The organism is Mesorhizobium sp. B263B2A (genome assembly GCF_020165775.1).
Classification (GTDB): domain Bacteria; phylum Pseudomonadota; class Alphaproteobacteria; order Rhizobiales; family Rhizobiaceae; genus Mesorhizobium; species Mesorhizobium opportunistum.
Genome location: NZ_JAIUIU010000011.1, coordinates 1 through 52,529, shown reverse-complemented (window position 1 = coordinate 52,529; position 52,529 = coordinate 1). Strand labels below are relative to the sequence as shown.

At 62.4% G+C, this 52,529-nt stretch carries 70 protein-coding genes, 1 tRNA gene, 1 pseudogene and 1 riboswitch (1 of these 73 running past the window's edge); of the genes and pseudogenes, 26 read left to right on the top strand and 46 right to left on the bottom strand.

Annotated features, from left to right (window positions below; genetic code table 11):
- From LB568_RS18320 to LB568_RS18220, 22 genes are all read right to left on the bottom strand, one after another.
- Positions 1–14, bottom strand: partial view of a hypothetical protein gene (locus LB568_RS18320; protein WP_224730879.1) — the 5' portion only. It extends 430 nt beyond the left edge of the window; only the first 14 of its 444 coding nucleotides appear in the window; its start codon is at positions 12–14; the stop codon falls past the left edge of the window.
- The gene (locus tag LB568_RS18315) at positions 11–610 is read right to left on the bottom strand and encodes an HNH endonuclease signature motif containing protein (RefSeq protein ID WP_224730878.1); all 600 of its coding nucleotides are present in this window, start codon (positions 608–610) and stop codon (positions 11–13) included. Before LB568_RS18315 ends, LB568_RS18320 begins: the two co-directional genes overlap by 4 nt.
- Positions 611–747: 137 nt before the next feature.
- Complete coding sequence (locus tag LB568_RS18310) at positions 748–1,221, bottom strand: hypothetical protein (protein ID WP_224730877.1); 474 nt, start codon at positions 1,219–1,221, stop codon at positions 748–750.
- A gap of 280 nt (positions 1,222–1,501) precedes the next feature.
- On the bottom strand, positions 1,502–2,344 hold the full coding sequence (locus LB568_RS18305) for a hypothetical protein (protein ID WP_224730876.1): 843 nt from the start codon (positions 2,342–2,344) through the stop codon (positions 1,502–1,504).
- Positions 2,344–2,616 carry a hypothetical protein gene (locus tag LB568_RS18300; protein WP_224730875.1) on the bottom strand — a complete coding sequence of 91 codons (273 nt, stop codon included), beginning with the start codon at positions 2,614–2,616 and terminating at the stop codon, positions 2,344–2,346. The genes LB568_RS18305 and LB568_RS18300 overlap by 1 nt, the downstream gene beginning before the upstream one ends.
- A complete protein-coding gene (locus LB568_RS18295) occupies positions 2,613–2,945 on the bottom strand; it encodes a hypothetical protein (RefSeq protein WP_224730874.1) in 333 nt (110 codons plus the stop codon). The genes LB568_RS18300 and LB568_RS18295 overlap by 4 nt, the downstream gene beginning before the upstream one ends.
- On the bottom strand, positions 2,942–3,157 hold the full coding sequence (locus tag LB568_RS18290; protein ID WP_224730873.1) for a hypothetical protein: 216 nt from the start codon (positions 3,155–3,157) through the stop codon (positions 2,942–2,944). Before LB568_RS18290 ends, LB568_RS18295 begins: the two co-directional genes overlap by 4 nt.
- Positions 3,154–3,351 carry a hypothetical protein gene (locus LB568_RS33790; RefSeq protein ID WP_412033918.1) on the bottom strand — a complete coding sequence of 66 codons (198 nt, stop codon included), beginning with the start codon at positions 3,349–3,351 and terminating at the stop codon, positions 3,154–3,156. The genes LB568_RS18290 and LB568_RS33790 overlap by 4 nt, the downstream gene beginning before the upstream one ends.
- Entirely contained in the window at positions 3,348–4,820 is a 1,473-nt protein-coding gene (locus LB568_RS18285) for a DnaB-like helicase C-terminal domain-containing protein (RefSeq protein ID WP_224730872.1), read from the bottom strand. Before LB568_RS18285 ends, LB568_RS33790 begins: the two co-directional genes overlap by 4 nt.
- Complete coding sequence (locus LB568_RS18280; RefSeq protein WP_224730871.1) at positions 4,787–5,335, bottom strand: hypothetical protein; 549 nt, start codon at positions 5,333–5,335, stop codon at positions 4,787–4,789. The genes LB568_RS18285 and LB568_RS18280 overlap by 34 nt, the downstream gene beginning before the upstream one ends.
- 4 nt (positions 5,336–5,339) lie before the next feature.
- On the bottom strand, positions 5,340–5,648 hold the full coding sequence (locus LB568_RS18275) for a hypothetical protein (protein ID WP_224730870.1): 309 nt from the start codon (positions 5,646–5,648) through the stop codon (positions 5,340–5,342).
- Between the two features lie 29 nt (positions 5,649–5,677).
- On the bottom strand, positions 5,678–6,391 hold the full coding sequence (locus LB568_RS33785) for a DNA-methyltransferase (protein WP_412033917.1): 714 nt from the start codon (positions 6,389–6,391) through the stop codon (positions 5,678–5,680).
- 6 nt (positions 6,392–6,397) lie between these two features.
- The gene (locus LB568_RS18265; RefSeq protein ID WP_224730869.1) at positions 6,398–6,988 is read right to left on the bottom strand and encodes a hypothetical protein; all 591 of its coding nucleotides are present in this window, start codon (positions 6,986–6,988) and stop codon (positions 6,398–6,400) included.
- A 30-nt stretch (positions 6,989–7,018) separates the two neighbouring features.
- Positions 7,019–7,393 (bottom strand): hypothetical protein, encoded by a 375-nt coding sequence (locus tag LB568_RS18260; RefSeq protein ID WP_224730868.1) that lies wholly within the window; start codon positions 7,391–7,393, stop codon positions 7,019–7,021.
- Positions 7,390–7,809 carry a hypothetical protein gene (locus LB568_RS18255; RefSeq protein WP_224730867.1) on the bottom strand — a complete coding sequence of 140 codons (420 nt, stop codon included), beginning with the start codon at positions 7,807–7,809 and terminating at the stop codon, positions 7,390–7,392. The genes LB568_RS18260 and LB568_RS18255 overlap by 4 nt, the downstream gene beginning before the upstream one ends.
- A gap of 190 nt (positions 7,810–7,999) precedes the next feature.
- A complete protein-coding gene (locus LB568_RS18250) occupies positions 8,000–8,191 on the bottom strand; it encodes a hypothetical protein (RefSeq protein ID WP_224730866.1) in 192 nt (63 codons plus the stop codon).
- On the bottom strand, positions 8,188–8,361 hold the full coding sequence (locus LB568_RS18245) for a hypothetical protein (RefSeq protein WP_224730865.1): 174 nt from the start codon (positions 8,359–8,361) through the stop codon (positions 8,188–8,190). Before LB568_RS18245 ends, LB568_RS18250 begins: the two co-directional genes overlap by 4 nt.
- Positions 8,362–8,524: 163 nt before the next feature.
- Entirely contained in the window at positions 8,525–9,202 is a 678-nt protein-coding gene (locus LB568_RS18240; protein ID WP_224730864.1) for a hypothetical protein, read from the bottom strand.
- Entirely contained in the window at positions 9,199–9,363 is a 165-nt protein-coding gene (locus LB568_RS18235) for a hypothetical protein (RefSeq protein WP_224730863.1), read from the bottom strand. Before LB568_RS18235 ends, LB568_RS18240 begins: the two co-directional genes overlap by 4 nt.
- Positions 9,360–9,827, bottom strand: a complete 468-nt coding sequence (locus tag LB568_RS18230) for a hypothetical protein (RefSeq protein WP_224730862.1) — start codon at positions 9,825–9,827, stop codon at positions 9,360–9,362. The genes LB568_RS18235 and LB568_RS18230 overlap by 4 nt, the downstream gene beginning before the upstream one ends.
- Positions 9,805–10,722, bottom strand: a complete 918-nt coding sequence (locus LB568_RS18225; protein WP_224730861.1) for a hypothetical protein — start codon at positions 10,720–10,722, stop codon at positions 9,805–9,807. The genes LB568_RS18230 and LB568_RS18225 overlap by 23 nt, the downstream gene beginning before the upstream one ends.
- The gene (locus LB568_RS18220) at positions 10,719–10,964 is read right to left on the bottom strand and encodes a hypothetical protein (RefSeq protein WP_224730860.1); all 246 of its coding nucleotides are present in this window, start codon (positions 10,962–10,964) and stop codon (positions 10,719–10,721) included. The genes LB568_RS18225 and LB568_RS18220 overlap by 4 nt, the downstream gene beginning before the upstream one ends.
- Before the next feature lie 89 nt (positions 10,965–11,053).
- On the opposite strand from LB568_RS18220, the gene LB568_RS18215 reads away from it, so the two are divergent.
- From LB568_RS18215 to LB568_RS18125, 20 genes are all read left to right on the top strand, one after another.
- Positions 11,054–11,482 (top strand): hypothetical protein, encoded by a 429-nt coding sequence (locus LB568_RS18215; protein WP_224730859.1) that lies wholly within the window; start codon positions 11,054–11,056, stop codon positions 11,480–11,482.
- 370 nt (positions 11,483–11,852) lie between these two features.
- Positions 11,853–12,119, top strand: coding sequence for an Arc family DNA-binding protein (locus LB568_RS18210; protein ID WP_224730858.1), 267 nt, complete (start codon positions 11,853–11,855; stop codon positions 12,117–12,119).
- Between the two features lie 616 nt (positions 12,120–12,735).
- A complete protein-coding gene (locus LB568_RS18205) occupies positions 12,736–13,083 on the top strand; it encodes a hypothetical protein (protein WP_224730857.1) in 348 nt (115 codons plus the stop codon).
- 49 nt (positions 13,084–13,132) lie between these two features.
- Positions 13,133–13,267, top strand: coding sequence for a hypothetical protein (locus LB568_RS33515; RefSeq protein WP_263497095.1), 135 nt, complete (start codon positions 13,133–13,135; stop codon positions 13,265–13,267).
- Positions 13,267–13,938: a DNA cytosine methyltransferase gene (locus LB568_RS18200; protein ID WP_224730856.1), complete on the top strand. Its 672-nt coding sequence runs from the start codon at positions 13,267–13,269 to the stop codon at positions 13,936–13,938. The genes LB568_RS33515 and LB568_RS18200 overlap by 1 nt, the downstream gene beginning before the upstream one ends.
- Before the next feature lie 50 nt (positions 13,939–13,988).
- On the top strand, positions 13,989–14,225 hold the full coding sequence (locus LB568_RS18195) for a hypothetical protein (protein ID WP_224730855.1): 237 nt from the start codon (positions 13,989–13,991) through the stop codon (positions 14,223–14,225).
- A gap of 40 nt (positions 14,226–14,265) precedes the next feature.
- On the top strand, positions 14,266–14,670 hold the full coding sequence (locus tag LB568_RS18190) for a hypothetical protein (RefSeq protein ID WP_224730854.1): 405 nt from the start codon (positions 14,266–14,268) through the stop codon (positions 14,668–14,670).
- Positions 14,670–15,203 (top strand): hypothetical protein, encoded by a 534-nt coding sequence (locus LB568_RS18185; RefSeq protein WP_224730853.1) that lies wholly within the window; start codon positions 14,670–14,672, stop codon positions 15,201–15,203. The genes LB568_RS18190 and LB568_RS18185 overlap by 1 nt, the downstream gene beginning before the upstream one ends.
- Positions 15,204–15,220: 17 nt before the next feature.
- Complete coding sequence (locus LB568_RS18180) at positions 15,221–15,439, top strand: hypothetical protein (protein ID WP_224730852.1); 219 nt, start codon at positions 15,221–15,223, stop codon at positions 15,437–15,439.
- The gene (locus LB568_RS18175) at positions 15,436–16,452 is read left to right on the top strand and encodes a PD-(D/E)XK nuclease-like domain-containing protein (protein WP_224730851.1); all 1,017 of its coding nucleotides are present in this window, start codon (positions 15,436–15,438) and stop codon (positions 16,450–16,452) included. Before LB568_RS18180 ends, LB568_RS18175 begins: the two co-directional genes overlap by 4 nt.
- Positions 16,449–17,888 (top strand): AAA family ATPase, encoded by a 1,440-nt coding sequence (locus LB568_RS18170; protein ID WP_224730850.1) that lies wholly within the window; start codon positions 16,449–16,451, stop codon positions 17,886–17,888. The genes LB568_RS18175 and LB568_RS18170 overlap by 4 nt, the downstream gene beginning before the upstream one ends.
- On the top strand, positions 17,888–18,082 hold the full coding sequence (locus tag LB568_RS18165) for a hypothetical protein (RefSeq protein WP_224730849.1): 195 nt from the start codon (positions 17,888–17,890) through the stop codon (positions 18,080–18,082). Before LB568_RS18170 ends, LB568_RS18165 begins: the two co-directional genes overlap by 1 nt.
- Positions 18,079–18,288 (top strand): hypothetical protein, encoded by a 210-nt coding sequence (locus tag LB568_RS18160; protein ID WP_224730848.1) that lies wholly within the window; start codon positions 18,079–18,081, stop codon positions 18,286–18,288. The genes LB568_RS18165 and LB568_RS18160 overlap by 4 nt, the downstream gene beginning before the upstream one ends.
- Complete coding sequence (locus LB568_RS18155; protein WP_224730847.1) at positions 18,288–18,695, top strand: HNH endonuclease; 408 nt, start codon at positions 18,288–18,290, stop codon at positions 18,693–18,695. Before LB568_RS18160 ends, LB568_RS18155 begins: the two co-directional genes overlap by 1 nt.
- 44 nt (positions 18,696–18,739) lie before the next feature.
- Positions 18,740–19,039, top strand: a complete 300-nt coding sequence (locus LB568_RS18150) for a hypothetical protein (protein ID WP_224730846.1) — start codon at positions 18,740–18,742, stop codon at positions 19,037–19,039.
- Complete coding sequence (locus LB568_RS18145; RefSeq protein WP_224730845.1) at positions 19,036–19,626, top strand: hypothetical protein; 591 nt, start codon at positions 19,036–19,038, stop codon at positions 19,624–19,626. Before LB568_RS18150 ends, LB568_RS18145 begins: the two co-directional genes overlap by 4 nt.
- Positions 19,623–19,853, top strand: coding sequence for a hypothetical protein (locus LB568_RS18140; protein WP_224730844.1), 231 nt, complete (start codon positions 19,623–19,625; stop codon positions 19,851–19,853). Before LB568_RS18145 ends, LB568_RS18140 begins: the two co-directional genes overlap by 4 nt.
- Positions 19,850–20,164 carry a hypothetical protein gene (locus LB568_RS18135; RefSeq protein ID WP_224730843.1) on the top strand — a complete coding sequence of 105 codons (315 nt, stop codon included), beginning with the start codon at positions 19,850–19,852 and terminating at the stop codon, positions 20,162–20,164. Before LB568_RS18140 ends, LB568_RS18135 begins: the two co-directional genes overlap by 4 nt.
- Positions 20,161–20,334 (top strand): hypothetical protein, encoded by a 174-nt coding sequence (locus LB568_RS18130; RefSeq protein WP_224730842.1) that lies wholly within the window; start codon positions 20,161–20,163, stop codon positions 20,332–20,334. Before LB568_RS18135 ends, LB568_RS18130 begins: the two co-directional genes overlap by 4 nt.
- Complete coding sequence (locus tag LB568_RS18125) at positions 20,331–21,416, top strand: tyrosine-type recombinase/integrase (RefSeq protein WP_224730841.1); 1,086 nt, start codon at positions 20,331–20,333, stop codon at positions 21,414–21,416. The genes LB568_RS18130 and LB568_RS18125 overlap by 4 nt, the downstream gene beginning before the upstream one ends.
- Positions 21,417–21,446: 30 nt before the next feature.
- Here LB568_RS18125 and LB568_RS18120 read toward each other — a convergent pair.
- Positions 21,447–21,531: transfer RNA gene (locus LB568_RS18120), tRNA-Leu, on the bottom strand.
- Between the two features lie 234 nt (positions 21,532–21,765).
- On the opposite strand from LB568_RS18120, the gene lipB reads away from it, so the two are divergent.
- Positions 21,766–22,509, top strand: a complete 744-nt coding sequence (gene lipB / locus LB568_RS18115) for a lipoyl(octanoyl) transferase LipB (protein ID WP_140575987.1) — start codon at positions 21,766–21,768, stop codon at positions 22,507–22,509.
- 20 nt (positions 22,510–22,529) lie between these two features.
- Here the strand turns inward: lipB and LB568_RS18110 are convergent, their stop codons facing one another.
- From LB568_RS18110 to mce, 6 genes are all read right to left on the bottom strand, one after another.
- Positions 22,530–23,780, bottom strand: a complete 1,251-nt coding sequence (locus LB568_RS18110; RefSeq protein WP_224730840.1) for a site-2 protease family protein — start codon at positions 23,778–23,780, stop codon at positions 22,530–22,532.
- A gap of 682 nt (positions 23,781–24,462) precedes the next feature.
- On the bottom strand, positions 24,463–25,146 hold the full coding sequence (locus LB568_RS18105) for an ABC transporter ATP-binding protein (protein ID WP_174324799.1): 684 nt from the start codon (positions 25,144–25,146) through the stop codon (positions 24,463–24,465).
- Positions 25,143–26,429, bottom strand: coding sequence for a lipoprotein-releasing ABC transporter permease subunit (locus LB568_RS18100; protein ID WP_224730839.1), 1,287 nt, complete (start codon positions 26,427–26,429; stop codon positions 25,143–25,145). The genes LB568_RS18105 and LB568_RS18100 overlap by 4 nt, the downstream gene beginning before the upstream one ends.
- Positions 26,426–27,754, bottom strand: a complete 1,329-nt coding sequence (gene proS, locus LB568_RS18095; protein WP_224730838.1) for a proline--tRNA ligase — start codon at positions 27,752–27,754, stop codon at positions 26,426–26,428. Before proS ends, LB568_RS18100 begins: the two co-directional genes overlap by 4 nt.
- Before the next feature lie 642 nt (positions 27,755–28,396).
- A complete protein-coding gene (locus LB568_RS18090) occupies positions 28,397–28,681 on the bottom strand; it encodes a DUF1467 family protein (protein WP_010910093.1) in 285 nt (94 codons plus the stop codon).
- On the bottom strand, positions 28,678–29,082 hold the full coding sequence (gene mce, locus LB568_RS18085) for a methylmalonyl-CoA epimerase (protein WP_224730837.1): 405 nt from the start codon (positions 29,080–29,082) through the stop codon (positions 28,678–28,680). The genes LB568_RS18090 and mce overlap by 4 nt, the downstream gene beginning before the upstream one ends.
- A gap of 227 nt (positions 29,083–29,309) precedes the next feature.
- On the opposite strand from mce, the gene LB568_RS18080 reads away from it, so the two are divergent.
- Entirely contained in the window at positions 29,310–30,104 is a 795-nt protein-coding gene (locus LB568_RS18080) for an MBL fold metallo-hydrolase (RefSeq protein ID WP_224730836.1), read from the top strand.
- A 9-nt stretch (positions 30,105–30,113) separates the two neighbouring features.
- Here LB568_RS18080 and LB568_RS18075 read toward each other — a convergent pair whose 3' ends face one another.
- The 17 genes from LB568_RS18075 to LB568_RS17995 form a co-directional block, all read right to left on the bottom strand.
- Complete coding sequence (locus LB568_RS18075; RefSeq protein WP_013894824.1) at positions 30,114–31,784, bottom strand: ribonuclease J; 1,671 nt, start codon at positions 31,782–31,784, stop codon at positions 30,114–30,116.
- A 94-nt stretch (positions 31,785–31,878) separates the two neighbouring features.
- Positions 31,879–32,700: a biotin--[acetyl-CoA-carboxylase] ligase gene (locus LB568_RS18070; protein WP_013894823.1), complete on the bottom strand. Its 822-nt coding sequence runs from the start codon at positions 32,698–32,700 to the stop codon at positions 31,879–31,881.
- A gap of 5 nt (positions 32,701–32,705) precedes the next feature.
- Positions 32,706–34,142, bottom strand: a complete 1,437-nt coding sequence (gene nuoN / locus LB568_RS18065; RefSeq protein WP_013894822.1) for an NADH-quinone oxidoreductase subunit NuoN — start codon at positions 34,140–34,142, stop codon at positions 32,706–32,708.
- An 18-nt stretch (positions 34,143–34,160) separates the two neighbouring features.
- Positions 34,161–35,666 (bottom strand): NADH-quinone oxidoreductase subunit M, encoded by a 1,506-nt coding sequence (locus tag LB568_RS18060; protein ID WP_224730835.1) that lies wholly within the window; start codon positions 35,664–35,666, stop codon positions 34,161–34,163.
- Positions 35,666–37,639: an NADH-quinone oxidoreductase subunit L gene (gene nuoL, locus LB568_RS18055; RefSeq protein ID WP_140576000.1), complete on the bottom strand. Its 1,974-nt coding sequence runs from the start codon at positions 37,637–37,639 to the stop codon at positions 35,666–35,668. Before nuoL ends, LB568_RS18060 begins: the two co-directional genes overlap by 1 nt.
- A gap of 10 nt (positions 37,640–37,649) precedes the next feature.
- Positions 37,650–37,958, bottom strand: coding sequence for an NADH-quinone oxidoreductase subunit NuoK (gene nuoK / locus LB568_RS18050; protein WP_013894819.1), 309 nt, complete (start codon positions 37,956–37,958; stop codon positions 37,650–37,652).
- Position 37,959: 1 nt separating this feature from the next.
- Positions 37,960–38,580, bottom strand: a complete 621-nt coding sequence (locus tag LB568_RS18045) for an NADH-quinone oxidoreductase subunit J (RefSeq protein WP_013894818.1) — start codon at positions 38,578–38,580, stop codon at positions 37,960–37,962.
- A 235-nt stretch (positions 38,581–38,815) separates the two neighbouring features.
- On the bottom strand, positions 38,816–39,307 hold the full coding sequence (nuoI, locus tag LB568_RS18040; RefSeq protein WP_023763316.1) for an NADH-quinone oxidoreductase subunit NuoI: 492 nt from the start codon (positions 39,305–39,307) through the stop codon (positions 38,816–38,818).
- Positions 39,307–40,350 carry an NADH-quinone oxidoreductase subunit NuoH gene (gene nuoH / locus LB568_RS18035; RefSeq protein ID WP_023763315.1) on the bottom strand — a complete coding sequence of 348 codons (1,044 nt, stop codon included), beginning with the start codon at positions 40,348–40,350 and terminating at the stop codon, positions 39,307–39,309. The genes nuoI and nuoH overlap by 1 nt, the downstream gene beginning before the upstream one ends.
- A gap of 2 nt (positions 40,351–40,352) precedes the next feature.
- Positions 40,353–42,434 (bottom strand): NADH-quinone oxidoreductase subunit NuoG, encoded by a 2,082-nt coding sequence (nuoG, locus tag LB568_RS18030; RefSeq protein ID WP_140576003.1) that lies wholly within the window; start codon positions 42,432–42,434, stop codon positions 40,353–40,355.
- 73 nt (positions 42,435–42,507) lie between these two features.
- Positions 42,508–43,197 carry an NADH-ubiquinone dehydrogenase gene (locus LB568_RS18025; protein WP_224730834.1) on the bottom strand — a complete coding sequence of 230 codons (690 nt, stop codon included), beginning with the start codon at positions 43,195–43,197 and terminating at the stop codon, positions 42,508–42,510.
- A 77-nt stretch (positions 43,198–43,274) separates the two neighbouring features.
- Positions 43,275–44,579, bottom strand: coding sequence for an NADH-quinone oxidoreductase subunit NuoF (nuoF, locus tag LB568_RS18020; RefSeq protein ID WP_013894812.1), 1,305 nt, complete (start codon positions 44,577–44,579; stop codon positions 43,275–43,277).
- 10 nt (positions 44,580–44,589) lie between these two features.
- Positions 44,590–45,870 (bottom strand): NADH-quinone oxidoreductase subunit E, encoded by a 1,281-nt coding sequence (locus tag LB568_RS18015; RefSeq protein WP_013894811.1) that lies wholly within the window; start codon positions 45,868–45,870, stop codon positions 44,590–44,592.
- Positions 45,871–47,061 (bottom strand): NADH-quinone oxidoreductase subunit D, encoded by a 1,191-nt coding sequence (locus tag LB568_RS18010; protein ID WP_013894810.1) that lies wholly within the window; start codon positions 47,059–47,061, stop codon positions 45,871–45,873.
- On the bottom strand, positions 47,062–47,664 hold the full coding sequence (locus LB568_RS18005; RefSeq protein WP_013894809.1) for an NADH-quinone oxidoreductase subunit C: 603 nt from the start codon (positions 47,662–47,664) through the stop codon (positions 47,062–47,064). It abuts the gene before it with no gap.
- Positions 47,665–47,668: 4 nt separating this feature from the next.
- Positions 47,669–48,250 (bottom strand): NuoB/complex I 20 kDa subunit family protein, encoded by a 582-nt coding sequence (locus LB568_RS18000; protein WP_013894808.1) that lies wholly within the window; start codon positions 48,248–48,250, stop codon positions 47,669–47,671.
- Positions 48,241–48,606, bottom strand: a complete 366-nt coding sequence (locus tag LB568_RS17995) for an NADH-quinone oxidoreductase subunit A (RefSeq protein WP_010910112.1) — start codon at positions 48,604–48,606, stop codon at positions 48,241–48,243. The genes LB568_RS18000 and LB568_RS17995 overlap by 10 nt, the downstream gene beginning before the upstream one ends.
- Positions 48,607–48,938: 332 nt before the next feature.
- On the opposite strand from LB568_RS17995, the gene LB568_RS17990 reads away from it, so the two are divergent.
- The 4 genes and pseudogenes from LB568_RS17990 to LB568_RS17975 all read left to right on the top strand — a co-directional run.
- Entirely contained in the window at positions 48,939–50,138 is a 1,200-nt protein-coding gene (locus LB568_RS17990) for a winged helix-turn-helix domain-containing protein (RefSeq protein WP_224730833.1), read from the top strand.
- A gap of 29 nt (positions 50,139–50,167) precedes the next feature.
- Positions 50,168–50,374: riboswitch (cobalamin riboswitch) on the top strand.
- Positions 50,375–50,412: 38 nt separating this feature from the next.
- Positions 50,413–50,841 (top strand): DUF1636 family protein, encoded by a 429-nt coding sequence (locus LB568_RS17985; RefSeq protein ID WP_224730832.1) that lies wholly within the window; start codon positions 50,413–50,415, stop codon positions 50,839–50,841.
- Positions 50,842–50,843: 2 nt separating this feature from the next.
- Positions 50,844–51,896 (top strand): cobalamin biosynthesis protein CobW, encoded by a 1,053-nt coding sequence (cobW, locus tag LB568_RS17980; protein ID WP_224730831.1) that lies wholly within the window; start codon positions 50,844–50,846, stop codon positions 51,894–51,896.
- 18 nt (positions 51,897–51,914) lie between these two features.
- A pseudogene (locus LB568_RS17975) lies at positions 51,915–52,529 on the top strand (cobaltochelatase subunit CobN); the annotation flags it as partial.

Genomic DNA, 52,529 nt, shown 5'->3' with positions numbered 1-52,529 from the left:
CGCGGATCGATCATGCCTGGCTCCGCTTCTGCAGCGCATGCGCCTTGTGGTCCTTCGGCTCGCGCTCGGTGCCGGTATAGCCAAGCGCACGTTCTGCGGCCTTGCGCGCTATTTGCGCGTCCCTCAGACTGGCAAATACCCCAAGGTAGATGTGTCGCGGCCCGTTCCAGATGCGGGCAACCCATCGTCCTTCGAAGCCATCATTTCGCGGCTTCCAATTGACGCCATGGACGCCAGACGTGTTGTTGACACGCTGGCCGGCGTTGCGCTGGTTCTGGCTCTTGGTCGCCTTGCGCAGATTTTCGATGCGATTGTCAGACCGATCGCCATTGTCGTGGTCGATCTCTGCTTCCGGGTAGACCACCCATTCGCCGGTGACAATCAACCATGCAATCTTGTGCGTCTGCGTAAGGATGCCATCGAAAAATGCCTTCCGATAGCCCTGCGGATCGACGTGGCCCGCTTCTTTGCCTTCGCAGTTTGCGACAAACGACCGGTAAGCAGCTTCGGTCTTGAACTCAGACCGAGGCCGTGATCTCCAGATCAGGATTCCTGTCTCTGGGTCATAGTTGAAAAGCGCACGCACTCGTGCTTGGGTCGGCGTAGCCATTACGAACCTCATCCGTTCGGGTTGGTTAGAGCCGTCGTGGCGTTGCAAGCACCCGGCGGCTCGTCTTTTATAGGCCGGAACCCCTTGGTTTTGCAGGGTCGAAAGGCCTTTATACCAACTTTCTGTGGATAAACTCGTCATGCGAGACCTCGCTTTCGCAAGGCATAGAACATCGTCGTGCTGTCCCGGTGGAAGCGCTTGCCAAGCCATGGCTGCGTCGCTTCGGGATACGCTTGCTTGACCGCGACCACGCAATCCAGGCGGGCCTCATACAACTTCCTTTGGCGGCAATCCTTGATGATGTCGTCGTGGGAGAAGCCGTGCCATGCAGCTACACGGTCGATCAGTGCCTTGACCGGCGTCTGCGTCGAGATATCGAGGCCTGCCAGGAACGCCATGTGCTTTGCCCGGCGGAAGTCTTGGGCCGATGACATGCGCCGCGTCTCATGGGCGACTGGCGGACGGCGGAAGCGAATGACGTTGCTCGCCTTTGGCGTGACCGTGGGAGCGCGTTCCGCCTCCACCGCCTCAATGGCCGCGATGGGCTGTCCGCGCTCGCTGGCGCGTCTGGCTATGCCTGCTGCTGTGGCTCGATAGGCGAAGACGCGCATTAGGCTGGCCTCCCCGAGCCTGTCATAACCCGACCGGGTGGTGGAGGCGGAACCGCACCTTCAGCCTTGGCGCGTGCCGAGCGTTCGTACCAGTCAATCAGGCGGAGGTCTTGCGCTTTGGCATCGCGCCAACGCGTCGAGTTGACCCTGCGGGGATTACAGCCGCCAACCGAAAGATACCCTGAAGTGTTTTCCTCGACTTGGAGGATGAGCTTGCCGAACCAGCCGGTGCGGTAGCGGGTTTCGCCTGTGATGCGGTCTGAATTTGATGGTGCTGGCATTAGGCGGCCTCATGCGCGCTGACAAACGTCATCTTCTGCTTGATGCAGTATCGACGGAACGCTGGCTCATGCAGTTCGCCGGGAAGCATATCGATGGAATGGCCGAGCGTACCGCCCTTCCATGATCCTTTGCGCTCGCCGGTCTCGCCGGAGAAGCGAAGGTCGAGTGAGCGGCGTATCTTCGGTGCGCGGAATAGGGAGAGCCATTTGAACCAGCCTGTTCCGAACTTCCACTCCCATTCCTCGATCATCGTGGCGACTGACAGGCGCTCACCGTCGAAGTCGTCGAACGCAAATACGACCGTCGGGGTTGTCTTTTCAATCGCGCGTTCGCGCTCCCACCGGCCCGGATCGCCGACGTAGCTCTTGCCGGTGTTGGGCAGTGTCGCGACGTGCTCGCCGTTGATCCCGTAGAAGCTCTTGCGGACGTGCCGCCATTGCGTCCACGGCAGGAACTTGCTCCAGCGCTGTTCGGTGCTGCTGTCGTTCGTCTGGCGTCCAAGCATGACGCTCAGATGGCCTTCGGAGCAGGTGAAGCCGTATTCCCGTTCGTGGGTGTCCCAATACCAATCGCGGCCGAGCCGTTCGATTGTGGCTGCGTCCCATGTTTTGGCCTCGACCTTCCGGCGCCACGGCTTCAGGACTTGCGGCAGCGCCAGGATGAGGGTGTGGCCGAACCCGCTCAGGCGGAGATCGCAACCTGGGTATTCGTCATCGCCCGAGCCGAGCACGATGGCTAGAGGCCGATAATGGCCGCGCTTTTCATGCGCGTAGGTGAACGGGCCGAAGTAGTGGTCGTGATCGCTCCAGCGGCGGTGATAGTGTCTGCTGAACATGCCCATTATGCGCGACCTTTCATTGCTGGCTGGCCTTCGAAGCGGGCGATCATCTCCTTGAACAAGGTGACGATGTCCTGCCTCTGGGCGCCGTTTGAGATGAAGTTGCAGCGACCGTCCGTAGCTCCGAACGGGAACATGAGAACCACAATGCCGACTTCGCGATCCGCGCCTTTGGTGTCGCCGTTCATGAACTCGTCCAGCGTAGCCATCACCGCGTTCATCTTGTCGCGGTAATCGTTCTGGATAGGTCCGTCGCCAAGTTGATGCGCTCTCATGCTCGCTTCCTTTCGATTTTGACGCTTCGACCTCGGATTACGATCGCCCCCAGCGCCTGTTCCTGCTCTGCCGCGCGCTGTGCTGCTTTCTCGAGATGCCAGGAGGCGAGGCCTAGGACGTCTTTGGCCTCAGTGATTTCCGACCTGATAGGCGGGTTGAGGCGGATTCGGACATATTCCTTGGCCGCTTCAAGCGCCCTGCCTGCCGTCGGATATGGTTCGCAGCCGGGAATGAACCGGAAGGGCTGGCCACAAAACAATCGATAGCTGCCGCGGTATCCACCTCGCACCGGGACAGCGGTATATTCGGGCAGGAAGTCGCTGCTCATGCGATCGGCTCGCCTTTTTCCCACGCGTTCATCGCGTCTATTTTCGCGATGATCTTTGCCTCCGTCGACGCGGTGCAGTAGAGGCTGCCACCGACGATGGCGACGGTTTGCTCGTCGATCGATATTGCTGGCTTCCGGCCGCTCGGGTCTTTCACCAACGTGCCTGTTTCGACGACGTGAAGCACCTTGCCGTTCCACATGGTTCCGATCATCCCGACCTCCCGCTTGTGGTTTCAATGGGTGCGAGACGGACGGCCTCCATCGTTGTCAGCCGCTTGCCGCAGTCCTTGCATGCCCGACGGCGCTTGATGCCGTTTAAGGCCGGGCGCGTCTCTATCGTGCGCAGCCGGCTTGATGTGCAGCAGGGACACAAGAGGCCGTAGAGGTGGGAGGTGCGCTCGCTCATTCTGCGAAAAACCCCTCGAACGATTCCGGCTGATCCTGGGCGAGCGAGTGGAACATGGTGAATTCCGCCTCGAACCCGATCTCCGGCGATATGCCTGGCTCACCGCGGCGCCGCTTGTGGTTGATGATTTGGGCTTTCCCGCGTGACCGGTCGTATTTCTGGATAAGCTCGTCGCGCTTTTCCTGCTTTTGGGTCTGCGGGATGAGTTCCTTGTAAAGCGGCTCGGGGCGGTAGAGCGAAAACCAGACGTCGAGGTTTTGCTTCACACCGGATCCACCGTAGGCATCGCCCATCATCGGGCGGATGATGCCACCGGTCTGCCAGCGGCGTTTCCAGTCATCATTGCGCTGGATCAGGATGACGATCGCCACGTTGAGCGTTTTCGCCAGCGCCTTCAGGCCGCGATAGAGCGCGTTCACTCGGTCGGCGAAGATATCCTTGGGATTCGGCAGGCTGATCATCTTGGCGTGGTCGATCATGATCAGGTCCAGGCCCTGGCTTTTTACCATGGCCTCGGCCTTCACCCGGATATCCGACATTGTGCATTCGCCAAAGCCGACGATGTAGAAAGGCAGATCGGCCGACGTCATCATCTCCTTTTCGAGGTCGCCGGACTCCTTGGAGTTGAGCGTGTAGGCGTCGATACGCCCCAGCGAGATATGCGCTTGCTGTGCAGCGGCCTGGAGCGCTGCTTCCTCGTCTGTCACCTCGATCGAGAAGAACGCGCTCTTGAAGCCCTGTGAGGCGGCAAACCGGCATTGCTGGAGCGAGAATGATGTTTTTCCTCCTCCACTGTCCGACATGAGCCCGACAAGGTTGCCGCGGCGGATATCGCCCAGCGCCGATGTGATCTCCGGCAGGAACCATGGAATGCGAGACGACAGGTCACCACTCGACTTGGCAGCCTTGGTGACTGCGTTCGGCAGGATGACACCATACTGGACACTGGCGGCGCGCTCGTTGCCTTCCCTGGCTATGCGGGTGAGTTCGTCGGCAACCGACCCGATGATCTTTTCAGGGGTCATGTCCACCGGCATGTTGCGGGCCAGCGCGTCCAGATCGTGCGCCGCGGCAATGAGCTGGTGGCGTGCCCACATCTCGATGATGCCGCGCCCGTAATCGTAGGCGCCTGACGTCGTGATCGCCTCTGACAGCAACCGGATGAGATAGCCGAACAGCGTTTGCTCGCCGACCATGGCCTCCGCGTCGACATAGGGCTTCATCGTGATCGGGTTTGCCGGCCGCCCTTCGGCGATCATGGCGCCCATCACTTCATAGAGCGCACCATGCAGCTTTTCATGGAAGTGATTGGGCTTCAGAAAGCCGGCAACCCGCCAATAGGTGTCATTCGACTTCAGGATGGCGCCTAGAAGGGCCTGCTCTGCCTCGACGGCATCAGGCAGCGCAGCGCGGAAGTTGCGCTCCATGGCGTTCATCAGGCCGCCCTCGCCATCTTGAATCGCTGGCAAGCCTCGCCGGCCATTGCTATACCAACCGCTTCGGCGGCATCCGCGTTCTTCACGTCGATCTTCAGCACCCTGCAGCGCTCGATTGCCGCGCGCTTCCACATCTGGCGATCGAATCCTGGCGAACGCCCCATCCCGAGAAAATGCTTACGCCACGTTGTCGACGGCACGCACTCCCATGGGATGCGATAGGCCGCGATGATCGCCACCGCCGCGCAGACCAGCCCCTCGAGCTGCAACGCATTCGGGTTGACGGTCTGCTCATCCATAACGCCGGCGAGGTCGGTCTTGGTCTTGCGGAAGGATTTGATGTTGCGCATCGGCTGCTCGATGGCCACGAAATCAGGGCGGCCGGGCTTGAACATGGCCACCATCTGCGTTGCGAGGGATGCGGCTTTCTCCTCCGCATTGTCGCCGACAGCCTTGATGAGGCCGGTCTTGATCGACGAGAGCGAGGAGCCGGGCTCGTACCAGGCGAAACCTGAAACCGTGGCAATGTCCAATCCCAGGATCAGCATGCGGCTACATCCCGCCCTTGTTGACATAGATGCAGTAGGTGACGCCCATGACGCTTCCGGCTGTCGAGCAGCGATAGGGAAGCCCGTCAGGCGACGGCAGCACCTTGGTCGACTGGTAGGGGATCACCTCGCCGGTGGACTGGATATGATAGCCGTCAGGCCCCTCTTTGATGGCGTCGGTCTGGACCGGGTAACAATCTCCGTTGCCGCAGCAGCGGGAATCAAAGGTCCAGCCGGTCGGCGCCTGATGCGGGTATGCCTTACCGTGCAGGCCGATCAGCACGATCCCTGCGAGAATACCGGAGACCGCCAAGGCTCCGGCTAAGCTGTGCGTGGGGCGGGTCAAAGCAGCGCCTCCTGCTTCGGCTCAGGAGCGCGGGGCTCAATGAACATGTCGGGCTGGGCATAGGCCTTGCGGATGCGCTCGCAGGCGATGTTGAAGTAGTCCTCGTCGATCTCAATACCGATGAATTTGCGGCCGAGCTTGGCGCAGGCGACGCCGGTTGTGCCGGAGCCCATGTATGGGTCAAGGATCGTCGCTTCTTGGTCGACCATGCCGATGCACCATTCCATGAGCACAATCGGCTTTTGCGTAGGATGAACGCGGGAGACGCCGCGCTCGGAGGCTTTCATCATCCCGTCCCAATGGTGACGGAAGACCCGCGCAACGTTCTGCAGGTTGGTCCACGCCATTTCGCAGTCGGCGAAATCGTTGGTGTGACCGGACGCCGCTCGCTTGTCCCAAATCAGCCACGAGGATGAGGCCGGCAGTCTATCGGCGAAATGGTTTGCGCCCCAGAGGATGCAGTCACTACCGACCGATGTCAGCGGAAGCGGATCAAATGGACGGTCATCGCCTTCGATGGCGACCTTCGCGAACTTGGTCGCATACCGCCCGCCGCCTATGCCGCTGTTGTCGTTTCCGCCGTGAGCGAAGGCGATGCCATAGGGAGGATCACTGACCACGGCCATGCCCCCCCCCAGCAGCGGCAACACCTCCAGGCAGTCACCCAGGATAAGCCGGCAATCGCCTATGATCTCCTCGCGGCGGATCATGTGCGCTTATTCCGCTGCTTCGCGCTGTTCGTCTTCCTCGCCGAACGGGTCTTCATGCCCGTCGCCGTGGATGAGTTCATCGCTGGCAGCCTCTTCCTTCTTCTTGATGCCGGCAAAGAGAGCGCCTTGCCCATCGTGCCAGCCCTTTTCGAAGGCTTGGCCTTCAGCGGAGAGTGGGTTGAACGGATTGGACAGCGTGTCGCCACGAAGGCCGGCGTCGAGGCCATCCTGATATGCGCGCTCCTCCAGCGGGGCGAGATCGACCAGCATGTCGAGTTGCGTATTGACCGGGATACCGGCCCAGGCCATCGCCTGCCGCGTTGCCGCCTGCTTGGCCTGAAGCTCGGCCTTGCCCTCGGGTGTCTGTGCCTTTTCATAGTCTTTGATCTGGGTCATGCCGAACTCGCCGAGGTCGGACTTGACGACCTTGCAGACATTCTTCAGCGCGGCATCGGCGGCTTTCTTCGCGGCCAGCGCCTTCAGCCAGTTCTGCCGGTTGATGTGGAACAAGACCTTGCGGTCGAGATCGGCGGTATCGCCGCTGCTGTTGTGGCCCTCGCCGGCCGGTGCTGCACTTTTCTTCGCCGCTTTCACCATGTCAGTTGCTCCGCTTTGGGGTTGTTTTTGCTAGTTCGCCGCTGCTTCGGCCTTCCCGGCCGCATACATGGCGGTAGCGCTGTCAAAAACCGTGCCGCCATCACCGTTCTGGCCGGCGGAGTTGATGACACTCATGTAGTCGGCTGCATTCTGGGCTTGCCCGGAGAGAAGCGCGACGTTGTTTGTAACGCCATGGCCGACACCGCTTGTAGTCGCCCAATAGGTCGGGTGCCAGTATGGCCTCACATAGCGATCGATGTAGACAGGGTAGCTGGTCGGCGTGATAGCCACGCCATCGACGGCGGCAACCTGTTCCTTGATGCGCTCCCACTGCTTCTTGCTCGGGGTGCCTTCCATGCTTTCCGTGTACCCTTCGAACCAGGCTTTGAACTCGTTGAGCTTCATCTCATCTCCTGTTCCGACGGGCTGCGCGAAGCGCCCGCCACTCTGCCACCCACCGACGGATGGCTTTGATCAGTCGCATTCTTTCCCTCGATTTCCCGGCGTTCACGCTCCATGGCGTCCGCCGCGTTTTCCACCCATGCGCAGAGATGGCCGTATTTGTTCCGAAGCAGGCGGTAGACGTCGCCGTTCGGAAACTTCAGCGTCTGCCAGTTCTTCCACAGACGCTCGGCCTGGGCCGGGGTCAGCCCGGCTTTCTTTGCTGCTCGATCTCGCGCGGCGGTGCGCGTATCGCCCCACCCGCGCCATTCTTTCTGCGTGGCGGCGTTCAACAACTCGAACGCCTCCTTCGCCGCAACGCTCGTACTCATCTGGTCACCCTGTTTCGGTACTGACCCGTACCGGCTTGGTTCGGACATGATGGTTTCCTCTTCGCTAAGGTGTGTCCGTCACCAAGAGCGACTGAGCCGGAAGGTCCGGCGAATGGTAGAAAAGGAATGTCCAATGGATCGAACCCCACGCTTGCAGGCTCAGAGGTCGATCCAGTTGGTCTTTGAGTTTGGGGGGCAGCAATTTCCGCCCCGAGCGGAGAACGAAAATTGCCCATTCTCAGTCACCCCTCACAGCCGCGTTGATGGCTTCCGGGGTAAGGATTTCGGCATCGATGATGCGCATGGGCTTGCCGGGCCATTCAAAGCTGCGCGTGACCGCACCAATGGGCTGGCTGACGCGATAGCGCGCCAGGGTCCGTTCAACGGCAATGCCGGCTAGGAACGATATCAGGGTGGCGAGCCAGGTCATGAGTGTGCAAACTCCGGATAGTAGCCGAGGCATGGCATCCGGATTTGAGCCAGCAGACCGTCGATTTCCTGCGGTGTAGATTCCAGCCGCGTGCCGGCAAGCGCCGCGCAAATCTGATCAGTGGACATCCCAGATATGGAAAACCGCGCGACCCGGTCGACGTCGGCCATTGACCATTTCAGGTTCACTTCGCCGGCGGCTCTCACGGCAGCAGCCCTCGCTCGCGCAATTGCTCACGTCGCTCGGCTGCGTTCAGCCGACGGAGTGCTTGGCCAATCAGCAACGACGACGGAACCGACGCCGCGAGATAAATCAGGAGGACGTGCCAGAGGGTCATGCTGCGACCTCAAACAGTTCGGCCTGCCGCGCGTCCTTCCGGTCCAGCATGCGAAGGACGGTTTCGCCCTGCCACGCCTTGTCCCAGACGAACCATGCATTGAGCATCGGCGGTGCGCCCTGCCCGGTGAAATCAATCTTCCACCTCATCAGGTAGACTCGGGCCGGCGGGTTGGCTGCATAGAACGGGCCGAGTCCGCCAGCGCCAGGCCAGCCCCAATTCATGAGCAAGGCCATGTACTCGACGCCGAGTCCCTCAATGGCATGTTTCAGCCAGCGGGCCTTGCCGTTGCCCCAGCCGCATTCGCTGAATGGCGGGTTCGTCACGATGGCTTTGGCCGGTGCTATCGGGAAATCGTAGAAGGATCTGATGTCGGCATCGCAGCCGCGGTCGACCAGATCGGAAGCGCGGACAGTCAGCCCGACCGATTCCATCTCGCGGACCATTGCGCCGTCGCCGGCCGCTGGCTCCCATATGGTGCCGAAGTCGCGCAGCCGATCGATTTCAGCATGAAGGAGCGCGCGTGTCGGCTCAGGTGGCGTCGGATAGAAGTCTTCCTTCTCCCTCTCCATGCCGTCGACGCGCTCATAGCTGCCGTCGAGATTGCGCTGGACGACCGGCTTGGACTTCTTGCCGGTGGCGCGGAAGAGGCCGCGAGCTGATGGCGCGTTCATGTATGCCTCGCCAGCGTCCAGAGCGTGCACAGGTTGACGACGATCAGAGCCGCGTTGATCCCGGCGAGGATGAAATTGCTTTGCAGTATGGCAAGCGTTCCGACCAAACCGCAGAAGGCGATCAGTGTGATGCCGAAGGCTATGGACACCTTGCGCTTCATGCCGCGATGCCCATGATAGCATCGAGGCAGTCGCCGAAGGTCCAGTCAGGGTTGCGGCGCCAGAAACGGTCGGCCGCCTTCAGTGCGGTTTTCCACTCACTCAACCGGGCCTGGTCGTCCTTGATCTGCTTTTCGCGAATCTCGATGGCGCGCACGAACTGGTTGCGGCTCAAACCGCGCGTCGGCATGAGGACACTTTCGTCTGTGTCCATCGCGACGACCGACGGTAGCCGGAACGGCAACTCTGCCTGGGCTTCGGAATGCTTGGTTGCCGATACAGCAGATAGCGACCGCGCCTTGCTGGAAACCCTGGCGACCAGCCCCTCAATGCCGGCGAGGTATTGGCCGTCATCGTCGATGTCGTCCCATTTCTCAACTGCGGCATGGCGGGCGTTGATCACCTCGCCGGCATACACGCTGTCGACAATGTCGGTGACGACGTCACTCAGCCGCTTCGAGCCCATGCGCTTGCTCCTTTTCCCAAATTTCGCAGAAGTTGATCAGCCACGCGGCTGCGGTTCGGATCGCTGCCGTATCAACCGAATGCCGAAGGGCTGGCGGGATGCGATGCGCGGCATCTTCGGCCGACGGCTGCGCATTGATCTTCTCCACCACCTCGTCGATGAGAGCGGAGACGGCTCGGTCATCCTGAGTGCCAAAGATCCGAACCTGTTCGGCCTTTTGTTCGGCCGTAAGCGGCTCGGCCTTTGGGAGCTTTTCGGCTTCCCTTGCTTCAGCCTCGGCCTTCTTCAGGTCGGCAGCCGCGCGCCTCAACTTGTCCTCGGTGACGAGCCGGCGCTGCGTGTCGTGATCTTGATTTGCGATGACGGCGGCGGCAGAAAGACTCACCTTTCCCGCGTCGACCGCCGCTACCAACTCTGGTGCACCGTCTCGCTCTACCTTGCGCGCTGTATCAACCAAGCGCGGCGAAACGTTCATCAATCGTGCAGCGTCGTCGATCGAAACCTGACGCAAATTTGCGCTTGGTTCGATGTCGGTCCTCGCGCCGGACTGCATATTGGCAATTCTGGCTGCCACTTTGGCTCGCTGGCCGGCGTCGAGGTGCCGGCGGGTGAGGTTGTGGCTGATGACGAACCCAAGCGGATCGTCTCCTTCATACTCGACGCGGGGATATTCGATGCCGAGCTCACGCGCCGCCATGTAGCGGTTGCGACCGTCGAGGATGGCGCCGTCGAGGAAGACGATCGGCTCGATGACGCCGTTCTTGCGGACGTCCTCGACCAGGGCGCGGAATGCCTCGCCTTCGATCCATGGGAAGATGTCGGCGCATTCGTGCCACTTCACGCCGACCGGCGGAGTGTGCTCTTGCTTCGGTTCGACAGCCTCGGCGCGGATCATGCGGCCTGCTCCACCATCGGGCGCGCCACGCCGTCGGGCCAGACCGCGCCGTCCGGCCAGTTGGCCGCGAACCACATGATGGCCGAGTTGTACCGGCGCGTGCCGATGTCGGCGGTTCCATCACGCAGACTGGTGAGCTTTTTGCCGTCGTTGAAGACCGTCGTGCTGACCGTCGTTTCCTTCCGGCCGGTCGCCGTCATGTATGCGTCAACGATGGAAAGCAGTTCGGCGATCTGGTTCATGGCCGACACTATTCGGTCTTTTTCCCGATTGTGTCAACGGTTTTCTTCCCGAATGCGTCGATAACTGAAAATCGGTAAAAATCCCCGCCATGCTGAAAGACATTCTTGCCCGCATCGAATCCAGGTTGAACGCTGTAGGACTTAAGGAATCCGCAGCCGCGGTCATGGCCGGCTTGAGCGATAGCGCGATCCGCGACATGCGCCGGGCGATACGCGACGGCAAGGATGATGCAGGTGTTTCAACCCGAACGCTGGTTAAGCTGGCGCCGGTCCTCGAGACAACGGCGTCGTGGCTCATGGAAGGAACCGGGCCGGAACAGTCCGTAATGCGCAGCCCGGACGAGATCCTCGCCGTTCTTCACCGAATCGATGGATTAAAGCCCGAAAATGTTGGCGTGCTGCTTTCGATGATCGACGGTTTCCAGCGGGCTAATGCTGCCTCACAACCGCGACCAGCCCTGCCAGATGGTCGATCTGAACCCGCCACTTCCCGCCGTGAAGCTTCGCCATCTCCTTAGCGATTGAGGCCGCGTCCCGCTCGATCCGAATTGCTGGATCATCCAAGGACCAAGCGTTGGCCGCGAGCGCCCTCAGCCTCTCCAGCGTTGCTTCGCCCCTTGTCTTCTCAAGTGGCATGTAGTGGATCATTTCTGGATTCCCGAGCCCCGAGCACTGCGAATAGGAACAATTTCCTCTCCCCCTTGTCAACACCGCTTTGACTTACGCGGTGTCCCATTTTGGCACCATTGTACGTTTACGACCATTTTTCAGGCATTAACAGAATGTGTTTAAGTGTAATGGTGCGCCTGTGAATAGTGGGGACAATGGCACACTTTCCGGAAATTTGGCACCATTTCGGGAGACGGCTGTTTCGGCCATAAGGCCGGGATGCCGCAACCTGATCAGCCAAGATTTAACCTGAGGTTGACGCCTGAGATCGAGGCGGCGCTGGTGCGCGCTCGCAAGGTCAGTGCCAGAAGCATGAATGCCGAGATACTGGCCAGGCTCCGGCTTACATTCGATCAGGATCCCGCAGCTCGCCTGACTGAGATTTTCCGGCCACTGGTGGAACGGCTTGACGATGACGAGCGCGCTCGGTTCATCGATAGCGTAGAGCGGACCATCGAAGTTCTTGTTCAGGCGATCAAGGGTTAGGGCTTAGAACCTACTTATCCTCTGTCTCTTGAGGTTTTGAAGGATGGTGAGGGGCGGTTCTAGGCAAAGAACACCCCTACCCTACCGGCTGAACCGATAAGGTTGGGGTGCTCTTAAGCCGAAGTCCTGAAGGCATGGAGCCGGGACGGGACTGGCCTACGACGTCCTTCCGGATAGTCGGTCCTACTTTTCAGGCAGCGTGTTTCGGACTTGAAACACCCACGCTTGCGGCTTCACCTGCTCCGGGATTGCACCGGGTCGCCGCTGCGCCGGGGGTGTACCGCTTGCATCTCCCGTTCGGGTTTGATACATAAGCGGCGACTTATTACACCAGCCTGCGCCCCGGCGGATTTCTCCGACCGGGGTTTTCTTTTGCGCCGATGCGGTTGGCGTGTCAAAAGAATTTTCGGTCTTAATCCCGATTTATGTTGCAAGTCGGTTTTTTTCCCGATAAGTTCATCTCCAGAAAGCAGACACCCACTGCCCTGGAGACGACGCAAATGACCACCCTCATCAACGGCAAGACCTTCACGGTAAAGCAGACGGGCGCGAAATTCTTCTACTGGTCGCCGCGCGCTCTTCGCTGGTTGCCGGTCGCAGCTTCGAAGGTGACGCTGTGACCTTCGTCGTTGACATGGCTGATGCCAACGGAACCGGAAATGGGGACATTTGTGTCCGCACTGACAAGGGGACGCTCGTCGCGCTCATATACGCGTCAGCAAACGCCTTGGAGGCGGCAACCCTTGCAGTGACAGCCCTCAACGGATGGAGGCCGATGAACGAGGCCCCGAAGGACGGCAAGACGCTGGTCTTGTTGGCTCTCAAAGACGAGAACGATGATTGGATCAATGTTGAGGGCTGGTACGAGCCGGGCATAGCTGACCGGCAATGGTACGACATCTATCACGGTCCGGTCGAGCCGAAATTCTGGCGCCCGCGCCTAAATCCTCCGGTGCAGCCATGAGCGCCGCCGCCTGACCTCCCCACCCCCTTGCATCTGGAGAACGACGACAATGGCTAGCCTGATCGAACAGCACGGACGGATTTCCATCTGGGAAATTGACGGCGAGTTCTACGTCTACGGCGTTCTGCGCGATCCGATTGTCTGCCCTTCGCTGGGCATGGCTCGCGAGAAGGCGGCAATCTGATGCTGGCGCTCGACTTGTTCTGCAAGGCTGGCGGATCGGCAATGGGCCTCTACCGTGCCGGCTTCGATGTTGTCGGCGTCGATATCGCGGCGCAGCCCAGATATCCGTTCCGCTTCGTTCAAGCCGACGCGCTAACCTATCCTCTCGACGGGTTTGATTTCATCTGGGCCAGCCCGCCGTGTCAAGGCTACAGCGCCTTGCGCCATGCTCCCGGTGCCAAGGGCGCGCCGCAGCTCATCGATCAGGTCCGCGACCGGATGCCGGCTGGCGTCCCGTTCGTCATTGAGAACGTCGAGGAAGCCAAGCGGGCGATGCGCGATCCTATCACGCTCTGCGGCTCTATGTTCGGCCTTGGTGCGCAGGGTTGCCGCACTCAGCGCCATCGCCTGTTCGAAAGCAACTTCTACATCGAGCAGCCGCCATGCTCGCATGACGACCGGCCGGTAATCGGCGTCTACGGCGGGCACGCAAGGAAACGCGCGGCTGCTCACGGCGGACGTGGCACGCAGGACGTTTGGGAAGGCGGTCACAAGCCGGCGGCATCCGAAGCGCTCGGCATTGACTGGATGACGCTTGACGAACTGAGCGAGGCCATCCCGCCAGCTTATGCCCTGTTCCTGGGTCGCGCGGCCATCACACACATCCAAGATCAACGCAGGCTCGCCGCCTAACCCCTCTCACGCAACCAAGAACACACCGCAGACCGGAACGGAGATTGAAGATGAACGCCGCACCGAAAGCCAAGTCACTTACCGAAGCACAGGTGGAGCTAAACGCGGCCGGTTTTTGGTGCACATTCAAGCATAGACGGACGGTTTTGCATGTGGGTTACACCCCTCAAGTTGACGGGGGAGTTTCCCAGCATGTCGCAACGTTCAATCGTCTGGTCGAGCAGACCGACATCGATCGTCTCATCGTCTGGAAAAATCGCCAGATGGCTGCTGCCCTCGCCGGCTGACACCCATCCCCAACACACCGCAGACCGAGAAGGAACGCAGATGAACGCCAGCGCCCGCCATCCCGAGCCAGCAGCATCCTTCGTCGAGACGAGCCGCGGATATTTCACGGTCACCCTCGGCCACGAAACCCGCGCCATCACGAAGGAAGGCCCTGCCAGCTACATCGCCTGGATCGGCTCGCAGGACCGCCACTGGTGCTTTGCCAAGGCGCTGAAGGCTTGCGTCGAGGATATCGAGTTCCGCCTGTCTGAGGCTGCGCTGGCACAGGCCGCGCATGATGAGGCTATTGCCTCGCTGATGCAGATGACGTCGGCCGAGAAGGTGCGGCTGATCGCCAAGCTGGAGGCCGAGCGCGACTGGCTGGACTGGTCCGGGTCCGAGGTCAACGTCACCGCCCGCAAGGCACAGTTCGACAAGCAAATTTCCACGTTGAGGACAATCTAATGCCGAACCATGTCTTGACTGAAATCCGCTTCAAGAACGTCGACGCCGACCAGCAGGGCGCGATCCTTGCTCTCGCGCGTGGTCATGACGGGCCCATCAACTTCGAGACGCTTCTGCCGATCCCCAGCAACATCTGGCAGGGTAGCGTCGGCACCAAGCATGCGGTGTTTCCTGGCAATGCTCTCGACTGGTGCCGGGCAAACTGGACGACCAAGTGGAACGCCTACGGCATCGATGAAGGCGGGAAGTATCAGTCGATTGCGACGACTGAGGACACGCTCACCCTGACCTTCCAGACCGCGTGGTCAACTCCCTATGGCTGGCTTCTCGCGCTCTGGCATATCGGCGAATTGCCGTTCGAATACTCATGGATCGATGAGGGCCGAAGCGGCGCAACTGTCGGGCGCTTCACCGCCTACACGGACGATTTCGGCAGCGAACCATGGTCTGAGGAAGACGCGCCGGAAGCCGAGCTTCGCCGGATGCACAAACTTATGTGGGGCGTCGAGGAATTCGCCGACGAGGACGCCTGATGGATCATCACCTCACCATGCTCAACGCCGCGATCAATCTGATCGAGGAGCCAGAACAACTGATCTGCGAATATTGCGGCGCGACCAGCGGCCTTCGCATCACGGCTGACGGCGGCATGTTCGCTTTCGGATTTCGCATCCAGCCGGCGCAATACACCTGCGCGGACTGCTTCACCGGGACCGACACCGGCCCGAGCTTTGATGATTTGCCGTTGGCTGAGGAGTTTGGACTATGAGCGACCCTGTCGACATCACAGAAGACAAGTTCGAAAGCGTCGGCGCCGTGGCGGGCAACATCGTGCAAGGCCGCCGCGGCGAGCGCGACTGGAACGGCCAGCCCATCAGCGAGCCTGGCATCTACCGCAAGATCCCTATGGACGCCTACCATGGGCAGTTGACCGTCGGGCCGTCCATTTCCTCCAGCGGTCTGCGCGAAATCGAAAACCGATCGCCGCTGCACTATTTCGCGACGTCGTATCTCAACCCGGATCGGCCGGAAGATGAAGCGTCGACGCCATCGCTCGACTTCGGCCGCGCGGTTCATACCCTGTTGCTTTCCGAAGACGGGTTCCAAGACGACTATGTGGTCCGGCCCGAGAAGTACGAGGACGACGAGGGCAAGTGGAAGGCGTGGAACGGCAACGCGACGGTCTGCAAGGAATGGCTCGCCGGCGCCCGCAAGGCTGGCAAGACCGTCCTTCTGAAGTCGCAGGTCTCCGACATCCACGGCATGGCCGAGCGGCTGGCGAAGAACCAGGTTGCGGTCGATCTGCTGCGCGGTCGCATCGAGCGGTCAATCATTACCAAGGATGCCAAGACCGGTGTCTGGGTGAAGTCGCGGCCGGACAGCATTCCGCGAGACACCATCATTGCGGACCTGAAGACGTGCGCCGATGCTTCGCAGGTCGCTATCGGTCGGTCGATCATCAACTATGGCTATCTGCAACAGATGGCCTTGGCGATCACCTGTCTCGAGGAAGTCGGCCAGCGCCAGGTCAATGAATCGGTGCTGCTGTTCGTCGAGACCAGTTATCCCTACGCCTTCAACATCAAACCGCTCGACAATGGCGATATCCATACCGCCATGCGGCAGAACCGACGGGCGCTGAACGTCTTCGCCGAGTGCCTGAAGGCCAACGACTGGCCGACCTATCTCGACAACATGCGGACTTGGTCCGCGCCGCAGTGGTGGTCGGATCGGAACGAAAACGATCCCACCTTGCCCGCTCTCAAAGGAAAAGCAGCATGAAAATCGAGCGCGCGGTTCGCGAGAAGACGTTCACCTTGACCTCGATCGCCGGGCCGTCCGGTTCAGGCAAGACCTATAGCGCCATCCTCTATGCGCGCGGTCTGGTCGGACCTGAAGGCAAGATCGGCTTCATCGACACCGAGAACAAGCGGTCACGGTTCTACGCCGATGTCGGCGGTGGCTTCGACGTCATCGATATGGATCCACCTTTCACGTCGGCCAGGTACGTCGAGGCGATCAATTCCTTTCAGGACGCCGGCTATACGGCAATCGTCATCGATAGCATTTCCCACGAATGGGAAGGCACCGGTGGTGTTCTGGAGCAGGCTGAAGAGATCGAGGAATCATCCAAGCGCGCCGGCCTGCACTGCTGGAAGAAGCCGAAGGGCGCCCACAAGCGGCTCATGAACGAACTGCTCCAGACCAAGGCGCATCTCATCTTCTGCTGCCGGGTCAAGGAGAAGGTCGCACAGGTCAAGGGCGCCAACGGCAAGACCGAAATCGTCAACCAGGGCTTTGTCGTCGTGCAGGAGAAGTCGTTCATCTACGAGATGACGGTTTCCATGATGCTGGAGGAAGGCACCCATGTTCCTTTCCTGCAGAAGTGCCCCGACGACTTGCGCGCCGGCTTTCAGGAAGGCCAGCAGATCACCGTCGGTAGCGGCAACGCCGTCCGCATGTGGGCCGATAAGGGCGCGGCCATCGATCCGGTATTCAAGGCAGACCGCCTGTCAGGCCTGAACGCTGCCAATCTCGGCACGCAAGCACTGGCCGACTGGTGGAAGGGATTGCCCCCTGCCCGGCAGAAAACCATGGAAGCGCTGAAGGACACCTTCAAATCGGTCGCCGCAGCTCGCGACCTCATGGCGGCCGAGCTTGCCGAGCATTCAGACAAGTCGCTGGAGGAACGTCTTGCGGGCGCACAGGGAGCCTCACCAGACGATGGCGGCTTCGACCGCGCCCATGTCATCCGCGAGACCGCAACGATGTCTGGCGCCTCTGCTAGCGAGCAGCAAACAACCATTGAAGACCCCGCTGATGTCTCCAGCATTGGCGGTCAAGGCAGCGACGGCGATCCCCCGTCCCCCGACGCCCAGGCCGTCGCTGCCGATCCTATCGAACCCGCTGAAGCGGCGGACCCGGAGGCCGGCGAGCATGAAGCGGCTGATAGTCAGTCCGCGCTGCCGGCCTCCGATCTCATCACCCGAAACCTGATGGCCGAATGCCTCGACAAGTTCATGGCGCTGGCCGTGGATCCTAGCGTTCCCGACGCCAAGCAGCGCCGGTCCAATGTCGAGTTCGCCAAGAACGCTTGGAAGGAAGCCCTACCCGCGCGGCTCGACTTCGTGAAGGCGTGCTTCGATACCGCCGACAAGGTGGTCAAGGGCGAACTGCAAGCGCCGGCCGCGCGCAAATACCTGGAGGGACTGATCTGATGTCGCCTACCAATCCGCACCTCTCGTCTATGAAGATGGACTGGCCGACCGAGTTCCTTGACCTGATCCGCGAGCGAGCGGCCGAAGAGGACGAAAACGTCTCGGCCTTCATCAGGAAGATCATTGCCGCTCATATCGAGTGGACAGGCCCGACCCGCAACATTCGAGACTATGCGCCGGCAGGTGCGCCATGAGCCCCCTCGCCCCATTCTTCCGCTGGCTGAACGGCAAGCGAGCCGAAAGGGCCATGCGCATAGCTGAACGCCGACGGGCTGCCATCATAGCCCAGCAGCAGTTCAGGAAGGGCAAGCATAGGGCCTTCCGCTATCTGGATGGCGATCTGCGGGCCGCGACGAATTCGAGCCTGGCGGCGTCCTGTGGCCGGAAGGCGGTGCGCTGATGGCCCGCACCGTGACCGAGTGGATCGGCAAGAACGACGACGCCCGCCCGCCGAAGTCGTGCCAGTTGCGCATCCTCGATCGCCAAGACAACAAGTGCGCCCTCTCCGGCCATGTGTTTGTGCCCGGCGACAAGATCGAGTTCGACCACATCGTCCCGCTCTGGCTTCACGGTGAAAACCGGGAGAAAAACCTTCACGCCGTCCTTGGCGAGCCGCACAAGCGCAAGACGAAGGCCGAGGCCGCGGTCCGCGCCAAGATCAACCGGCAGACAGCGCGCAACCTGGGCATCACCAAGCCCGCCGGCAAACTGCGCGGCCCCGCATTCCCTAAACCCGACAAGCCCGAGCGATCGTCCAAGGCTGCACTCCCTCCAAAGCGCATCTACGCCGCGAGGACATCCCCATGAAGCATCGCGCCCCGGAAGCCCCGGACATTACAGGAGATGGAAGAATGACTGAAGCGCCGAAGCATACGCCGGGACCGTGGTCGTGCTTTTACAAACACAAATACGATGAGTGGCACGTTTCCCTGCCGATCACTGGCAGCAGCATGAAACTGGCTCTCTGCCCCGATGGCATCCAGTCCGAAAATCGCGAAGCCGATGCGCACCTGATCGCCGCCGCTCCCGATCTTCTCGCCTTTGCAGAGGAAGTGCGCCGTCGCTGCATCGAAATGGACATGCCAGGCCATGAGCTTTGCACGCTCGCAGAGGCCGCAATCCTTCGCGCGAATGGAGGCACCAAGCCATGAACAGGGGAGAGACGCTGACCCAAGCCGTTATCGAGCGGCTGGCGAAGGAAGCCGGCGGCGAGGAGTACGGCCCGCGCTCTTGGAACATATCGTTCAAGCGTGGCGCGCTCCACCGTTTTGCCGACCTCATTGCCAACTTTTGCGAGGAATTCAGCACCCCTATAGCAGCGGGGAGCGGAGAGGCGACGACTGTCACTGACGAAATGGTCGAAGCGTTCCAAGCCAAGTATCGCGAGATCGGCGAGCGGGAGGGAGAGGCCGCACTGCGTCAGGTCATTTTCGACGCGCTGGATTTGTCCGAAGAGCTTCGCATCGAATGCACGTTCGATATCGTCAATGCATTGACCGCTGCCGGCTATGTCCTTTCCACCCCCGCAGCGCCAGAACTGGCGGTGAAGGTCGGCTGGGTGCTTGTGCCGAAAGAGTCTACGCCGGAAATGCAGAACGCCGCGATCCGCGCGATCCCGATGGATAGATATCTGGAAACAGGTAGCGGCAAGCGCAAGGTCACGCTCAGCACAGACGAATGCGCCGAAATTTACCGCATCATGGTCGAGGCTGCCCTCTCTTCCGTGAGGGAACCATGAGCGACCCGCGCAAGCCGCTATCCAACAGTCGTGACGGCTGGGGCATTCTCAACCCGCAGGGCAATCTGTGGACGCCCGAGATATTCGACACGAAGGAGCAGGCGCGGTCGTACTTCGTCCGCTTCTGGACTGGCGTCAAGTCCGCGCCTGATTGGTCGCAATACGGTCTGACGTGGTGCCGCCAGCGCACTGCACCCGTTCGCGAGCCGAAACAGGTGCGCCCATGACCCAGCCCTCCCCCAGCAAGGCGGTGAAGAGCGGGACGCCTGCTGACATCGAGCAGATCGCCACCCGGTTTGCCGGCGAATACCTGGCGCACGACATTTCATGCGAACGGCTTTACAAGGATGTGGTGGCGCTTCTGGTTGCCGAGCGCGAGCGGTGCGAAGCTTTGCTTCAGCCATGGAAACGCCGAGACCATCTCAGCCTTCATTGCGGCGAGGTGACCGCACAGGAATTTCGTACGGTCGTTGCTGTCTTAATAACGTGCCAATCCGCTATCCGCGCCGCCCCTCCCTCTGGAGAAGCGACAAAATGACGAGGGCGCTGGCGCTGACAGAACGACAGATCACGGTCCTGTGCCGTGGAGCCGCCAAGGCAGGCCATGTCGCGGAAGTCAAGATCGGAGAAGTCGTTGTGCGCCTTATCCCCAAGGCTGACGCACAGCCAGAGCGGATAATTGACCCCGGAAAGGATATCGAGCTTTGACCGAGGGTATGCCCAGGAAGCTGCCACCCTTCGTCGCCCGTCAGCGCTCGCGCCACGGCAAGGTCGTTTTCTATTTCCGAAAGGACAAGGGGAAACGTACTCGGCTCCCAGATTTGAACGCCCCAGACTTTGACGCCAAATATCTGGCCGCTCTTGCCGCCATAGAGCCGCCAAGGAAGGCGCTGGCGGGTGCCGGCAGCCTCGCATGGCTCATCACTCGCTACAAGGACAGCGGCGCCTACGCGGCCCTGTCTGCGGCTACCAGACGGCAACGGGACAACATCCTCAAAGGCGTCGTCGCCAAGGCTGGCCATCACCCCTACAAATCGATCTCGCGCAAGTCGATCGTCAACGGCCGGGAAGCGCGCGCCTCGACGCCGGCACAGGCGCGGAACTATCTCGACGCGATGCGCGGCCTGTTCCGCTGGGCGCTCGATGCCGAGTTCGTTGCGGTTGACCCGACTGAGAGCGTGAAGAACCCCAAGCGCCAAGCAGGTGACGGCTTCATTGCATGGTCTGAGGATGACGTGGACGCGTTTGAGGCGCGGTGGCCAGCCGGGACCAAGGAACGGGTCTGGCTGCACGTCCTGCTCTATACCGGCCTGCGCCGGGGCGATGCCGTCATGATCGGCAAGCAACACATCCGCGACGGCGTGGCCACTATTCGGACAGAGAAGAGCAAATTCAAGATGGAGGTCAGCATCCCGATTCTGCCGGTGCTGGCCAAGACGCTGGCCACCGGCCCTACCGGAGATCTGGCGCTGATCGTCGGGAGCAACGGCAAGCCGCTGACAAAGGAGAGCTTCGGGAATTATTTCCGGGTCGCCTGCAATGGGGCTGGGCTCAAAAGGCGATCGGCCCACGGCGTGAGAAAGATTGGCGCGACGAGGGCAGCGGAAGCTGGCGCGACCGATAAAGAGCTTGATGCGCTGTTCGGCTGGGAGGGCGGAATGATGTCGAAGCTCTACACTCAGAAGGCAGAGCGCAAGCGGCTATCTCGGCAGGCGTCAGAAAAAATAGAGAACGCTCAACGCCCTCCCCAAGTTTCCGATGGCCCTCACCCAGAAAAAATGGTAGGGTAATCAATGCTTTACAAAGGCTCAAAAGCCAAATGGTGCGGTCGAGAAGACTCGAACTTCCACGGGTTGCCCCACAGCGACCTCAACGCTGCGCGTCTACCAATTCCGCCACGACCGCACGTGGTAGGAGCCGGAACCGACCGGCTCGCGGCGTGTAGCAAATCGTTTCCGGCGAAACAAGTGCGCCGCGAGCAATAATCTCAAGCGATTGGCATAACGGTCCACAGGATTGGAAAACTGGGCCGGAACTGGACGTTTTGCCCGTTTGAGGCCATATGGAAGCAAATGCATGTCGCCCGGAAGTGCAAGGCGGTCTTGGGCTATGGTATGCATGGGCAAAAAGCGACACGCCATGACAGAACGCAGCCAGATCGCCACGTCATTCCTGCCCCTGCCCGGGTCAGCGCCGGTCGAATGGCGCCTCGAGCCCGGCCTCACCGCCTATCCCGACGCGCTTGCCTTCATGGAGGCGCGCGCCGAGGCGATCCGCAGTGGTGCCGCCGGCGAAATGGTCTGGCTGGTCGAACACCCGCCGCTCTACACCGCCGGCACCAGTGCCCGCATCGAGGACCTGATCGAGCCTGACCGCTTTCCGGTCTTTTCGGCAGGACGCGGCGGCGAATACACCTATCATGGGCCGGGCCAGCGGGTTGCCTATGTGATGCTCGACCTGAAGCGGCGCCGCGAGGATGTGCGCGCCTTCGTCGCGGCGCTCGAACAGTGGATCATCGGCACGCTCGCCGCCTTCAATGTGCGCGGCGAACGCCGTGAGGATCGGGTCGGCGTCTGGGTGGTGCGGCCCGATCGCCCCGCACTGCCGGACGGCTCTCCGGCCGAAGACAAGATCGCGGCCATCGGCATCCGGCTGCGGCGCTGGGTGAGCTTTCACGGCATCGCCATCAATGTCGAGCCGGAGCTCTCCCATTTCAGCGGCATCGTGCCGTGTGGCGTCCAGGATCATGGCGTCACCAGCCTCGTCGACCTCGGCCTTCCCGTTGGCATGGCCGACCTCGATCTGGCGCTGAAATCCGCCTTCGAGGATGTCTTCGGCCCGGCCATCGCGTTGCCTGTCAAAGCGGCCCGCAAGGCCGGTTGAGCCTTTCAATCCGGGGCGGCTCAGATGAGCTGCGCCGACGCCCATAACACACCGCAGCCATGGATGACGAATACCGCCAGCAGCGCGCCGGCGATGGCGAAGCGGTCGACGATGCGGATCGGCTCCAGTTCGTGACGCGGCTTTATCCCGCTGCCCACCGTCAGCAGGCTGAGGATCGAAAAGACCGCTCCCGCGACGATCAGGAACCCTGACGAGAAGCCAGCCTGCCGGCCGAGCGCCAGGAAGGCGGACAGCAGGAAGAACGAGGCCAGCGCCAGCACGATCGACCCCGGGCAGATCTGGCGCAGCACCTGGCCGCCGTCGAACTTCCACACCGGCACCAGATTGGCGATGTTGAACAGGGCAGCACAACCCGCCAGTGCCGCCAGCAGCGCGGCGGCGGCCTTGTGCCCCTCGCCGCCGGCAAACACGCTGGCGGCAATGACGATCGGCACCAGGAAGGCGGAGAACCCCGCCCCCATCAGCGCCACGAAGGCCACCTCGAAACGGCTGTTGTAGGGCCGGCCGCCAATGGCGATGCCGCCGAGCAGCGGGATGAAGATCATCCGCGCCTTGCGGTGGCCCATCAGGCGGAACGCCGCCATGTGGCCGAGTTCGTGCAAGGCCACGACCGACGTCAGGATCGAGGCCAGCGCCAGCCCGCCGAGGTGCAGCCCGAAGAACGGCCACAGGATCAGTGCCGACAGCACGGCGAAACCGACCTGGCTCAGCGGATGCTCGAACCAGCCGCCCTTGCGATACTGCCCGGTGACCGCCCAGCGCTGCAGCTTGGAAAGTTCGCGGCGCATGGCGAAATAACGGAACACCAGGAAGGCGACGCCACGGTAGCGGTCGGTCCGGCCGAGCGTCACCCGCGTGCCGCCGCCTTCCGAAACGAGATCCGTGGTCTCGCTATAATCCTTCCAGAACGAGCCATCGAGAGCGGTGTCCTCGATGACGCGCATCGTGAAGCTGCTGCCTTCGACGACGTCTTCGAGCTTCGACCTGCGCTCGATCGGCTTGCCGTCGCGGCCTTCCCATGACAGCATGATGCGGGCCTCGCCCTCCCCGTCCAGCGCTTGCGCCGACAGGATCTCGCCGGACCAGCCGGCATCGCTGCCGAGCGGCCACAGCGCCTGCCAGAGGCGCTGCCGGTCCATGGCAACCACGCGGCTGGACCTGACCGTGCGCAAACCAAGCGGCACGGTCATCAAGAGAAAGATCAGCCCGAGATTGCTGACCACCAGAATGGCGGTGATGATGGGCGACACCTGGACGTTGCTCCTGCCTTGGTGGAGAACCCTAACGTCGCGGCGGCAAGAAAGGCTTAACGGCGGGGGGGGGTTGCGCCCGCCGGAACTGCGGCGGCGCAAGCCGCCAAATCACATGGCTCCGATCCAGATCGCCATGGAAACGAGAAACGCACTCATGCAAACCAGCGAGACGACATCCTGAACCAGATCGGTCATAACTCTCTCCTGTTGTTGATATGTTCGCAATTTGTTCTAATTTTGTTTCAAAGTCAACGAGCAGAATCCGCCCGCGGCCGGAATCTTCGAGCGATCAAATCGGCAGGGTTAAGAAAAGGTTGACGGCGCGGCACCTATCAACAGGCACGCCAGCTTGCGCTCAATCTCGGTCGAGACAATAGTGGCTAAGCTGTGCGACTACCGAGTGATGGACGTGGGGCAACACAAAGGCGCCAATCAAGCCGATCGCTGGCGAAAGCGCATGAGACAAGGCCGCCGGTGGCGCCTCTCTCGCAACTTTGTAACCTGGCTGCTCATCCTGGCGATGGTCGCGATCTCTTCCACCCTGATCGCACTGAATGCTCACTGGCGGTTCTGAGCCCGAGCGACTCTCGAAGAGATCACAATCCCTGACGACAACTATATCCGCGGAAACTCTCGCTGGAGGTGTCCAGGGTGGACTCGCCCCTGCAGCGAGGTGCCCCTAAAGCGGCACCACCTTGCCGTCGGCCAGCGTGACGCGCCGGTCCATGCGCGATGCCAGCTCGTGATTGTGGGTGGCGATCAGCGCGGCGAGGCCCGACTGCCGGACCAGCGCCTCCAGCGCCTCGAAGACGTAAGAGGCGGTAACCGGATCGAGATTGCCGGTCGGCTCGTCGGCCAACAACACCAGCGGCGCATTGGCGACCGCGCGCGCGATGGCGACTCGCTGTTGCTCGCCGCCGGATAACTCGGCCGGCCGGTGCGAGGCGCGCTTGCCGATCTGCATGTAGTCGAGCAGCTGCGCGGCGCGCTCGGACGCTTCCTTGCGGCTCAGCCCCTTGATCAGTTGCGGCATCATGATGTTTTCCAGTGCGGAAAACTCCGGCAGCAGATGATGGAACTGGTAGACGAAGCCGACATCGTTGCGGCGGATCGAGGTGCGTTCGTCGTCGGAGAGCCGCCCGCAGGCCCGGCCGGACAGGATGACGTCACCGGCGTCGGGGCGTTCCAGCAGCCCGGCGGTGTGCAGCAGCGTCGACTTGCCGGTGCCCGAAGGCGCCACCAGCGCCACCATCTCGCCGCGCCGCAGCGCAAAATCGGCGCCATTCAGGATGGTGAGCTTACGCGGCCCCTGGACATAGTGCCGCTCGACGCTCTTCAGCTCGATAATGACCTCGGCCACTATTCGTACCTCAAGGCTTCGACCGGATCGAGGCGAGCCGCCCGCCATGCCGGAAACACGGTTGCCAGGAAGGACAGGCCGAGCGCCATGATGATGACATAGGTCGTCTCGCGCGGATCCATCTTTGCCGGCAGCTGGCTGAGGAAGTAGAGCTCGGGGTTGAACAGCACCTTGCCGGTCATCCAGGAGAAGAACTGGCGGATCGATTCGATATTGGTGCAGATGACGACGCCGAGCAGCACGCCGGCAAGCGTGCCGGTGACGCCGATCGCAGCCCCTGTCATCAGGAAGATGCGCAGGATGGCGCCGCGCGAGGCGCCCATGGTGCGCAGGATGGCGATGTCGTGGCCCTTGTCCTTCACCAGCATGATCAGGCCCGAAATGATGTTGAGGGCCGCCACCAGCACGATCAGCGTCAGGATCATGAACATGACATTGCGTTCGACCTGCAGGGCGGAAAAGAAGGTCTCGTTGCGCTGGCGCCAGTCGACCATATCGATCGGCCGCTGCGCCGCCGCTTCCACCTTCGGTTTCAGCGCGTCGACATCGTCGGGATTGTCTACATAGATCTCGATCGTCTGCGCGCGTCCGTCCATGTTGAAATAGAGCTGCGCCTCGGAGAACGGCATGTAGACGATGGAGGTATCATATTCCGACATGCCGACTTCGAAGATCGCCGAAATCTTGTAACCCTTCATGCGCGGCGTCGTGCCGATCGGCGTCACGTCGCCATCGGGCGAGATCAGCGTGATGGTGTCGCCCAGCGTCAGGCCGAGATTCTCGGCCATGCGCTTGCCGATGGCGACGCCCTCGCCGCTGTCGAAATCGGCGAGCGAACCCTGTTTGATGTTGTTGGCGACGATGGCGATCTTGCCGAGATCCTCGGCGCGTATGCCACGCACCAGCGCACCGGTGCCGCCACCGACATTGCCTTGCGCCAGCACCTGGCCGTCGATCAGCGGGATGGCGTATTTGACGCCGGGCACCTCGTTGATGCGGCCGGCGACCTGGGCGTAATCCTCGAGCGGCGAATCGATTGGCTGCACGATCAAATGGCCGTTGACGCCGAGAATCCGCGTCAACAGCTCGGCGCGGAACCCGTTCATCACGGCCATCACCACGATCAGCGTCGCGACGCCCAGCATGATGCCGAGGAAGGAGATCGAGGCGATGACCGAGATCACCGTCTCCTTGCGCCGCGAACGCAGGTAGCGCCATGCGACCGTGCGTTCGAAGATGGAAAAGGGACCGGCGCCCGCCGATCTTGCTGCGGCCGCCTCGCTCATGCGGCGGCACCGAAGCGTTTTTTCGCCTCAGCGATCGGCAGCGTCTCGCGCTCGCCGGTCTTGCGGTTCTTGATTTCGACCTCGCCGGCGGCGACGCCACGCGGCCCGACGATCACCTGCCATGGCAGGCCGATCAGGTCGGCGGTGGCGAACTTGCCGCCCGGCCGCTGGTCGGTGTCGTCGTAGAGCACATCCTTGCCGGCGTCGGCAAAGGCGGCATAAAGCTCGTCGCAGACGCGGTCGCAGCCGGCATCGCCCGCCTTCATGTTGATCACGCCGATGTCGAACGGCGCCACGGCTTCCGGCCAGATGATGCCGTTCTCGTCGTGGCTGGCTTCGATGATCGCAGCGACCAGCCGTGACGGGCCGATGCCGTAGGAACCGCCGGAGACGAAATGATCCTTGCCGTCGGGGCCGGTCACCTTGGCGCCCATGGGCTTGGAATATTTGTCGCCGAAATGGAAGATATGGCCGACCTCGATGCCCCGCGCCGAGACACGGTCGGCTTCGCCGAGCTTGTCCCACGCCGCTTCGTCATGCATCTCGTCGGTGGCGGCGTAAGGCGTCGTCCACGTCTTGACGATGTCGGCGATCTCGCCGTCATTGGCAAAGTCGGTGTTTTCGCCGGGCACCTGAAGCGACAGATAATCGCGATCGCAATAGACCTGGCTCTCGCCGGTGTCGGCCAGGATGATGAATTCGTGGCTGAGATCGCCGCCGATCGGCCCGGTATCGGCCCGCATCGGGATAGCTTGCAGGCCCATGCGCGTGAAGGTCCTGAGATAGGACACGAACATCCTGTTGTAAGCCGTCTTGGCGCCCTCGAAATCGAGGTCGAAGGAATAGGCGTCCTTCATCAGGAATTCGCGCGAGCGCATGACGCCGAAGCGCGGCCGCACCTCGTCACGAAACTTCCACTGGATGTGGTAGAGATTGAGCGGCAGGTCCTTGTAGGACTTGACGTAGGCGCGGACGATTTCGGTGACCACTTCCTCATTGGTCGGACCGTAGAGCATGTCGCGGTCCTGCCGGTCCTTGATGCGCAGCATCTCCTTGCCGTAATCGTCATAGCGGCCGCTTTCGCGCCACAAATCGGCCGACTGGATGGTCGGCATCAGGATTTCCATCGCACCGGCGCGATTCTGCTCCTCGCGGATAATCTGGCAGACCTTGTCCAGCACCCGCTTGCCGAGCGGCAGCCAGGAAAAACTGCCCTGCCCCTGCTGGCGGATCATGCCGGCACGCAGCATCAGCCGGTGCGAGACGATCTCGGCCTCGCGCGGATTTTCTTTGAGGATAGGCAGGAAATAGCGCGACAAACGCATGGACTGGTCCGTGAATGAGAACGGCCGCACCAGAATCGGCGCGACGCAGGTTTGCTTGCCCCGGCTTCATAGCCATTTCATGGCGGAATGGAAACCCGGCCATAGCCGCACATCAGCGCCTTCCGGCCCGGAATCCCTTGGTTCCCGGGTCAGGCCGCGCTGGCAATCGAGCGTGCCGAACCACTTCGGATTTGGCCTCCAATTCTTTGCGCGCGTCAATGCAGAACATGCCGTAAAGGCTCCCTTGGACACTGCTGGTCGTTTCGAAAGCAAAGCATGCCATACTATTGTGCAGTGCAGCACGAGAATGCCTGTTTCGAGGCAAAATTCTTCGTGACATTTTCATTCGGCTTAGGCTAATGTCCCGCGATAACCGAGAGGGCGGAGACAAATCTGCTCTCCTACGCGGTCAAAGTCTTGGGAGGATGCGATCTAGGCGCGGTTACTCGCTGCCGCCGGAAACCGGAAACAGATCGGACGCGTTTAATTGCAAGGCCTCGTGCCTTGCATTTTTTTTGTGCAATCATCTGGTTAGAGCGGCGAGTTGCCAGCTTACATGACCCAGCGTCAGCGCGGGGCGTGGTGGCATTTCAAGCCCATCCGCACCGCTCCGATGTCGGCTAAGCAGCCTTGCCGGGCGATCTACTTCGCTGGGGTCTGGCCGAAATCCGGCACGATGTGCGGGATATCGTTGAGGCTGTATCCCAGCCCGTGCGTCAGGCCATAGAAAATGCCCATCAGGATCGCCGTGGCGATGGTCGTGCGGATCACGGCGCGCAGCATATGCGGCCCGCGCGGCGCGCTTGGCACGGTGCCCAGCGTCACGTCGTGATCATCGTCCTGCGTCCTCACGCTGAACGGCAGCACAGCGAACAGCACCACCCACCAGGTCGCGAAAAACAGCGCGGTGAACGAAACCCAGCTCATGATTGCTCCAGTTCGATCAGCGCGCCGAAGAAATCCTTCGGGTGCAGGAACAGCACCGGCTTGCCATGCGCACCCAGCTTCGGATTGCCGTCGCCGAGCACGCGGGCGCCGGCGGCCTTGAGCTGGTCACGCGCGGCCAGGATATCGTCGACCTCGTAGCAGAGATGATGCATGCCGCCGGACGGGTTCTTCACCAGGAACGCGGCGATCGGCGAGCCCTCGCCAAGCGGCTCCAGCAATTCGATCTTGGTGTTGCCGACATCGACGAACACCACGGTAACGCCATGCTCCGGCAGCGCCTGCGGCTCGCTCACTGCGGCGCCAAGCGTGTTGCGGTAAGCAGCAATTGCCGCAGCCAGGTCCGGCACGGCGAGCGCGACATGGTTCAGCCGTCCGAGCATGTGCGAGCGATCACTCCTCTTTCCAGTGACTGCGTCATACGTCAAATCGACCGATATCAATAGCCATTCACGAGGCGCGCACTGTCGCACTTCGATGATCATTCTTCGAAATCACGATCGAGGCTGTTCCGATCGCCAGCCGCAAAGTACAAACGGCAATGTCCGATATCCGCCCTGCCCGCGCCCGCATCTTTCCTTTCGATCTTGGGTCATTCAAAGTTGCCGCCTTGCTCGATGCCGTCGATGTCCGCGACAACCTCGCATCGGCCTTCGCAGCTGGACAATCGCCAGGCGCGGCGCTCAAGCTCATGGCCTCGAACTTCATCGACCAGGACCGATACGAGCATTGTTTCATCCCGACGCTCGTCGACACCGGTTCCGAAAAGATCCTTTTCGACACCGGATGCGGAGACGAGGACAGTTCACTCCTCGACTGTTTGCAAGACCTTGGGCTCGGGGCGGATGACATTGATGTGGTGGTCATCACGCACGGCCACCCGGATCATATCGGCGGGCTCGTCAGGAATGGCGAACCCGTTTTCCGTCGGGCACGCTATGTGTTCGGCGCGGCCGAATTCGCTTTCTGGACCGAGGCAACAGCGGTCCGCGAGGCCAGATTGGCCAACCGTGATCTGTTCAGGCAGATTTGCACCGGGCTGGCCGACCAGGCAACATTCATAGCACCCGGAGATGAGGTGCTGCCCGGCGTCACTGCAATCGACGCCGCCGGTCACTCCCCCGGCCTCCTGGCATTTCTCGTCGAAAGCGGCGGCCAGCGATTGCTGATCTGGTCCGACGCCTTCCTGCACTATGTCGTGTCTGTCCAGCAGCCGGATTGGCATGCCGATTTCGATGATGACAAGCAACAGGCGGTCGAGACGCGCAAGCGGCTGCTGAAGATGGCCGCGGATCAGCGCCTGCTGGTCGCTGGCCACCACATGCCATTTCCAGGCCTGGGTTACATCGAATCGGCGAACGGTTCTTTTCGCTGGCTTCCGGTCAGCTATCAACTCAACGTGTAGCTGCCATTCTCACCTTGTGACGAACACCGTCACCAGCGGCTTCTTGCCCCAGGCCTCGTTGGCGGCGCCGCGCACCGCGCGCCGTACCGCCTCCTGCACCAGGTCGAGGTCCTTTCGGCGCTGGCGGGGGATCGAATCCACCGCGCCGACGGCCGCATCGATCATCAGGTCTTCCAGCGTCTCGCCACGCGCATCGGCCTCGGCGACGCCGATGGCGACCAGGTCGGGATCGCCGGCCAGTTCATATTTGTCGTCGAGCACGACATTGACCGCGACATGGCCGGCAAACGACAATTTGCGCCGATCGCGAATGCCCATCGCCTGGTCGGTGCCGATCAAATTGCCGTCCTTGTAGATGCGGCCGAACGGCACCTGGTCGATGATCGTGGCGGGACCGGGAGCGAGCCGCAGCATGTCGCCGTCGCGCACCTGCGCCACCTGGCCGATGCCGGAGGTCGACATCAGCGATCCCTGCGCCACCAGATGCGCGGCCTCGCCATGCACGGGAACGCCGATCTGCGGGCGCACCCATTCATACATCTTGCGCAGTTCGCTGCGGCGGGGATGGCCCGAGACATGCACCAGCGCGTCGCCGTCCTCGATGATCTTGATGCCGAGATCGATGAGGCGGTTCTTGATCTCGAGGATCGCCTTCTCGTTGCCGGGAATGGTGCGCGAGGAAAACACCACCGTGTCGCCCGCCGTCAGCGACACCGATTTCATCTCGTCACGCGACAGCTTGGCAAGCGCGGCCAGCGGCTCGCCCTGGCTGCCGGTGCAGATGATGACCAGGTTTTCGCGCGGGATGAAGCCAAAATCCTCCTCGGCGATGAACTCCGGCAGGCCGTCCATGTAGCCGAGCTCGCCGGCCACATCGATGACGCGCTTCAGCGAGCGGCCAAGCACCAGGCACTGGCGGCCCGCATCGCGTGCGGCTCTGGCGATGGAGACGATGCGCCCGACATTGGAGGAGAATGTGGTGACGGCGACGCGGCCCTTGGCGGCCTGGATGACACCCTTGAGACCCTCGCCCACGGCGACTTCCGAAGGCGACTCGCCTTCGCGCAGCGCGTTGGTCGAATCGCAGATCAGCGCCAGCACGCCCTTGTCGCCATAGGCACGGAAGCGCGCTTCGTCGGTCTTCGGCCCGATCGTCGGTTCCGGGTCGATCTTCCAGTCGCCGGTGTGGATGACGGTGCCGGCCGGCGAGGTGATCGCCAGCGACATCGGCTCGGGAATCGAGTGCGCGACCGGAATGGCCTCGATCTCGAACGGGCCGACGGTGAATTTCTCGCCCGCTCGATAGATCGTCAGCGGAATCTTCGGTGCGCCCTGTTCGCCTTGCCGCTTGGCTTCCAGCAGCCCGGCACTGAACGGCGTCATCCATACCGGCGCCTTCAGCTTCGGCCAGGTGTCGAGCAGCGCGCCGTAATGGTCCTCATGCGCATGGGTGATGATGATGCCGCGCAGGTTGGCGAGGTTCTCCTCGATGAAGCGCGTGTCGGGCAGGATCAGGTCGACGCCCGGATGCGCCGCATCGGGAAAGGTGACGCCGACATCGATGATGATCCATTCGCGCGCGCTCGGCGGGCCATAGCCGTAGAGGGCGAAGTTCATGCCGATCTCGCCAACGCCGCCGAGCGGCACGAAGACGAGTTCGGCGTTTTCCGCTTTCGCCATGATTTTTCCCTTCCTGGCCCTCAGGCCAAGCCGTTGAAGCAATTCCAGCAAAAGTGTGTAACGGCTTTCCCACCGGAATTGCGTAAAAACAAAACTATACCCGCGCGGATGCGACCGCGCCGAAATGCACATCGCCGGCGGCGATCGTCAAAACAGACCCGTCATCGTCGCGGATCACGAAACGGCAGTCCTCGTCAATGGTCTCGAACACGCCACGCACCACATTACCGTCAATTCTGACAGCAACCTCACCGCCAAGGCCCGCCGCGCGTGCCAGCCAGCGCCGCCGAATGGCTGCAAGGCCGCGCCCTTCATCCCAAAGCCGGGCATTCTCGCTCCAGGCATCCGACAGCGCCAGGAACAGCGTTTCGGCATCGCATGCCGCGCCCAATGCGTGAAGCGATGTCGCGGGATACGGCAAATCCTGCGGATGCGCCACAACATTGACGCCGATGCCGACCGCGACCGCGAAACGCCCACCGTCAAGCACGGCCGATTCCAGCAGGATGCCGGCAAGCTTGGCGCCGGAGGCCAGCACATCGTTCGGCCATTTCAGCTCGAAACGGTTTTGGCCCTGGCTGGCGCCGTCGAGGCCGATGGCGATGCGGCCCTTCGGCACCACGGCGTCGAGCGCATCGGCAAGCGCCAGGCCGGCAACGAAGCCGAGTGTCGCGGCAAGGCGAAGTTCGCCGCCGGTGAGGACGAGCAATGTCGCCGCCAGATTGCCTTCCGGCGTCGCCCAGACGCGGCCACGCCGCCCGCGCCCGCTTTCCTGCTTTTTGGAAACGACCCACAGCCTGCCCGGATCGCCTGCCCGGGCATGGTCCAACGCCAGCGCATTGGTGGAGCCGACGCTGTCATGCGCCTCGAGCCGGAACCCTTCCGACGCCGAGGTTGGAGCCAGCCGAAATGCCATGCCGTCTAGAAGAACGTCTTGGCGGCGGCTTCGGCATAGGTGCCGATCGGCCCGCCGATCAGCACGTAAAACAGCACGAAGGCGCCGCAGACGCCGAGCACGACGCGCAATTCCGTGGCCATCGGCACGAAACCGCCGACGGGTTCGTCGAACCACATGATCTTGATGATGCGCAGATAGTAATAGGCGCCCACCACCGAGGCCAGCACGCCGATGATCGCCAGCGCATAGAGGTTGGCGTTGATGGCGGCGAGGAAGACATACCACTTCCCCCAGAAGCCGGCGAGCGGCGGGATGCCGGCCAGCGAGAACATCAGGATGGTCAGGATCGTCGCCATGATCGGATTGGTCGACGACAGGCCGGCCAGGTCGCTGATCTGCTCGACATTGCCTTCCTTGCGCCGCATGGCGAGAATGAAGGCGAAGGTGCCGAGCGTCATCACCAGGTAGATCAGCATGTAGATGGCGACCCCGCGCACGCCGGCCTGGCTGTTGGCGGCAAGGCCGACCAGCGCGTAACCCATATGGCCGATCGAGGAATAGGCCATCAGCCGCTTGATGTTGGTCTGGCCGATGGCGGCGAAAGCGCCAAGCGCCATGGAGGCGATCGAGATGAAGACGATGATCTGCTGCCAGTCGGCGGCGATCGGCTTGAACGCACCCATGGTGACGCGCACGATCAGCGCCATTGCCGCCATTTTCGGCGCTGCCGCGAGGAAGGCCGTCACCGGCGTCGGCGCACCCTCATAGACGTCCGGCGTCCACATGTGGAACGGCACCGCCGAGATCTTGAAGGCAAGGCCGGCCAGCACGAAGACGAGCCCGACGACGAGGCCAAGCTGGCGCTCGCCGCCGCCGAGTGCGGTCGCGATCTCCTGGAAGCCGGTGTTGCCGGTGTAGCCGTAGACCAGCGAGATGCCATAGAGCAGCATGCCCGACGACAGCGCTCCCAGGACGAAGTACTTCAGGCCCGCCTCGGTCGAACGCAGATTGTCGCGGTTGATCGCCGCCAGCACGTAGATCGCCAGCGACTGCAGTTCGAGGCCGAGATAGAGCCCGATCATGCCGTTGGCCGAGATCATCAGCATCATGCCCAAGGTGCAAAGCAGGATCAGCACCGGATATTCGAACTTGTCGAAACGCTCCGCCTTGGCAAAGCGCATCGACATCACCAGCGTCACCGCCGAGCCGACCAGCGCCAGCACCTTCATGAAGCGGGCGAAGGAATCCTGGACGAAGGCGTTGCCGTAGGCGCTGCCCTGCCCCGTGGAAAAGATCAGCCAGGCGCCGGATATCACCAGCACGGCGACGGCAAGGCCGGTCACCGTGTTGGCGGTGTTGGCGCGCGAATACGCCCCGACCATCAGCAGCGCGAGCGCGCCGATGGCAAGGATCAGCTCGGGCGTCGAGAGCGACAGGCTGGAGAGAAGGTCCGGCGTCATGGTTCGCAAAACCTCTGGTCAGTTCGCCGCCGCGGTCTGCGCGGCGCCGATGGATGCGGTGACATTGGTGACGAGCGACTTGACCGATTGGGCCGTCGCGTCGAAGACGGGAGCGGGATAGACGCCGAAGAAGATGACCAGCACCACCAACGGGTATATGATGGCCTTCTCGCGCGGCGACAGGTCGAGCAGCCCCTTCAGGCTATCCTTGGTCAGCGCGCCGAAGATCACCCGGCGGTAGAGCCAGAGCGCGTAGGCGGCCGACAGGATGACGCCGGTGGCGGCGAAGAACGCGACCCAGGTGTTGACCCGGAACACGCCGAGCATGGTCAGGAACTCGCCAACGAAGCCTGACGTGCCGGGCAGGCCGACATTGGCCATGGTGAAGACCATGAATACGGTGGCGTATTTCGGCATGTTGTTGACGAGGCCGCCATAGGCGGCGATCTCACGCGTGTGCATGCGGTCGTAGATAACGCCGACGCATAGGAACAGCGCGCCCGAAACGAGGCCGTGGCTGAGCATCTGGAAGATCGCGCCCTGCACGCCTTCCTGGTTCATGGCGAAGATACCCATGGTGACGAAGCCCATATGGGCGACCGACGAATAGGCGATCAGTTTCTTCATGTCCTCCTGCATCAGCGCCACCAGCGAGGTGTAGATGATGGCGACGACGGAGAGCGTGAACACCAGCGGCGCGAACATCTCGGACGCCAGCGGGAACATCGGCAAGGAGAAGCGCAGGAAGCCGTACCCGCCCATCTTCAAGAGGATGGCGGCCAGGATGACCGAGCCGGCCGTCGGCGCCTCAACATGCGCGTCTGGCAGCCAGGTGTGCACCGGCCACATCGGCATCTTCACCGCGAAGGAGGCGAAGAAGGCGAGCCATAGCCATGTCTGCATGTTGGCCGGGAAGCTGTGGGTCAGAAGGGTCGGAATGTCGGTCGTGCCGGACTGATAGAACATCGCCATGATAGCGAGCAGCATCAGCACCGAGCCGGCGAGCGTGTAGAGGAAGAACTTGAACGAGGCGTAGACGCGCCGCTTGCCGCCCCAGACGCCGATGATGATGAACATCGGGATCAGGCCGGCTTCGAAGAAGACGTAGAACAGCACGATGTCGAGCGCGCAGAACACGCCGATCATCAGCGTCTCGAGCAGCAGGAAGGCGATCATGTAGGCCTTGACGCGCTTCTCGATCGATTCCCACGACGCCAGGATGCAAAGCGGCATCAGGAACGTCGTCAGGATGACGAACAGCATGGAAATGCCGTCGACACCCATATGGTAGGAGATGCCGGAATCGAGCCAGGCGGCCTTCTCGACGAATTGGAAGCCGGCCTGCGAATTGTCGAAGCCGGTCCAGATGAACAGCGAGATGATGAACGTGAACGTCGTCGTCAACAGCGCGATGGCGCGGATGTTGCGACGTGCGTTCTCGCTGTCATCATTGATGAACAGGATCAGCAGCACACCAACCAGCGGCAGGAAGGTGACCAGCGAGAGGATTGGCCAGGCGGTCATCAGAGCATCATCCAGGTGACGAATGCGGCAACGCCGATCAGCATGGCGAAGGCATAGTGATAGAGGTAGCCGGTCTGCAGCTTGACGACGCGGTTGGTGACGTCGACGACGCGCGCCGAAATGCCATCCGGCCCAAGCCCGTCGATGATGGTGCCATCGCCGGTCTTCCACAGGAAGGAACCAAGGCGCTTGGCCGGCCGCACGAACAGGAAGTCGTAGAGCTCGTCGAAGTACCACTTGTTGAGCAGGAAGGCGTAGAGCCCGCGATGCTGGGCGGCCAGATTGACGGGCATTTCCGGCGAGCGGATGTAGAATTTCCAGGCCAGCGCCAAGCCGATCAGCATGGCGATGAAGGGCGACAGCTCGACCCACAGCGGCAGCTCATGGATTTCGTGCAGGATGTTGTTGTCCGGCAGCGTGAACAGCGACGCCTTCCAGAACTCGGCATAGCCTTCGCCGATAAAGGAATTGTGGAAGATGATGCCGGCAAACAGCGCGCCGGCGGCCAGGATGAACAGCGGCACCAACATCACCGGCGGCGATTCATGGACATGGTGCATCACCTCGTGGCTCGCCCGCGGCTTGCCGTGGAAGGTCATGAAGATCAGCCGCCAGGAGTAGAAGGAGGTGAAGCCGGCGGCGATGACCAGCAGCACGAAGGCAAGGCCGGCGACCGAATTGTGGCTGGCAAAGGCGGTCTCGATGATGGCGTCCTTGGAGAAGAAGCCAGCGGTGCCGATGACGGTCACCGGGATGCCGACGCCGGTCAGCGCCAGCGTGCCGATCACCATCATCCAGTAGGTGGTCGGGATCAGCTTTCTCAAGCCACCCATCTTGCGCATGTCCTGCTCGTCGGAGACGGCATGGATGACCGAACCGGAGCCGAGGAACAGCAACGCCTTGAAGAAGGCGTGTGTGAACAGGTGGAAGATCGCGGCGCCATAGGCGCCGACGCCGAGCGCCACGAACATGTAGCCGAGCTGCGAACAGGTCGAATAGGCGATGACCCGCTTGATGTCGTTCTGGACGAGACCGACGGTCGCCGCGAAGAAGGCGGTGAAGGCGCCGATGAAGGTCACCACCGTCAGCGCCGAATGCGACAGCTCGAACAGCGGCGACAGCCGCGCCAGCATGAACACGCCGGCCGTCACCATGGTGGCGGCATGGATGAGCGCCGAGACCGGTGTCGGGCCTTCCATGGCGTCCGGCAGCCAGGTGTGCAGCGGCACCTGCGCCGACTTGCCCATGGCGCCCATGAACAGGAGCAGGCAGACGACGGTCATTGCCGCCTGCTTGTCGAGCGCATGGCCGAGGAAGGTGAGCACGGCCGCTCCTTGCGGCGCGCCTTCAGCGGGGACGAAGGTCGCCGCATTGGCGAAGATGGTGCCAAGGTTGACCGAGCCGAACAGCACGAACACGCCGAAGATGCCGAGCGCGAAACCGAAATCGCCGACGCGGTTGACGACAAAGGCCTTGATGGCGGCGGCATTGGCCGACGGCTTCTTGTACCAGAAGCCGATCAGCAGGTAGGACGCCAGCCCCACCCCTTCCCAGCCGAAGAACATCTGCACGAGGTTGTCGGCGGTCACCAGCATCAGCATGGCGAAGGTGAACAGCGACAGGTAGGCGAAGAAGCGCGGCCGGTTCGGATCGTGGTGCATGTAGCCGATCGAATAGATGTGAACCAGCGCCGAGACGGTGTTGACCACCACCAGCATCACCACCGTCAGCGTATCGATGCGCAGCGCCCAGGATACGTCGAGGCCGCCGGACTGGATCCAGTGCAGCACCGGCACGGTGAACACCTCGCCATGGCCGAAGCCGACGCTGAAGAAGGCGACCCACGACAGCACGGCCGAAATCACCAGGAAGCCGGAGGTGATGTATTCGGAAGCCTTGGCGCCGAGCGACGTGCCGAACAGGCCGACGATCAGAAAGCCGAGCAGTGGAAGGAAGACGATGGCCTGATACATGGTGGTTCCGTCAACCCTTCATCATGTTCACGTCTTCGACCGCGATCGAGCCGCGGTTGCGGAAGAAGACGACGAGAATGGCAAGTCCGATGGCGGCTTCGGCCGCTGCGACCGTCAGCACGAACAGCGCGAACACCTGGCCGACCAGATCGCCGAGCGCCGCCGAAAAGGCGACGAAGTTGATGTTGACTGCAAGCAGGATCAGCTCGACCGACATCAGGATGACGATGATGTTGCGGCGGTTCAGGAAGATGCCGAACACGCCGAGCGTGAACAGGATCGCCGATACGGTCAGATAATGTGCGATGCCAACGACCATCTCAGACTCCTTCGCCCGACTTGACCTTGCGGATTTCCATGCCGGTCGCCGGCGTGCGGCCGACCTGGGCTGCGATCGACTGCCGCTTGACCCCTTCCTTGTGGCGCAGCGTCAGCACGATGGCGCCGATCATGGCAACCAGCAGGATGAGGCCCGAAATCTGGAAGTAGTAGAGGTAGTCGGTGTAGAGGATGTCGCCGAGCGCGGCTGTGTTCGAACGCGCCGCGAGATCGGGAATCGGCTTGGCGACCGTCGAAGCGAGCTGCGGCGCGAAGGTGTAGCCGCCGAGCACCACGATCAGTTCCGCCGCAAGGATCAGCCCGACCAGAGCGCCGATCGGCGCGTATTGCAAGGCGCCTTCCTTCATCTCGGCGAAGTCGACGTCGAGCATCATGACGACGAACAGGAACAGCACCATCACCGCGCCGACATAGACGACGAGCAGGATCATCGCCAGGAACTCGGCGCCGGTCAGCATGAAGAGGCCGGCGGCGTTGAAGAAGGTCAGGATCAGGAACAGCACCGAATGCACGGGGTTGCGCGACGAAATGACCATGAACGCCGATGCCACCGCGACAAAGGCGAAGAGGTAGAAAAAGGCCGCCTCTAGTCCACTCAGCATTGGGGATCCCCCGGGTTCCTATCCGAAACAGGACAACCGTCCTGTTCGATTTTTGCCGCCGCCTCCGGCCGCAAGTTTCGTTGTGTCCTATCGCATGTTCCGATCGGGTTGAAAGGCCCGATCGACAGAAACATGCGACACTCTTTTAATCCGGAGGATGATCTGGTCCGAAAAGTCCGCAACTTTTCGGGATCATCCTTTGGACGAGGCCCCTCGCCCCGTCCACGCGTCGATATCAGCGGTAGGGCGAGTCCAGCGAGATGTTGCGCGCCAGTTCGCGCTCCCACCGGTCGCCATTCGCCAACAGCCTGTCCTTGTCGTAGTAGAGTTCCTCGCGCGTCTCCGTCGCGAATTCGAAATTCGGCCCCTCGACGATGGCGTCGACCGGGCAGGCTTCCTGGCAGAAGCCGCAATAGATGCACTTCACCATGTCGATGTCGTAGCGCACCGTGCGGCGCGTGCCGTCATTGCGGCGCGGGCCGGCCTCGATGGTGATCGCCTGCGCCGGGCAGATCGCCTCGCACAGCTTGCAGGCGATGCAGCGTTCCTCGCCATTGGGATAGCGGCGCAAGGCATGCTCGCCACGGAAGCGCGGGCTCACCGGCCCCTTCTCGTGCGGATAGTTGATCGTCTCCTTCGGCGCGAAGAACTGGCGCATCGACAGGAAGAAGGCGCTGACGAAATCCTGCAGCAGCAGCGATTTTGCGGCTTGGGACAAAGCGGACATCACGCAAACCCCGTGATCTTGAGGAAGGCGGCGGTGGCGACCACCATGAACAGTGAAATCGGCAGGAACACCTTCCAGCCCAATCGCATCAGCTGGTCGTAGCGGTAGCGCGGCACGAAGGCCTTGACCATGGAAATGCCGAAGAACACGAAACAGACTTTCAGCACGAACCAGATGACGCCCGGCACCCAGGTGAAGGGCGCGAAGTCGAAGGGCGGCAGCCAGCCGCCTAGGAACAGGATGGTGGCCAGCGCGCACATCAGCACGATGGCGACATACTCGCCCAGGAAGAACAGCAGGAACGGCGTCGACGAATATTCGACCATGTGGCCGGCGACCAGCTCCGATTCGGCTTCGACCAGGTCGAAGGGCGGCCGGTTCGTCTCGGCCAGCGCCGAGATGAAGAAGATGATGAACATCGGGAACAGGGCCAGCCAGTTCCAGTCGAGGAAGGTGTTGGGCAGGCCAAGCCGCGTGCCAAGCCCGCCTTGCTGCGACAGCACGATATCGCTGAGGTTGAGCGAACCGGCGGTGAGCAGCACGGTGACGATGACGAAGCCGATCGAGACTTCGTAGGACACCATCTGCGCCGCCGAACGCAGCGCGCCGAGGAACGGATATTTCGAGTTCGACGCCCAGCCGCCCATGATCACGCCATAGACCTCGAGCGAGGAGATGGCGAAGACATAGAGGATGCCGACATTGACGTTGGCGATAGCCCAGCCCTGGCTGACGGGAATGACCGCCCAGGCCGAGATCGCCAGCACCGCCGACACCAGCGGCGCCAGGAGGAACACGCCCTTGTTGGCGCCTGACGGGATGACCGGTTCCTTAAAGACGAACTTCAACAGGTCGGCGAAGGCCTGCAGCGTGCCCCAGGGGCCGACGACGTTCGGCCCGCGACGCAACTGCACCGCTGCCCAGATCTTGCGGTCAGCATAGAGGATGTAGGCGACGAAGATCAGCAGCACGACGATCAGCACCACTGATTTCAGCAGGATCAGCAGCGCCGGCAGCACGTAGAAGGAGAAGAAGGTGTCCATGCTTATTCCGCCGCCTGCTTGAAGCCGCTCTTGGCCAGTGCCGAGCATTCCGCCATCACGGCGGACGCCCGCGCGATCGGGTTGGTCAGGTAGAAATCCTTGACCGGCGAGGTGAAGGCGCCCTTGTTCAGCCGCCCGCCGAGCTTCGCCACCCCGGCGATGTCCTCGGCATTGCCGGCCGCGACCTGGTCGATGCGGGCCAGATGCGGGTATTCGCCATAGAGCTTGGCGCGCAGTTGCGGCAGCGAATCGAACGGCAACTTCTTGCCCAGCACGTCCGACAGCGCCCGCAGGATCGCCCAGTCCTCGCGCGCATCGCCCGGCGCGAAGCCGGCGCGGTTGGTCTGCTGCACGCGCCCTTCCGTGTTGACATAGGTGCCCGACTTTTCGGTGTAGGCGGCCGCCGGCAGGATGACATTGGCGCGGTGCGCGCCGGCGTCGCCATGGGTGCCGATATAGACGACGAAGGCGCCGCCGGTCTTGCTCATGTCGATCTCGTCGGCGCCGAGCAGGAACAGCACGTCCGTCTCGCCGAGCATGCCGGCGACGTTCTTGCCGCCCTCGCCCGGCACGAAGCCGAGATCCAGGCCGCCAACGCGCCCAGCCGCATTGTGCAGCACGGCAAAGCCGTTCCAGTCGGCCCGTGCGGCGTTCACCGCAGTGGCGAGCTTGGCTGCCTGGCCGAGCACGGCAGCACCGTCCGCGCGTGCCAATGCGCCCTGGCCGATGATGATCAGTGGGTGCGTGGCCTTCTTCAGCGTCTGGAAGAACTTGCCATTGCCGTCAGCCAGATCCTTCAGCGAATCCGGACCGGCACCGAGCAGTTCGTACTCGTAGCGGGTGTCGCCGATATCGCCGATGACGCCGACCGGCAGATTGCCGACCCGCCAGCGCTTACGGATGCGGGCATTCAGCACCGAGGCCTCGAAGCGCGGATTGGCGCCGATGATCAGCACCGCATCGGCCTGCTCGATGCCTTCGATGGTCGGGTTGAAGATGTAGCTGGCACGGCCGAGCGCCGGGTCGAGCGCGGCGCCATCCTGGCGGCAATCGGTGTTCCTGGAGCCGAGCGAAGCCATCAGCAGCTTCAGCGCGTAGATTTCCTCGACCGCGGCCAGATCGCCCGCGATGGCGCCGATCTTCTCGGGCGTCGTCTTCGACACAGCGTCCTTGATAGCGGCGAACGCGTCGGCCCAGCTTGCCGGAACCAGCTTTCCGTCTTTTCGCACATAGGGCCGGTCGAGACGCTGCGTGCGCAGGCCGTCCCAGATGAAGCGGGTCTTGTCGGAGATCCACTCCTCGTTCACCTGCTCGTTGACGCGCGGCAGGATGCGCATCACCTCGCGGCCTCTGCTATCGACTCGGATCGCCGAGCCGACGGCATCCATCACATCGATGGATTCGGTCTTGGTCAGCTCCCACGGCCGCGCCTGGAAGGCGAACGGCTTGGACGTCAGCGCGCCGACGGGGCAGAGATCGATGACATTGCCCTGCAGCTCCGATGTCATCGCGCTTTCGAGATAGGTGGTGATCTCGGCATCCTCGCCACGGCCGATCAGGCCGAGTTCGGAAATGCCGGCGACTTCGGTGGTGAAGCGGACGCAGCGCGTGCAGTGGATGCAGCGGTTCATCACCGTCTTGACCAGCGGGCCGATATATTTGTCTTCGACCGCGCGTTTGTTCTCGTGATAGCGCGAGGAATCGACGCCGAAGGCCATCGCCTGGTCCTGCAGGTCGCATTCGCCGCCCTGGTCGCAGATCGGGCAGTCGAGCGGATGGTTGATCAGCAGGAACTCCATCACGCCTTCCCGGGCCTTCTTGACCATCGGCGTGTTGGTGAAGATCTCCGGCGGCTCGCCATTGGGGCCCGGGCGCAGGTCGCGCACGCCCATGGCGCAGGAGGCCTGCGGCTTGGGCGGCCCGCCCTTGACCTCGATCAGGCACATACGGCAGTTGCCAGCGATCGACAGCCGCTCGTGGAAGCAGAAGCGCGGCACTTCCGCGCCCGCGTCTTCCGCCGCCTGCAGCAGCGTATAGTGGTCGGGTACAGTGATCTCTTTCCCGTCGACCTTGAGCTTTGCCATTCGCCTCAAACCCCTGCGGATTTCCCGCAATCTAATTTCCCGGGCGCGACAGACGCAGCGCCCGACATTTCATTCACTTCTTCGCGGACAGCACAGTTGCCTGGGCAGTCCAATCGTCACGGCCGATGCGGCCGTTGAACGACAGATAGTCGTCGACCCAGGCGATCTCCTGCGGCGACCAGGCCGCGATCTGGGCATACGTCCAGATGCCGAGCCCGTTCAGAACTTTCTCGAGCTTCGGCCCGATGCCCGATATCGCTTTTAAGTCCGAGGGCTTCGCCGGCTTGTCCATGGCCTTGGGCTGGCGGAAATCCTCGGGCAACAATGCGTCGGGGACGTCGCCCGTTGCCGGGCCGGCACTGGCCACCGGCGCCGTGGTGGCGGCTTCCTTGGCGGCAATGTCGGTGACTTCCTGCGCGAAGGACTGCGCCTCGGCAATCATGGTCTTCGCCGTCGCCCGCGCCTTGGTGGACGAAGAGTTCGCGTCCTCGAATCCTTCGACGCGCGCCTCGAAATCCTCGATCAGCGGCTGCATGAGGCGCTGTGATGCCTCGGCGGCTCCCGAAAGCGCGCCCAGCCAGACGCCGAACGCGTGGTTGGCGAGCCCGAGGCTCAAGGCCGACATCGCAGCGGCACCCGCGACAGGATGCGCGAAAAGGTTGACGGCACTGGCCATCTCCTTCGGCATCATCCTGGTCAGGTCCTGGTTCATCTTCTCGATCTGGTCCAAATTGGGCATCAATGGGTACGAATACGGCGCCATAGAAAGTTCTCCTGGTCGTTTCTTCGTTCGCCCCGCCCCGTTCGTCTCGTCCCGGGCTTTCGCCCGCGGTCACAAATTTATTCCGCAGCCACCATCACGGGCTCAGCCCGGTGCGCGTTGCGCGAAAACTCGTCGATGCGGCGCTCCACCTCGCCGCGGAAATGCCGCATCAGGCCCTGGATCGGCCACGCCGCCGCGTCGCCCAGCGCACAGATCGTGTGGCCCTCGACCTGCTTGGTGACGTCGAGCAGCATGTCGATCTCGCGCTTCTGCGCCTCGCCGCGCACCAGCCGCTCCATCACCCGCCACATCCAGCCGGTGCCTTCGCGGCACGGCGTGCACTGGCCGCAGCTCTCATGCTTGTAGAAATAGGACAACCGCGCGATCGCTTTCACCACATCGGTCGACTTGTCCATGACGATGACGGCCGCCGTGCCGAGACCGGACTTCAGGTCGCGCAGCGCATCGAAATCCATCGGCGTGTCGATGATCTGCTCGGCCGGCACCAGCGGCACCGAGGCGCCGCCCGGGATGACCGCCAAGAGATTGTCCCAGCCGCCGCGAATACCGCCGCAATGCGTCTCGATCAGCTCGCGGAACGGGATCGACATCGCCTCTTCGACGGTGCACGGATTGTTGACGTGGCCTGAGATGCAGAACAGCTTGGTGCCGACGTTGTTGGGCCGGCCGAAGGACGAGAACCAGGCCGCGCCGCGGCGCAGGATGGTCGGCGCCACCGCGATCGACTCGACATTGTTGACGGTGGTCGGACAGCCATAGAGGCCGACATTGGCCGGGAATGGCGGCTTCAGCCTGGGCTGGCCCTTCTTGCCTTCGAGGCTTTCGAGGAGTGCTGTCTCCTCGCCGCAGATATAGGCGCCGGCGCCGTGGTGCATGTAGATGTCGAAATCGTAGCCCGACGTATTGTTCTTGCCGATCAGCTTGGCCTCATAGGCCTCGTCGATGGCGCGCTGCAGCGCCTCGCGCTCGCGGATGAACTCACCGCGCACATAGATGTAGGCGGCGACCGCCCCCATGGCGAAGCCGGCGATGAAGGAGCCCTCGACCAGCGTGTGCGGATCGTTGCGCAAGATGTCTCGGTCCTTGCAGGTGCCGGGTTCGGATTCGTCGGCATTGACGACGAGGTAGCTCGGCCGGCCGTCGCTCTGCTTGGGCATGAACGACCATTTCAAGCCGGTCGGGAAGCCGGCGCCGCCACGGCCGCGCAGGCCCGACGCCTTCATCTCGTTGACGATCCACTCGCGCCCCTTGGCGATGATGCCGGGCGTGTTGTCCCAGGCGCCGCGCGCCATCGCGCCGGCCAGCGACTTGTCGAACAGGCCGTAGATGTTGTTGAAGATGCGGTCTTTGTCCTGAAGCATTTTTCGTCCCTCAGACCGGCTTCTTGCCGAAAACGCGGATGTATTCGGCGACACCGCCCTTGGCGAGCGCCTTGGCCTGCTTGACCCAGTCGTCGCGGTCGATGCGACCTTGGAAGGAAAGATAGCCGTCGACCCACTCGCGCTCGGCCTTCTTCCACGACGCGACCTGCGCGAAGGTGAAGATGCCCAGCGTATGCAGGATGCCTTCGATCTTGGGGCCGACGCCGGAGATCAGCTTGAGATCGTCGACCGCGGCCGGCCTGTCGATGCCGGCCGGACGGTTCTTGTCCTCAAGCGATGGTTTTGCCGGTTTTGCCACGGGCACCTTGGCCTCCGGCGCCTTGAAGGCGGAGGCCGGCTCGGCCTTGGCGATCGGCCCGCTGCGCTGCTTGGAAACCTTCTCGACCTCGGGGGCCGCCTTGTTCGCATTGACGGCCGAATGCCGCGGCGCCGAAACGCTCGCCGCCTTCTCCGCCGCCGGCGCCACCTTGGCCTTCGAGGGTGTCTTCAACGCCGGGCTGGTCTCGGGCGCATCGGTCTTCGGCTTGCTGGCATTGGACGGCGCGACAGGGGCGGTGGCGGGTGCCGGAACCGACGCCGCGATGATCGCGTCGGGCGCCGCCTTGGCGGCCTTGGCTGCTTCCCTGGCTTCCCGGTCGCGGGTCGACTTGAGGATCGCCTTTTCGTTCTTCAGCGTGGTGAGGCCGGTGGCCGGTTCCGAGCCGGTGCGGCCGTTCTGCGGCCCCGGCGCCACCGAGGCGCCCTTGCCCGCGTCATAGAGGTCGATGATTTCGGCCAGCCGTTCCGGCGTCAAATCCTCGAACGTGTCTTTGAAGACCATGACCATCGGTGCGTTGACGCAGGCGCCGAGGCACTCGACCTCCTCCCACGACAAGGTGCCCTTGTCGTTGGTGTGGAACTGGTCGTGATGGATTTTCGAGCGGCAGACATCCATCAGCGCTTCCGAGCCGCGCAGCATGCAGGGCGTGGTGCCGCAGACCTGGATGTGCGCGCGCGTGCCAACGGGATTGAGCTGGTATTGCGTGTAGAAGGTCGCGACCTCGAGACCGCGGATACGCGGCATGCCGAGCATGTCCGAAATCGTCTCGATCGCCGCCTTGGTGACCCAGCCTTCCTGCTCCTGCGCTATCATCAGAAGCGGGATGATCGCCGACTGCTCGCGGCCCTTCGGGTATTTCTTGATCCATTGCTTCGCTACGGCCGCATTCGCCCGGTTGAAGGCGAAGGAGGCTGGCTGGACGCTGGCTTCTGCGAGACGGCGGACTGACATTTAGCGATCGACCTCACCAAACACGATGTCGAGGGAGCCAAGAACGGCGGTGACGTCGGCCAGCATGTGGCCGCGGCACAGGAAATCCATGGCCTGCAGATGCGCGAAGCCGGGCGCGCGCAGCTTGCAGCGATAGGGCTTGTTGGTGCCGTCGGAGACCAGGTAGACGCCGAACTCGCCCTTCGGCGCCTCGACGGCCGCATAGACTTCGCCGGCCGGCACGCGATAGCCCTCGGTGTAGAGCTTGAAGTGGTGGATGAGCGCTTCCATCGAGCGCTTCATCGCCTGGCGCTTCGGCGGCACCACCTTGCCGTCGAGGTTCGACACCGGTCCGGTGCTTTCCTTGCCGAGCAGGAGATCGACACACTGGCGCATGATCTTCGCGGACTGCCGCATCTCTTCCATGCGCACCAGGTAACGGTCGAAACAGTCGCCGTTCTTGCCGATCGGAATGTCGAAATCCATTTCCGAATAGCATTCGTAGGGCTGCGACTTGCGCAGGTCCCAAGGCGAGCCCGAGCCGCGCACCATGACGCCCGAAAAACCCCAGGCCCAGGCATCGGCCAGCGAAACAATGCCGATATCGACATTGCGCTGCTTGAAGATGCGGTTGCCGGTCAGCAGCTTGTCGAGATCGTCAAGCGACTTCAGGAACGGGTCGATCCACTTGCCGATATCCTCGACCAGCTGGCGCGGCAGGTCCTGGTGGACGCCGCCGGGACGGAAATAGGCGGCATGCATGCGCGAGCCGGAAGCGCGCTCATAGAACACCATCAGCTTTTCGCGCTCGACGAAGCCCCACAGCGGCGGCGTCAGCGCGCCGACGTCCATGGCCTGCGTCGTCACATTGAGGATATGCGACATGATGCGGCCGATTTCGCAGTAGAGCACGCGGATCAACTGGCCGCGCCTCGGCACTTCGATGCCAAGCAGGCGCTCGGCGGCCAGCGCAAAGGCATGCTCCTGGTTCATCGGCGCGCAATAATCGAGCCGGTCGAGATAAGGCACCGCCTGCAGATAGGTCTTGGCCTCGATCAGCTTTTCCGTGCCGCGATGCAGGAGCCCGATATGCGGATCGACGCGATCGACGACTTCGCCGTCGAGTTCGAGAACAAGGCGCAAAACGCCGTGCGCCGCAGGGTGTTGCGGTCCAAAGTTGATGTTGAAATTGCGGACGGAGGTTTCAGCCATTTACTGCTTTGCCTTCTCGTCACCCGGCAGCACGTAGTCCGTACCTTCCCACGGGGACAAAAAATCGAAATTGCGGAATTCTTGCTTGAGCTCGACCGGCTCGTAGATGACGCGCTTGGCTTCGTCGTCGTAACGCACTTCGACAAAACCGGTCAGCGGGAAATCCTTGCGCAGCGGATGGCCTTCGAAGCCGTAGTCGGTCAACAGGCGGCGCAGATCGGGATGGCCCGAGAACAGCACGCCATAGAGATCGTAGGTCTCGCGCTCGAACCAGTCGGCACCAGGAAAGACGCCGGTGATCGACGGCACCATCGTCTCCTCGTCGGCCTGCACCTTGACGCGGATGCGCACATTCTGCCTCGGCGACAATAGATGATAGACGACGTCGAAGCGCTTGGCCCGCGACGGATAATCGGCACCGCAGACATCGATGATAGAAATGAACTGGCAGCGTGCGTCGTCGCGAAGGAAGGTTACCACCTCGACCAGGTTTTGCGGCTCGACGTGAACGGTAAGCTCGCCATAGGCAAGCACCGCGTCACTGAAGCGGCCAGGCAGCTTCTCGCCGAGATAGGTCGACAGTTCGCTAAGGGATGCGGCCATGAATTTACCGTTCGATCGTGCCGGTGCGGCGGATCTTCTTCTGCAGCAGAAGAATGCCGTAGAGCAGGGCTTCGGCGCTCGGCGGGCAGCCGGGCACATAGATGTCCACCGGCACGACACGGTCGCAGCCGCGCACCACCGAATAGGAATAGTGGTAGTAGCCGCCGCCATTGGCGCACGAGCCCATCGATATGACGTAGCGTGGCTCCGGCATCTGGTCGTAGACCTTGCGCAGCGCCGGCGCCATCTTGTTGGTCAGCGTGCCGGCGACGATCATGATGTCGGACTGGCGCGGCGACGCGCGCGGCGCGACGCCGAACCGCTCCGAGTCATAACGCGGCATCGAGGTATGGATCATCTCGACCGCGCAGCACGCCAGACCGAAGGTCATGAACATCAGCGAGCCGCTGCGCGCCCAGGTGATCAGCGCCTCGGTCGAGGTGACCAGGAAACCCTTGTCGGCAAGCTCGTTGTTGATTTCGAGGAAGAAGGGATCGTCCTGTCCCACCGGCTTGCCGGTGTTGGGATCGATGATACCCTTGGGCTTCGGCGCGACGAGGGTGCCTGAACTGTCGTTCAATCCCATTCCAGCGCTCCTTTTTTCCATTCATAGGCAAAGCCGATGGTCAGCACTGCCAAAAACACCATCATCGACCAGAAACCGAGCATGCCGATCTTCGAGAAGGACACCGCCCAGGGAAACAGGAAGGCCACTTCCAGATCGAAGATGATGAACAGGATCGACACCAGGTAGAAGCGGATGTCGAATTTCATGCGGGCATCGTCGAACGAGTTGAAACCGCACTCGTAGGCGGAAAGCTTTTCGGGATCGGGGTTGCGGTACGCCACCAGGAACGGTGCGGCCAGCAGCGCCAGGCCGACGACCAGCGCCACGCCGATGAACAGGACGATGGGCAGGTACGAACTGAGAAGTGCGTTCATGCAGCGGCTTTCCGTTGGCGCCAATCCATTTTGATTACAGCACCGGACCTTAATGCGGAAGCGTGACAGTTTAACCGCTGAACCGTTTTAAGGGGCCTATGCTGCAACGCGGCGAGGGTTAGCGCAGCACTTCCAGCGAAGCAAGTCAAACCTTGTTCAAAAGGCGGTGCTGGACGGCATATACGGAGAAACTGGTCCGATACGCTCCTGTTTGATTTCCTTCTCTTTTTACTCCACTTTTCTCTCCTGACATGGATGCCGCCAAAACCCTGCTAGCATGGGCAGGAATCACCCATCAAACGACGTCAACGAGTTACAAGAGTCGCATCCGAATGAAGGAAAAAATCTCGCTTGCCACCGCCCGGCGCATCGCGCTCGCCGCTCAAGGCTTTCTCGACCCCCGCCCCAATGGCACGCCCGACCGCCGTCATTTCGCCCGCGTTCTGTCGCGCACCGGCCTGCTGCAGATCGATTCCGTAAGCGCGGTGGTGCGCGCGCATTATATGCCGCTCTATTCGCGCCTTGGCCCCTACCCGCTCGCTCTGCTCGACAACGCCGCCGTCACCCGCAAGCGCACGGTGTTCGAATACTGGGCGCACGAGGCCTCCTTCCTGCCGGTGGAGACCTGGCCGCTGATGCGCTGGCGCATGCAGCGCGCCGAGCAAGGCAAAGAGATGTATTTGGGGCTGGCCAAATGGGGCCGTGAGCACGCCGCCTATATAGAAGAGATTTACCGAGAGGTCGTCGCGCGCGGCCCGATCGCCGCTTCCGCGTTGGAAGGCCAGAAAGGCTCGGGCGGCTGGTGGGGCTGGAGCCATGCCAAGCATGCCTTCGAATGGCTGTTCTGGGCCGGGCGCATCACCACGGCGCACCGCCGCGGATTCGAGCGCTTCTATGACCTGCCCGAGCGCGTGCTGCCGCAGGCGATCCTCGATCTGCCCGTACCGGCCGCCGAGGACGCGCACCGCGAATTGCTGCGCATCTCCGCCCGCGCCCATGGCGTGGCGACATCAGGCGATTTGCGCGACTATTTCCGCCTGTCCCCCGCCGACATGAAGGGCCGCCCGGAGGAATTGGTCGAACTCGGTGAGCTGCTGCCTGTGCGCGTCGAAGGCTGGGATAAGCCCGCTTACCTGCACAAGGATGCCCGTCTGCCCAGGAAAATCGACGCCCGTGCCTTGCTGGCCCCGTTCGATCCTGTGGTCTTCGAACGCTCGCGCTCGGAACGGCTGTTCGATTTTCACTACCGCATCGAGATCTACACGCCGGCCGAAAAGCGCCAATATGGCTACTACGTCCTACCCTTCCTGCTCGGCGACAGGATCGTGGCGCGCGTCGACCTCAAGGCCGATCGGCCGGCGAGTGTGCTACGCGTCCACGCGGCCTATGCCGAGCCCAAGGCGCCAGCGGAAACCGCCGCCCAGCTTTTCGAGGAATTGAAGCAAATGCAGGGCTGGCTCGGGCTTGAGCGCATGGAAGTGACGCCCGCTGGCGACCTCGGACAGTCACTTGCCGACATCGCCATGTCGTAGGCCCGCGTTGACAGTCCTGCCCGCAACAGCCTAAATCCGCTCCAGACGGTCCCTTCTCTTCAAAGAGAGGGGCTAAGAGGGAATGCGGTGCGGGATGAAAAATCTCAAATCCGCGGCTGTCCCCGCAACTGTAAGCGACGAGCCAAGGCCGAAAGCCACTGGGAATTCCCGGGAAGGCGGCTAACCAAGGCGATGACCCGCGAGCCAGGAGACCTGCCGTCTGCGACAACATAATCCGATCGCCCGGCGGGTTTCCGGGCAAGGAGCCCGGTTTTTGGACCAGAACAGCAGTTTTTCGGCTGGCACAGCGGACAATTCGTCCGCCCACAGCGATGCCTTGTCCGGCGTCACCGTGATCATCTGTGCCTCGTGCCGTGACGAAACCGGCTCCGACGCCCATCCCCGCGCCGGCGAACTGCTGGCTGAGGATACGCGCAACGCCGCCTCGGGCGAAGATATCCGCGTCCGTACCGTCGAATGCCTCGGCAATTGCAAGCGCCGGCTGAGCGCCGCCATCCTGCGCGACGGCTGCTGGAGCTATGTCTTCGGCGACCTGACCACGGCCAGCGGCGCCGACCTTGTCGCCGGCGCAAAGCTGTTCGCCACCTCGACCGACGGCCTCATTCCGTGGCGTGGCCGGCCCGATAGCCTCAAGCGTGGCCTCGTTGCCCGCATCCCTCCCCTCGACATGCTGAAGGACTGACCATGATTGCTCCAGATTCGTCCGCCAACCTTTCTCGCGTTCCCTGCACCGTCGTCACCGGCTTTCTCGGCGCGGGCAAGACGACACTGGTCCGCCATCTCCTGGAAAACGCCGGCGGCAAACGCATTGCCATCATCGTCAACGAGTTCGGCGACATCGGCATCGACGGCGAGATTTTGAAGGGCTGCGGCATCGACACCTGCCCGGAGGAAAACATCGTCGAACTGGCCAATGGCTGCATCTGCTGCACCGTCGCCGACGATTTCGTGCCGGCGCTCGACCAGATCCTGGCGCTGACGCCGAAGGTCGACCACATCCTGATCGAGACTTCGGGCCTGGCTCTGCCCAAGCCGCTGGTCCAGGCCTTCCAGTGGCCGACGGTGAAAAGCCGCGTCACGGTCGACGGCGTCATCGCCGTGGTCGATGGCCCGGCGCTGGCCGAAGGCCGCGTCGCCAACGACATGGACGCGCTGCAGGCGCAGCGCGCTCAGGATGAGAGCCTCGACCATGACGACCCGGTCGAGGAAGTGTTCGAGGACCAGATCGCCTGCGCCGACCTGATCATCCTGTCGAAGAGCGACCTGATGGACGCCGCAGGCTCAGCCCGCGCCAACGCCATCATCAACGAACACTCCGCCCGCGCCGTGAAGATCGTGCCGACCTCGCATGGCAAGGTCGATCCCTCCGTGCTGCTCGGCCTCGGCCTCGCCGTCGAGGACGACATCGAGAACCGCAAATCCCATCATGACGGCGCGTTCGACCACGAGCATGACGACTTCGACACCTTCATCGTCGACATTCCCTCGATCGCCAATCCCGACGAACTGGCAAAACGCGTCGCCAACGCCGCCGAGCAGGAAAACGTGCTGCGCGTCAAAGGTTTCGTCGAGGTCGGCGGCAAGCCGATGCGGCTCTTGCTGCAGGCGGTCGGCCCGCGCGTCAATCATTACTATGACCGCGCCTGGACGGCCGAGGACGATCGTCGTTCGCGCCTCGTCGTCATCGGTCTCAAGGGGCTGAACCGCCCGGCGATCGAACGTATACTCGCCGGCTGATCTCGGACGCGGGCCGCGATGCACATCCTCACCACGACTTCCGCCTCGCTCGACGATCTCGCCGAGCCGGTCGACCTGCGGCAGACGCCGGCGGATATCGTGGCGCTGTCCTTCACCGACAGCGATCTGGCCGGACTTGCGGCGGCGTGGAAGGCCGACGCTGGCCGCTTGCCCTCGATGCGGCTCGCCGCACTGCGCGACCTGCGTCATCCCATGTCCGTCGACCTCTGGGTCGACAGCGTCGCCCGCCATGCCAAGATTATCCTCGTGCGCATCCTCGGCGGCCACGACTGGTGGCGCTACGGCTGCGACCAGCTCGCCGCGACCGCCCGCGCGCACGGCATTAAACTGGCGCTGCTGCCCGGTGAGAGCCACGACGAGGATCTCCGCCTCATCGAAGCCTCAACGCTGCCGCGCGAGGAGTTGGATAGCCTGCTCGGCTATTTCCGCGAGGGCGGCCCGGCCAATATGAGTGCGCTGGTGCGGAGGCTGGCGGGGCTGGCTGGGCAGGATGTGACGACTGTCGAACCGGTCGAAGTTCCAAAAGCCGGCTACTATGAGCCAAGTCGCGGCGTCGTCCCCCTCCCCCTCGAGGGGAGGGTCCGGCCGCAGGCCCGGGGGGGGGGCCGCGCC

Bases quoted from the DNA above. Each gene is read 5' to 3' on its own strand.
- LB568_RS18260 (WP_224730868.1), bottom strand. From the start codon at position 7,393: ATGAAGCTCAACGAGTTCAAAGCCTGGTTCGAAGGGTACACGGAAAGC.
- LB568_RS18235 (WP_224730863.1), bottom strand. From the start codon at position 9,363: ATGAAGCGCAAGGTGTCCATAGCCTTCGGCATCACACTGATCGCCTTC.
- LB568_RS18025 (WP_224730834.1), bottom strand. From the start codon at position 43,197: ATGGCGCCGTATTCGTACCCATTGATGCCCAATTTGGACCAGATCGAG.
- cobW (WP_224730831.1), top strand. From the start codon at position 50,844: ATGATTGCTCCAGATTCGTCCGCCAACCTTTCTCGCGTTCCCTGCACC.
- proS (WP_224730838.1), bottom strand. From the start codon at position 27,754: ATGCGTTTGTCGCGCTATTTCCTGCCTATCCTCAAAGAAAATCCGCGC.
- LB568_RS18215 (WP_224730859.1), top strand. From the start codon at position 11,054: ATGCTGAAAGACATTCTTGCCCGCATCGAATCCAGGTTGAACGCTGTA.
- LB568_RS18070 (WP_013894823.1), bottom strand. From the start codon at position 32,700: ATGGCATTTCGGCTGGCTCCAACCTCGGCGTCGGAAGGGTTCCGGCTC.
- nuoH (WP_023763315.1), bottom strand. From the start codon at position 40,350: ATGGACACCTTCTTCTCCTTCTACGTGCTGCCGGCGCTGCTGATCCTG.
- LB568_RS33785 (WP_412033917.1), bottom strand. From the start codon at position 6,391: ATGATCCGCCGCGAGGAGATCATAGGCGATTGCCGGCTTATCCTGGGT.
- LB568_RS18015 (WP_013894811.1), bottom strand. From the start codon at position 45,870: ATGTCAGTCCGCCGTCTCGCAGAAGCCAGCGTCCAGCCAGCCTCCTTC.
- LB568_RS18060 (WP_224730835.1), bottom strand. From the start codon at position 35,666: ATGACCGCCTGGCCAATCCTCTCGCTGGTCACCTTCCTGCCGCTGGTT.
- LB568_RS17990 (WP_224730833.1), top strand. From the start codon at position 48,939: ATGAAGGAAAAAATCTCGCTTGCCACCGCCCGGCGCATCGCGCTCGCC.
- LB568_RS18000 (WP_013894808.1), bottom strand. From the start codon at position 48,250: ATGGGATTGAACGACAGTTCAGGCACCCTCGTCGCGCCGAAGCCCAAG.
- LB568_RS18175 (WP_224730851.1), top strand. From the start codon at position 15,436: ATGAGCGACCCTGTCGACATCACAGAAGACAAGTTCGAAAGCGTCGGC.
- LB568_RS33515 (WP_263497095.1), top strand. From the start codon at position 13,133: ATGGCTAGCCTGATCGAACAGCACGGACGGATTTCCATCTGGGAAATT.
- lipB (WP_140575987.1), top strand. From the start codon at position 21,766: ATGACAGAACGCAGCCAGATCGCCACGTCATTCCTGCCCCTGCCCGGG.
- LB568_RS18210 (WP_224730858.1), top strand. From the start codon at position 11,853: ATGCCGCAACCTGATCAGCCAAGATTTAACCTGAGGTTGACGCCTGAG.
- LB568_RS18140 (WP_224730844.1), top strand. From the start codon at position 19,623: ATGAGCGACCCGCGCAAGCCGCTATCCAACAGTCGTGACGGCTGGGGC.
- LB568_RS18290 (WP_224730873.1), bottom strand. From the start codon at position 3,157: ATGATCGGAACCATGTGGAACGGCAAGGTGCTTCACGTCGTCGAAACA.
- nuoG (WP_140576003.1), bottom strand. From the start codon at position 42,434: ATGGCAAAGCTCAAGGTCGACGGGAAAGAGATCACTGTACCCGACCAC.
- LB568_RS18315 (WP_224730878.1), bottom strand. From the start codon at position 610: ATGGCTACGCCGACCCAAGCACGAGTGCGTGCGCTTTTCAACTATGAC.
- LB568_RS18135 (WP_224730843.1), top strand. From the start codon at position 19,850: ATGACCCAGCCCTCCCCCAGCAAGGCGGTGAAGAGCGGGACGCCTGCT.
- nuoK (WP_013894819.1), bottom strand. From the start codon at position 37,958: ATGGTCGTTGGCATCGCACATTATCTGACCGTATCGGCGATCCTGTTC.
- LB568_RS18200 (WP_224730856.1), top strand. From the start codon at position 13,267: ATGCTGGCGCTCGACTTGTTCTGCAAGGCTGGCGGATCGGCAATGGGC.
- LB568_RS18190 (WP_224730854.1), top strand. From the start codon at position 14,266: ATGAACGCCAGCGCCCGCCATCCCGAGCCAGCAGCATCCTTCGTCGAG.
- LB568_RS18145 (WP_224730845.1), top strand. From the start codon at position 19,036: ATGAACAGGGGAGAGACGCTGACCCAAGCCGTTATCGAGCGGCTGGCG.
- LB568_RS18045 (WP_013894818.1), bottom strand. From the start codon at position 38,580: ATGCTGAGTGGACTAGAGGCGGCCTTTTTCTACCTCTTCGCCTTTGTC.
- LB568_RS18150 (WP_224730846.1), top strand. From the start codon at position 18,740: ATGACTGAAGCGCCGAAGCATACGCCGGGACCGTGGTCGTGCTTTTAC.
- LB568_RS18185 (WP_224730853.1), top strand. From the start codon at position 14,670: ATGCCGAACCATGTCTTGACTGAAATCCGCTTCAAGAACGTCGACGCC.
- nuoN (WP_013894822.1), bottom strand. From the start codon at position 34,142: ATGACGCCGGACCTTCTCTCCAGCCTGTCGCTCTCGACGCCCGAGCTG.
- mce (WP_224730837.1), bottom strand. From the start codon at position 29,082: ATGCTCGGACGGCTGAACCATGTCGCGCTCGCCGTGCCGGACCTGGCT.
- LB568_RS18295 (WP_224730874.1), bottom strand. From the start codon at position 2,945: ATGAGCAGCGACTTCCTGCCCGAATATACCGCTGTCCCGGTGCGAGGT.
- LB568_RS18225 (WP_224730861.1), bottom strand. From the start codon at position 10,722: ATGATCCGCGCCGAGGCTGTCGAACCGAAGCAAGAGCACACTCCGCCG.
- LB568_RS18090 (WP_010910093.1), bottom strand. From the start codon at position 28,681: ATGAGCTGGGTTTCGTTCACCGCGCTGTTTTTCGCGACCTGGTGGGTG.
- LB568_RS18075 (WP_013894824.1), bottom strand. From the start codon at position 31,784: ATGGCGAAAGCGGAAAACGCCGAACTCGTCTTCGTGCCGCTCGGCGGC.
- LB568_RS18005 (WP_013894809.1), bottom strand. From the start codon at position 47,664: ATGGCCGCATCCCTTAGCGAACTGTCGACCTATCTCGGCGAGAAGCTG.
- LB568_RS18310 (WP_224730877.1), bottom strand. From the start codon at position 1,221: ATGCGCGTCTTCGCCTATCGAGCCACAGCAGCAGGCATAGCCAGACGC.
- nuoL (WP_140576000.1), bottom strand. From the start codon at position 37,639: ATGTATCAGGCCATCGTCTTCCTTCCACTGCTCGGCTTTCTGATCGTC.
- LB568_RS18220 (WP_224730860.1), bottom strand. From the start codon at position 10,964: ATGAACCAGATCGCCGAACTGCTTTCCATCGTTGACGCATACATGACG.
- nuoI (WP_023763316.1), bottom strand. From the start codon at position 39,307: ATGTCCGCTTTGTCCCAAGCCGCAAAATCGCTGCTGCTGCAGGATTTC.
- LB568_RS18245 (WP_224730865.1), bottom strand. From the start codon at position 8,361: ATGGCCGACGTCGACCGGGTCGCGCGGTTTTCCATATCTGGGATGTCC.
- LB568_RS18130 (WP_224730842.1), top strand. From the start codon at position 20,161: ATGACGAGGGCGCTGGCGCTGACAGAACGACAGATCACGGTCCTGTGC.
- LB568_RS18010 (WP_013894810.1), bottom strand. From the start codon at position 47,061: ATGGCTGAAACCTCCGTCCGCAATTTCAACATCAACTTTGGACCGCAA.
- LB568_RS18100 (WP_224730839.1), bottom strand. From the start codon at position 26,429: ATGAGCGAGGCGGCCGCAGCAAGATCGGCGGGCGCCGGTCCCTTTTCC.
- LB568_RS18255 (WP_224730867.1), bottom strand. From the start codon at position 7,809: ATGTCCGAACCAAGCCGGTACGGGTCAGTACCGAAACAGGGTGACCAG.
- LB568_RS18170 (WP_224730850.1), top strand. From the start codon at position 16,449: ATGAAAATCGAGCGCGCGGTTCGCGAGAAGACGTTCACCTTGACCTCG.
- LB568_RS18165 (WP_224730849.1), top strand. From the start codon at position 17,888: ATGTCGCCTACCAATCCGCACCTCTCGTCTATGAAGATGGACTGGCCG.
- LB568_RS18155 (WP_224730847.1), top strand. From the start codon at position 18,288: ATGGCCCGCACCGTGACCGAGTGGATCGGCAAGAACGACGACGCCCGC.
- LB568_RS18305 (WP_224730876.1), bottom strand. From the start codon at position 2,344: ATGGGCATGTTCAGCAGACACTATCACCGCCGCTGGAGCGATCACGAC.
- LB568_RS18250 (WP_224730866.1), bottom strand. From the start codon at position 8,191: ATGACCTGGCTCGCCACCCTGATATCGTTCCTAGCCGGCATTGCCGTT.
- LB568_RS18195 (WP_224730855.1), top strand. From the start codon at position 13,989: ATGAACGCCGCACCGAAAGCCAAGTCACTTACCGAAGCACAGGTGGAG.
- LB568_RS18240 (WP_224730864.1), bottom strand. From the start codon at position 9,202: ATGAACGCGCCATCAGCTCGCGGCCTCTTCCGCGCCACCGGCAAGAAG.
- LB568_RS33790 (WP_412033918.1), bottom strand. From the start codon at position 3,351: ATGAGCGAGCGCACCTCCCACCTCTACGGCCTCTTGTGTCCCTGCTGC.
- LB568_RS18265 (WP_224730869.1), bottom strand. From the start codon at position 6,988: ATGGTGAAAGCGGCGAAGAAAAGTGCAGCACCGGCCGGCGAGGGCCAC.
- LB568_RS17995 (WP_010910112.1), bottom strand. From the start codon at position 48,606: ATGAACGCACTTCTCAGTTCGTACCTGCCCATCGTCCTGTTCATCGGC.
- nuoF (WP_013894812.1), bottom strand. From the start codon at position 44,579: ATGCTTCAGGACAAAGACCGCATCTTCAACAACATCTACGGCCTGTTC.
- LB568_RS18300 (WP_224730875.1), bottom strand. From the start codon at position 2,616: ATGAGAGCGCATCAACTTGGCGACGGACCTATCCAGAACGATTACCGC.
- LB568_RS18280 (WP_224730871.1), bottom strand. From the start codon at position 5,335: ATGCTGATCCTGGGATTGGACATTGCCACGGTTTCAGGTTTCGCCTGG.
- LB568_RS18180 (WP_224730852.1), top strand. From the start codon at position 15,221: ATGCTCAACGCCGCGATCAATCTGATCGAGGAGCCAGAACAACTGATC.
- LB568_RS18230 (WP_224730862.1), bottom strand. From the start codon at position 9,827: ATGGGCTCGAAGCGGCTGAGTGACGTCGTCACCGACATTGTCGACAGC.
- LB568_RS18160 (WP_224730848.1), top strand. From the start codon at position 18,079: ATGAGCCCCCTCGCCCCATTCTTCCGCTGGCTGAACGGCAAGCGAGCC.